At 43.9% G+C, this 57,671-nt stretch carries 50 protein-coding genes and 1 other RNA gene (1 of these 51 only partly in view); 19 read left to right on the forward strand and 32 right to left on the reverse strand.

What is annotated here, in order from left to right; genetic code table 11:
- Nucleotides 1-167 precede the first annotated feature (167 nt).
- The 5 genes from ABMY42_RS11460 to ABMY42_RS11480 form a co-directional block, all read right to left on the reverse strand.
- Entirely contained in the window at nucleotides 168-1,727 is a 1,560-nt protein-coding gene (locus ABMY42_RS11460) for an AbgT family transporter (RefSeq protein WP_005447634.1), read from the reverse strand.
- 289 nt (nucleotides 1,728-2,016) lie between these two features.
- Nucleotides 2,017-2,427, reverse strand: a complete 411-nt coding sequence (locus tag ABMY42_RS11465) for a prepilin-type N-terminal cleavage/methylation domain-containing protein (RefSeq protein WP_005447635.1) — start codon at nucleotides 2,425-2,427, stop codon at nucleotides 2,017-2,019.
- A complete protein-coding gene (locus ABMY42_RS11470) occupies nucleotides 2,417-3,724 on the reverse strand; it encodes a hypothetical protein (protein WP_349266303.1) in 1,308 nt (435 codons plus the stop codon). Before ABMY42_RS11470 ends, ABMY42_RS11465 begins: the two co-directional genes overlap by 11 nt.
- The gene (locus tag ABMY42_RS11475; RefSeq protein ID WP_005447638.1) at nucleotides 3,724-4,350 is read right to left on the reverse strand and encodes a hypothetical protein; all 627 of its coding nucleotides are present in this window, start codon (nucleotides 4,348-4,350) and stop codon (nucleotides 3,724-3,726) included. Before ABMY42_RS11475 ends, ABMY42_RS11470 begins: the two co-directional genes overlap by 1 nt.
- Nucleotides 4,351-4,359: 9 nt before the next feature.
- Nucleotides 4,360-4,875, reverse strand: a complete 516-nt coding sequence (locus tag ABMY42_RS11480) for a GspH/FimT family pseudopilin (RefSeq protein ID WP_038898507.1) — start codon at nucleotides 4,873-4,875, stop codon at nucleotides 4,360-4,362.
- A 103-nt stretch (nucleotides 4,876-4,978) separates the two neighbouring features.
- On the opposite strand from ABMY42_RS11480, the gene ABMY42_RS11485 reads away from it, so the two are divergent.
- On the forward strand, nucleotides 4,979-5,413 hold the full coding sequence (locus ABMY42_RS11485; RefSeq protein WP_017818911.1) for a type IV pilin protein: 435 nt from the start codon (nucleotides 4,979-4,981) through the stop codon (nucleotides 5,411-5,413).
- Between the two features lie 132 nt (nucleotides 5,414-5,545).
- Here the strand turns inward: ABMY42_RS11485 and dnaJ are convergent, their stop codons facing one another.
- From dnaJ to grpE, 4 genes are all read right to left on the reverse strand, one after another.
- Nucleotides 5,546-6,694: a molecular chaperone DnaJ gene (dnaJ, locus tag ABMY42_RS11490; RefSeq protein WP_005447647.1), complete on the reverse strand. Its 1,149-nt coding sequence runs from the start codon at nucleotides 6,692-6,694 to the stop codon at nucleotides 5,546-5,548.
- Between the two features lie 202 nt (nucleotides 6,695-6,896).
- Nucleotides 6,897-8,813 carry a molecular chaperone DnaK gene (gene dnaK, locus ABMY42_RS11495; RefSeq protein ID WP_005447648.1) on the reverse strand — a complete coding sequence of 639 codons (1,917 nt, stop codon included), beginning with the start codon at nucleotides 8,811-8,813 and terminating at the stop codon, nucleotides 6,897-6,899.
- Between the two features lie 301 nt (nucleotides 8,814-9,114).
- Entirely contained in the window at nucleotides 9,115-10,389 is a 1,275-nt protein-coding gene (locus ABMY42_RS11500; RefSeq protein ID WP_005447650.1) for a dicarboxylate/amino acid:cation symporter, read from the reverse strand.
- 421 nt (nucleotides 10,390-10,810) lie between these two features.
- Nucleotides 10,811-11,407 carry a nucleotide exchange factor GrpE gene (grpE, locus tag ABMY42_RS11505; protein WP_005447652.1) on the reverse strand — a complete coding sequence of 199 codons (597 nt, stop codon included), beginning with the start codon at nucleotides 11,405-11,407 and terminating at the stop codon, nucleotides 10,811-10,813.
- A 145-nt stretch (nucleotides 11,408-11,552) separates the two neighbouring features.
- Between grpE and nadK the strand changes: the two genes are divergently transcribed.
- The 4 genes from nadK (at nucleotide 11,553) to bamE (ending at nucleotide 16,309) form a co-directional block, all read left to right on the forward strand.
- Nucleotides 11,553-12,437: an NAD(+) kinase gene (nadK, locus tag ABMY42_RS11510; protein ID WP_005447653.1), complete on the forward strand. Its 885-nt coding sequence runs from the start codon at nucleotides 11,553-11,555 to the stop codon at nucleotides 12,435-12,437.
- Between the two features lie 242 nt (nucleotides 12,438-12,679).
- Nucleotides 12,680-13,867 carry a DUF3103 domain-containing protein gene (locus ABMY42_RS11515; protein ID WP_005447654.1) on the forward strand — a complete coding sequence of 396 codons (1,188 nt, stop codon included), beginning with the start codon at nucleotides 12,680-12,682 and terminating at the stop codon, nucleotides 13,865-13,867.
- 168 nt (nucleotides 13,868-14,035) lie between these two features.
- Nucleotides 14,036-15,700, forward strand: a complete 1,665-nt coding sequence (recN, locus tag ABMY42_RS11520) for a DNA repair protein RecN (RefSeq protein WP_049535692.1) — start codon at nucleotides 14,036-14,038, stop codon at nucleotides 15,698-15,700.
- A gap of 249 nt (nucleotides 15,701-15,949) precedes the next feature.
- A complete protein-coding gene (bamE, locus tag ABMY42_RS11525) occupies nucleotides 15,950-16,309 on the forward strand; it encodes an outer membrane protein assembly factor BamE (protein WP_005447656.1) in 360 nt (119 codons plus the stop codon).
- Nucleotides 16,310-16,444: 135 nt separating this feature from the next.
- Here bamE and ABMY42_RS11530 read toward each other — a convergent pair whose 3' ends face one another.
- Both ABMY42_RS11530 and ABMY42_RS11535 read right to left on the reverse strand, forming a co-directional pair.
- Complete coding sequence (locus tag ABMY42_RS11530; RefSeq protein WP_005447657.1) at nucleotides 16,445-16,801, reverse strand: RnfH family protein; 357 nt, start codon at nucleotides 16,799-16,801, stop codon at nucleotides 16,445-16,447.
- Nucleotides 16,791-17,234, reverse strand: coding sequence for an SRPBCC family protein (locus tag ABMY42_RS11535; protein WP_005447659.1), 444 nt, complete (start codon nucleotides 17,232-17,234; stop codon nucleotides 16,791-16,793). Before ABMY42_RS11535 ends, ABMY42_RS11530 begins: the two co-directional genes overlap by 11 nt.
- Before the next feature lie 118 nt (nucleotides 17,235-17,352).
- Between ABMY42_RS11535 and smpB the strand changes: the two genes are divergently transcribed.
- From smpB to ABMY42_RS11560, 5 genes are all read left to right on the forward strand, one after another.
- On the forward strand, nucleotides 17,353-17,838 hold the full coding sequence (smpB, locus tag ABMY42_RS11540) for an SsrA-binding protein SmpB (protein ID WP_005440253.1): 486 nt from the start codon (nucleotides 17,353-17,355) through the stop codon (nucleotides 17,836-17,838).
- 68 nt (nucleotides 17,839-17,906) lie between these two features.
- Nucleotides 17,907-18,274: a transfer-messenger RNA gene (gene ssrA, locus ABMY42_RS11545) on the forward strand.
- 166 nt (nucleotides 18,275-18,440) lie between these two features.
- Nucleotides 18,441-19,679, forward strand: a complete 1,239-nt coding sequence (locus tag ABMY42_RS11550) for an integrase domain-containing protein (RefSeq protein WP_114092825.1) — start codon at nucleotides 18,441-18,443, stop codon at nucleotides 19,677-19,679.
- A 159-nt stretch (nucleotides 19,680-19,838) separates the two neighbouring features.
- On the forward strand, nucleotides 19,839-19,964 hold the full coding sequence (locus ABMY42_RS11555; RefSeq protein WP_257977414.1) for a hypothetical protein: 126 nt from the start codon (nucleotides 19,839-19,841) through the stop codon (nucleotides 19,962-19,964).
- The gene (locus tag ABMY42_RS11560; protein ID WP_349266304.1) at nucleotides 19,957-20,850 is read left to right on the forward strand and encodes a tRNA(His) guanylyltransferase Thg1 family protein; all 894 of its coding nucleotides are present in this window, start codon (nucleotides 19,957-19,959) and stop codon (nucleotides 20,848-20,850) included. The genes ABMY42_RS11555 and ABMY42_RS11560 overlap by 8 nt, the downstream gene beginning before the upstream one ends.
- On the opposite strand, the gene ABMY42_RS11565 is transcribed toward ABMY42_RS11560, so the two are convergent.
- The 11 genes from ABMY42_RS11565 to ABMY42_RS11615 form a co-directional block, all read right to left on the reverse strand.
- Nucleotides 20,820-22,121: a hypothetical protein gene (locus ABMY42_RS11565; protein WP_349266305.1), complete on the reverse strand. Its 1,302-nt coding sequence runs from the start codon at nucleotides 22,119-22,121 to the stop codon at nucleotides 20,820-20,822. The two genes, ABMY42_RS11560 and ABMY42_RS11565, sit on opposite strands and share 31 nt — an antisense overlap.
- Nucleotides 22,122-22,447: 326 nt before the next feature.
- Nucleotides 22,448-24,949 (reverse strand): antiviral RADAR system adenosine deaminase RdrB, encoded by a 2,502-nt coding sequence (gene rdrB / locus ABMY42_RS11570; protein WP_349266306.1) that lies wholly within the window; start codon nucleotides 24,947-24,949, stop codon nucleotides 22,448-22,450.
- Entirely contained in the window at nucleotides 24,946-27,432 is a 2,487-nt protein-coding gene (locus ABMY42_RS11575; RefSeq protein WP_349266307.1) for a hypothetical protein, read from the reverse strand. Before ABMY42_RS11575 ends, rdrB begins: the two co-directional genes overlap by 4 nt.
- A 9-nt stretch (nucleotides 27,433-27,441) precedes the next feature.
- Nucleotides 27,442-28,125 carry a hypothetical protein gene (locus tag ABMY42_RS11580; RefSeq protein WP_349266308.1) on the reverse strand — a complete coding sequence of 228 codons (684 nt, stop codon included), beginning with the start codon at nucleotides 28,123-28,125 and terminating at the stop codon, nucleotides 27,442-27,444.
- Complete coding sequence (locus tag ABMY42_RS11585; protein ID WP_349266309.1) at nucleotides 28,125-31,424, reverse strand: HsdR family type I site-specific deoxyribonuclease; 3,300 nt, start codon at nucleotides 31,422-31,424, stop codon at nucleotides 28,125-28,127. The genes ABMY42_RS11580 and ABMY42_RS11585 overlap by 1 nt, the downstream gene beginning before the upstream one ends.
- A 225-nt stretch (nucleotides 31,425-31,649) precedes the next feature.
- Nucleotides 31,650-33,026 (reverse strand): restriction endonuclease subunit S, encoded by a 1,377-nt coding sequence (locus ABMY42_RS11590; protein WP_349266310.1) that lies wholly within the window; start codon nucleotides 33,024-33,026, stop codon nucleotides 31,650-31,652.
- Nucleotides 33,016-34,632 (reverse strand): class I SAM-dependent DNA methyltransferase, encoded by a 1,617-nt coding sequence (locus tag ABMY42_RS11595; RefSeq protein WP_349266311.1) that lies wholly within the window; start codon nucleotides 34,630-34,632, stop codon nucleotides 33,016-33,018. Before ABMY42_RS11595 ends, ABMY42_RS11590 begins: the two co-directional genes overlap by 11 nt.
- Before the next feature lie 299 nt (nucleotides 34,633-34,931).
- Complete coding sequence (locus tag ABMY42_RS11600) at nucleotides 34,932-35,513, reverse strand: inovirus-type Gp2 protein (RefSeq protein WP_349266312.1); 582 nt, start codon at nucleotides 35,511-35,513, stop codon at nucleotides 34,932-34,934.
- Between the two features lie 164 nt (nucleotides 35,514-35,677).
- Nucleotides 35,678-35,881 carry an AlpA family phage regulatory protein gene (locus ABMY42_RS11605; protein WP_114092627.1) on the reverse strand — a complete coding sequence of 68 codons (204 nt, stop codon included), beginning with the start codon at nucleotides 35,879-35,881 and terminating at the stop codon, nucleotides 35,678-35,680.
- Nucleotides 35,882-35,892: 11 nt separating this feature from the next.
- On the reverse strand, nucleotides 35,893-36,108 hold the full coding sequence (locus ABMY42_RS11610) for an AlpA family transcriptional regulator (protein ID WP_114092628.1): 216 nt from the start codon (nucleotides 36,106-36,108) through the stop codon (nucleotides 35,893-35,895).
- Nucleotides 36,109-36,231: 123 nt separating this feature from the next.
- Nucleotides 36,232-37,179 carry a hypothetical protein gene (locus ABMY42_RS11615; RefSeq protein ID WP_349266313.1) on the reverse strand — a complete coding sequence of 316 codons (948 nt, stop codon included), beginning with the start codon at nucleotides 37,177-37,179 and terminating at the stop codon, nucleotides 36,232-36,234.
- A 256-nt stretch (nucleotides 37,180-37,435) separates the two neighbouring features.
- On the opposite strand from ABMY42_RS11615, the gene ABMY42_RS11620 reads away from it, so the two are divergent.
- The 7 genes from ABMY42_RS11620 (at nucleotide 37,436) to ABMY42_RS11650 (ending at nucleotide 44,989) form a co-directional block, all read left to right on the forward strand.
- On the forward strand, nucleotides 37,436-38,158 hold the full coding sequence (locus ABMY42_RS11620; RefSeq protein ID WP_114092630.1) for a hypothetical protein: 723 nt from the start codon (nucleotides 37,436-37,438) through the stop codon (nucleotides 38,156-38,158).
- Between the two features lie 183 nt (nucleotides 38,159-38,341).
- A complete protein-coding gene (locus ABMY42_RS11625) occupies nucleotides 38,342-38,959 on the forward strand; it encodes a hypothetical protein (RefSeq protein WP_114092631.1) in 618 nt (205 codons plus the stop codon).
- A 47-nt stretch (nucleotides 38,960-39,006) separates the two neighbouring features.
- Nucleotides 39,007-39,369, forward strand: coding sequence for a hypothetical protein (locus ABMY42_RS11630; protein ID WP_349266314.1), 363 nt, complete (start codon nucleotides 39,007-39,009; stop codon nucleotides 39,367-39,369).
- Between the two features lie 316 nt (nucleotides 39,370-39,685).
- Entirely contained in the window at nucleotides 39,686-40,579 is an 894-nt protein-coding gene (locus ABMY42_RS11635) for a LysR family transcriptional regulator (protein WP_199479921.1), read from the forward strand.
- Nucleotides 40,580-40,678: 99 nt separating this feature from the next.
- Entirely contained in the window at nucleotides 40,679-42,721 is a 2,043-nt protein-coding gene (locus ABMY42_RS11640) for an FUSC family protein (protein ID WP_349266315.1), read from the forward strand.
- 145 nt (nucleotides 42,722-42,866) lie between these two features.
- Entirely contained in the window at nucleotides 42,867-43,442 is a 576-nt protein-coding gene (locus ABMY42_RS11645) for a DedA family protein (protein ID WP_281187993.1), read from the forward strand.
- A gap of 179 nt (nucleotides 43,443-43,621) precedes the next feature.
- A complete protein-coding gene (locus ABMY42_RS11650) occupies nucleotides 43,622-44,989 on the forward strand; it encodes a Na+/H+ antiporter NhaC family protein (protein ID WP_005447666.1) in 1,368 nt (455 codons plus the stop codon).
- Between the two features lie 178 nt (nucleotides 44,990-45,167).
- Here the strand turns inward: ABMY42_RS11650 and ABMY42_RS11655 are convergent, their stop codons facing one another.
- Nucleotides 45,168-46,013: a 3-keto-5-aminohexanoate cleavage protein gene (locus tag ABMY42_RS11655; protein ID WP_349266316.1), complete on the reverse strand. Its 846-nt coding sequence runs from the start codon at nucleotides 46,011-46,013 to the stop codon at nucleotides 45,168-45,170.
- A complete protein-coding gene (locus tag ABMY42_RS11660) occupies nucleotides 46,007-47,335 on the reverse strand; it encodes an aspartate aminotransferase family protein (protein ID WP_349266317.1) in 1,329 nt (442 codons plus the stop codon). The genes ABMY42_RS11655 and ABMY42_RS11660 overlap by 7 nt, the downstream gene beginning before the upstream one ends.
- Before the next feature lie 203 nt (nucleotides 47,336-47,538).
- On the opposite strand from ABMY42_RS11660, the gene ABMY42_RS11665 reads away from it, so the two are divergent.
- Entirely contained in the window at nucleotides 47,539-47,925 is a 387-nt protein-coding gene (locus ABMY42_RS11665) for a hypothetical protein (protein ID WP_226982055.1), read from the forward strand.
- A 19-nt stretch (nucleotides 47,926-47,944) separates the two neighbouring features.
- Here ABMY42_RS11665 and sufE read toward each other — a convergent pair whose 3' ends face one another.
- The 7 genes from sufE to ABMY42_RS11700 all read right to left on the reverse strand — a co-directional run bounded on the left by sufE (nucleotide 47,945) and on the right by ABMY42_RS11700 (nucleotide 54,986).
- Nucleotides 47,945-48,352: a cysteine desulfuration protein SufE gene (sufE, locus tag ABMY42_RS11670; protein ID WP_005447670.1), complete on the reverse strand. Its 408-nt coding sequence runs from the start codon at nucleotides 48,350-48,352 to the stop codon at nucleotides 47,945-47,947.
- 13 nt (nucleotides 48,353-48,365) lie between these two features.
- Complete coding sequence (gene sufS, locus ABMY42_RS11675; RefSeq protein WP_349266318.1) at nucleotides 48,366-49,589, reverse strand: cysteine desulfurase SufS; 1,224 nt, start codon at nucleotides 49,587-49,589, stop codon at nucleotides 48,366-48,368.
- Nucleotides 49,586-50,866: a Fe-S cluster assembly protein SufD gene (sufD, locus tag ABMY42_RS11680; protein ID WP_009697687.1), complete on the reverse strand. Its 1,281-nt coding sequence runs from the start codon at nucleotides 50,864-50,866 to the stop codon at nucleotides 49,586-49,588. The genes sufS and sufD overlap by 4 nt, the downstream gene beginning before the upstream one ends.
- Nucleotides 50,841-51,587, reverse strand: a complete 747-nt coding sequence (gene sufC / locus ABMY42_RS11685; RefSeq protein WP_053050086.1) for a Fe-S cluster assembly ATPase SufC — start codon at nucleotides 51,585-51,587, stop codon at nucleotides 50,841-50,843. The genes sufD and sufC overlap by 26 nt, the downstream gene beginning before the upstream one ends.
- A 6-nt stretch (nucleotides 51,588-51,593) precedes the next feature.
- Nucleotides 51,594-53,069, reverse strand: a complete 1,476-nt coding sequence (gene sufB, locus ABMY42_RS11690) for a Fe-S cluster assembly protein SufB (RefSeq protein ID WP_009699791.1) — start codon at nucleotides 53,067-53,069, stop codon at nucleotides 51,594-51,596.
- A gap of 48 nt (nucleotides 53,070-53,117) precedes the next feature.
- Nucleotides 53,118-53,489: a Fe-S cluster assembly scaffold SufA gene (gene sufA, locus ABMY42_RS11695; protein WP_005447677.1), complete on the reverse strand. Its 372-nt coding sequence runs from the start codon at nucleotides 53,487-53,489 to the stop codon at nucleotides 53,118-53,120.
- A gap of 228 nt (nucleotides 53,490-53,717) precedes the next feature.
- Nucleotides 53,718-54,986, reverse strand: coding sequence for an O-acetylhomoserine aminocarboxypropyltransferase/cysteine synthase (locus ABMY42_RS11700; protein WP_009700544.1), 1,269 nt, complete (start codon nucleotides 54,984-54,986; stop codon nucleotides 53,718-53,720).
- Nucleotides 54,987-55,187: 201 nt separating this feature from the next.
- Here ABMY42_RS11700 and ABMY42_RS11705 point away from each other — a divergent pair, with 201 nt between their 5' ends.
- Nucleotides 55,188-56,837, forward strand: coding sequence for a mechanosensitive ion channel family protein (locus ABMY42_RS11705; RefSeq protein WP_349266319.1), 1,650 nt, complete (start codon nucleotides 55,188-55,190; stop codon nucleotides 56,835-56,837).
- A 129-nt stretch (nucleotides 56,838-56,966) separates the two neighbouring features.
- Here ABMY42_RS11705 and ABMY42_RS11710 read toward each other — a convergent pair whose 3' ends face one another.
- A protein-coding gene (locus ABMY42_RS11710) for a LysR substrate-binding domain-containing protein (protein WP_009697682.1) crosses the window boundary here: on the reverse strand, nucleotides 56,967-57,671 show its 3' portion. Its footprint extends 192 nt past the window's final position; 705 of the gene's 897 nt are visible here — the last part of the coding sequence; its start codon lies off the right edge, out of view — the gene reads right to left on this strand; it ends in the stop codon at nucleotides 56,967-56,969.

Raw genomic sequence — 57,671 nt, forward strand, 5'->3', positions numbered from 1 at the left:
ACAAAAAAGCGCCAGTCTCTCGACCAGCGCTTTCGAATTACCAATACCTAAATAGTTGGTGTTGTAGCTAGGCAACAAGCAAGTTCAGCCCTATGAGCATAGAGGCTCTATGTGATTAGGGTGAACTTGCGCAGTTAACAACGCTACAGCGCCAAATATGACGGTATTTACATTGTGTAAGTGTATGGCGCTTGGATACCTAGAGGAATGCCTAGCATCCAGTAAACCACTAGGAATACTGACCAGCCGATTAGCATTGCAATCGAGAATGGCATCATTAGCGATGCTAGTGTACCGATACCTGTCGACTTCACGTAACGTTGACAGTAAACCACAACTAGAGGGAAGAATACCATCAGAGGTGAAATGATGTTCGATACAGAGTCACCTACGCGGTAAGCCGCTTGAGATAGCTCAGGAGAGATACCAACAGCCATTAGCATAGGCACTAGGATTGGACCAATAAGAGCCCATTTCGCTGATGCAGAACCGATTAGAAGGTTTACAGAAGCCGTTAGAAGAATCATACCGATGATAGTAGCTTCACCAGGTAGGTTCATTGCTTTCAGACCTTCTGCACCGTAAAGCGCTAGCATCGTACCGATGTTTGATTGCGCGAATGCAGATAGGAACTGCGCACAGAAGAACGACATTACAATGTATGCGCCCATAGTGGACATGGTATCCGCCATCGCTTTGATGATGTCGTTACTTGTCTTAAACGTGCCAGAAACGCGACCGTAAACGTAACCCGGAATGATAAACAGGATGAAGATCAACGGAACAATAGACTTCATGATTGGCGCAGAGAACGCTGTGATTTCACCTTCAGGTGAACGCAGTGCAGAGTTTTCTGGAATAAGTGCTACAACAAGAAGTGCGATACCCGCCATCATTGCCCAACCAGCGTAACGGAACGCTTTAGACTCAAGCTCAGTGAAAGAACCTAGATCTGGTGCTTTCTCTGCGTCTTCGTCGATTGGTGTGTTCTTTAGGCGTGGTTCGATGATTTTCTCAGTTACGTACCAACCGATAGCCACAATAATTACTGAAGATAGACCAGTAAAGAAGATGTTCGCTAGAGGGTTAACCACGTACTCAGGATCTAGAACCTGCGCAGCTGTTTGCGTGAAACCAGCCAATAGAGGATCGATACCTGAAGGGATGAAGTTTGCAGAGAAACCACCCGATACACCTGCAAACGCTGCCGCGATACCCGCTAGAGGGTGACGACCAGCCGCGTGGAAGATGATACCACCAAGAGGAATAACTAGAACGTAGCCCGCATCCGCCGCAGTGTGCGATACGATTGCTACAAGAATGAGCATTGGAGTAAGAAGTTTAGCTGGCGTGAAGTTCAGCATCTTCTTAAGACCAGTGGTGATGAAGCCAGAAGAATCGGCAACACCTACACCCAACATCGCTACAAGAACGATACCAAGTGGTGCAAAGCCAGTGAACGTGGTCACCATGTTAGCAAGGAAACTTGCTAGTGCTTCGCCTGTTAGAAGGTTAGTGATTGTGAGAGCTTCGCCAGTTCGAGGATTTAGAAGGTCGAAAGAAACATTCGACAAAAGTGCAGACGCAGCCCAAGTAATGATTAGTGCCCAGAAGAACAGAATCGCAGGATCAGGAATTTTGTTACCTGCTCGTTCGATAAAGTTCAGGAAGCGATCCATCCCGCTCGGCTTCGGTGACGGTGCCTTATTTACTGCTTGGTTACTCATCGTAACTCCATATGAATGATGTTGGTGCCATGGCCTATTTGAATAATTATAACGGCCTATTTTCAACAGAGCATTCTAGTAAATAGCGCCTAAGAAAGCACAAGGTTCTATGTTTTTTTCCATATTTGGAGACATATTTTGCAAAAACGCCATATCAATTAAACATAAAAAAAACAGTAGCACACCATTCGCATTAACAGTTGTAAAACCACCCATTAACCACGCAATTTAGCAATAAAAAGCGTCAATATTAACGATAAAAGTAATTATAAGAGGAATACCTAATCCATCACTTTTCGAATTCACTATGACGCGAAATCATAGTTTTCAATTCAACTGATTGCGTTTCCCCCATTCGGTCAACCCAACTCGATTTGATAGTAATGGTCTTAAGCGATCCTGAAACCGTAGCTGCTGGAACTTCCCACTCAACAACATAAGATCCACTAGCAGAAGATCCGGTTGCAATCGAAGCAAAATTGGCAGGCGTAATGGTAGACATCGCCTCAGAAGCACCACGAGAGCGGAACCACTCAAGTTGATTTTCAGCCAGTCTCAACGCCTCGATACTATGAATCGCATAATCCGATTCACGTTCCATGTAAATTTGTAGTTTAGTGAGTCCGAGCGCCCCAATGCCCAATAAAAGAAAAGAAATCAGCACCTCAATTAAACTAAAGCCTTGTTGTCTAGAGATCATTCCAAGACCCCTTTTGCCAATATACTTTCTTTAGCTTCTTCCAAGGTTCGTCAATCACATCACGATTGTATTGGAAGGATAAAGCTGCATTGAAGAGTGCAAATGTTCCAGGCGCGTCCATGACAAAACCTCCTAATGGGTTAAACGCTCCGTGCTGAAAATAGCCAATCTTTGTCTTTTCCATAGGCACTGTTGCATCTAAAGCCGCGATAACGCCATCCAATGCTGGGTCATTCGCGGAAGCTGCCCAGTCGGTAAAATCTAATGTAGCCCCGGTTGTCGGGTCGACATACAGTGGAGAAATAAAATGGTAAAGCATACCTTTAAAATTCTGTGTCCCTATCGTAGAAAAAATACCGTCTTGAACAACTAGGATTATTCCATTGCCCCCTAGGCTGTTATCTATTGCGTTCTTTATACTCGTGAAATCTGCCGTGTTTATTTCACAACCACCGTAAACCCAAATGAGATCTTTTCCATTTTCGATATTGCTAACTATCCCCTCCGCGCAAGTATCATTGAATACCGGAGAAGGAAGATCCGCTTCAGAGTCCAATGTCATACCATTCAACGACAAAGGTACATATCCAAACAAAGAGCTATCAGACATCACATCGAACCATTCACTACGCGGGACATCAAAGACATCTTTAAATGGGTCCATGTCCGAAGACTGGCGATAATCGCTCTTAGATGCCGCAACACTTGTGCCCCAACTGTAGTGTGTAGATGCACATTTTTGTTCCTGTCCAGCAGGACTATCAGGGAAACTTGAATAAGGTTTGTCGGATAGCTGATAAGGGTGAAAAGTACTTACACTGGTAGCGTAGAAAAAGTTGTAATAAAGAACGGAGGTGCACTCCCACAAATTACTACCGAGACTTTTACTCGGATCTGGAGAGCTCGTATAGGAACCATTAATAACCAGATCAGATTTAGATTTGATCGCCCCCGCCCCGCTACTTGAAGGCAACTTGATGGTCTTTTTCGTTTCCCGATGACCAATCGTTGAAGTCACGAGACTTGAAAGACCAGAGGAAAATGTAAGTGCATCAAGTCCCATCGCTGTGATGCAGTCATTGACGTTAGTTGGCAATTCTTTATTTAGTTTGGTTTTGCTGTAAACACACTCTAACCCGCCTTCTGCACGCCAATGCTCTTGTCTGGATTCAATTTGATTGTTGGCACGTTTGATTTGATAGAAAAGGGACTTGTAGCTTCCCAGTGACATCATTAATGCCGCAACCAGCAACACGCTCATAACTAATAATGCTGCGGCTCCCTGTTGATTTCTCATTACTGCCAGTTCCTCTGCTTCACGGTAAACGACTGCTCTGTTTGAACACTTGTTGCGCCAACTAATTCCGTTCCTAAGGTAATGGTGACTACCGCGCTTTCAGCATCTGTGTTTTTCAGCGTGCGAGCGGCAAGATCAAAGCGGTTAATATGAATCGCTCTCTTATCAAAAAGCGTATTGCATGTACCGGTACCAGAAAGCGCAATAACTTGACTGACGTTCCATATCGTCGTTTGTTTTTTCTCACAGACAAACAAAGACTCGGGCGTATTAATCCGCTGCTCATATACAACGTTTTTATAAAGTGGTGCTGCACCTGAAGTCCCAACTTGATAGGCGTATGCAATCAACCCCATCCCCGGAGTATCAAGAGTGTAAATCGTATCGGTCGCACCTGAAATTTTGACTGAATCACTGCCACTTTCATTAAAGCCAGCTCGTTGGATATCGTTTCTTAACATCGCTAATACGCTGCCCGTGTTTTGCAGTAACATCAGCTCTTTGGAACGCTCCATCGCCACTTTTTGTCCACTGATGTAAAGCGATCCAACAATAGCTAGAGCAATCAGCCCTAAAGAGGATGCAATCATAAACTCGACGAGGCTCGCGCCTTTCTGCTTATACATATTCATTCCTCAAGAACAGGTTGAATAGCCGAAGAACTCGGTATTGTTGTTGTCGCTGCATACCCGGACACGCGCAGACAAAGTGTGAGAGATAAGTTTTAAGGCTTTAGAAGACTCTCCGACCGGGTAAAAGCGAATGTTGCCTGAAGAAGGGCGACCATGGACTTCATCAAAACTGATTTGGTCTGAAGCGTAGCTCGGAGTAACCACAATGCCCTTGTAAGGCGCGCCTGAAAACGAGAATAAAACCGTACCGGCTCCCTCGGAGCTATTATCTGTGAGCTCAATGCGCCAATTACCATCACTGGATGAACCTCCAGACATGATCAGGTGTGCCCAAAGCCTCTCTCGGCGCAATACCGCTTCTGACTTACCTTGAATAACAAAGCCATGCAGTTCATTCGCTAAGCGCTGCATTTTGTTGGTTTCAAAAACATTTTGGAAAGAAGGAGCAGCAGCCGTGAGCAAAACACTCAGCACGGCGATAGTGATCAGAAGCTCCAATAATGTAAACCCGCGAGGCATTTCCCAAATTCCTATGCAAACGGCAAGAGGACCGTAATTCATCTTGCGCAGATGCTATCACCTGAGAAAAATAGGCGGAAAAGTGAAAAGGAAACTACTCGTCATGATTCGAATTTCTGGTTGTAACGGATACAACAAACGATTTAGAGGGATGACATTGATCGAAATACTGATAGCAGTTGTGATTATTGGAATCATCGCGGCTATCGCTTATCCGTCATATACCAACCACACCATTACGGCACACCGCACCGTTGCTCTAAGCGATATCAGTCGCATACAGCTGGAGCTAGAAACCTCTTACAACGGTGGGTACGATTGGAGTAGTATCATCTCTGGCGGGACTTGTACGATCTGCGACTCCGATTCAAATCGCTTTTCATTTAATATCGCAAGCACATCCAGCGCAGCTTATGTTATCGAAGCAACGGCAAAAGCCGATTTAGGGCAAAACGGTGATAACTGTTTCCCTAGTGGGGTAAATAAAATAACCCTAACATCCACCAACATAGAGTCACCGAGTGCATGTTGGGATTAGCCCTTTCGAGAATAGATAAAGACAACTTAGACGACAAGTTCGATGCCATAAAGTCACTTTAAATAAAAAGAAAGCAGATACAAAAAAGCCTGCATCACAGCAGGCTTTTTATTGGATTCAACTAACCAGCAATTAGCTTGTTAGGTCATCAAAGAACTTCTTCACGCCGTTGAAGAAGCCTTCAGATTTTGGTTTGTGTTTAGTTGCGGCATCACCACCACAAGATTCATCAAACTCTTTAAGCAATTCTTTCTGACGAGCGCTCAAGTTAACTGGAGTCTCTACTACAAGCTTAACGATTAGGTCACCAACACCGCCACCACGAACGCCTTTCACCCCTTTACCGCGCATACGGAACATACGTCCTGTTTGCGTTTCTGTTGGTACTTTAAGGTTCACACGACCATCTAGTGTCGGAACTTCAACTTCACCACCTAGAGCAGCCATAGCAAAGCTAACTGGCACTTCACAATACAAGTTGTTGCCTTCACGTTCGAAGATATGGTGCTCTTTCACGTGAACTTGTACGTATAGGTCACCTGCTGGTGCACCCATTTCTCCAGCTTCGCCTTCGCCAGATAGACGAATGCGATCGCCAGTATCAACACCTGCTGGGATCTTAACGTTAAGTGTCTTAGTTTTCTGTTTGCGACCTTGACCATGACATTCGTTACATGGGTCTTTGATGATCTTACCTTTACCATGACAGGTAGGACAAGTTTGCTGCACAGCAAAGAAACCTTGGCGCATTTGAACTTGACCGTGACCATGACAGGTTCCACAAGTCTCAGCTGAAGAACCTTTCTTCGCACCGCTACCGTCACAGGTATCACAATGAACAAGCGTTGGTACTTCGATTTCTTTCGATACGCCACGAACAGCTTCTTCTAGCGACAGTTCCATGTTGTAACGTAGGTCTGCGCCACGTTGTGCACGTTGCTGACCACCGCCACGACGACCACCGCCAAAGATATCGCCAAAAACGTCACCAAAGATGTCGCCGAAATCAGCACCACCGCCACCAAAACCGCCGCCGCCGAAGCCGCCACCGCCTTGTTCAAAAGCAGCATGACCATACTGATCGTACGCCGCTTTCTTTTGAGGGTCAGTGAGAATTTCGTACGCTTCTTTTACTTCTTTAAACTTATCCGCAGCAGATTCATCACCCTGGTTACGGTCTGGGTGGTATTTCATTGCTAGACGCTTGTACGCCTTTTTGATATCGCGCTCAGAGGCATCACGGCTTACGCCTAATACTTCGTAAAAATCACGTTTTGACATGTTCTTCGTCACCAATTAATTACTGCAAACGGCATGATTTACCGCTTGGTGTTTGTATCGTTCTAGGTAAGTGCACTTATTGCAAAATACTTAACTAGAAAGACAGCTTGGACAAACAGACGGGCGTAAGAGTTACCCCAAACGCCCGCACACAAAAGTCTTATCGACTCTAGGCGACCATAAGCCGCCTAGTTAAGAAATATTATTTCTTGTCGTCTTTAACTTCTTCGAACTCAGCATCAACAACATCGTCTTCTTGAGACTGTTGTGCACCAGCGTCAGCACCTTGTGCTTGTTGCGCTTGAGCTTGTTGTTGAGCGATTTCCATTAGCTTTTGAGCTGCAGTCATTAGCGCTTGAACTTTAGCGTCGATCGCTTCTTTGTCATCACCTTTACGTGCAGTTTCTAGCTCAGAGATAGCTGCTTCAATCTTCTCTTTCTCTTCTGCAGGTAGGGCTTCACCAGCTTCTTCTACTTGCTTACGAGTACCGTGAATCATTTGGTCAGCTTGGTTACGTGCAGTTGCTAGCTCTTCGAACTTTTTGTCCGCTTCTTTGTTAGCTTCTGCTTCTTGAACCATTTTCTCGATGTCGTCATCGCTTAGACCGCCAGAAGCTTGGATAGTGATCTTCTGCTCTTTACCAGTTTGCTTGTCTTTCGCTGAAACGTGTAGGATACCATCCGCATCTAGGTCGAAAGTAACTTCGATTTGTGGCATACCACGTGGTGCAGCTTGGATACCTTCTAGGTTGAATTGACCTAGAGATTTGTTGAAAGACGCTTGCTTACGCTCACCTTGAAGAACGTGGATAGTTACCGCGCTCTGGTTGTCTTCTGCTGTAGAGAAAACTTGGTTCGCTTTAGTTGGGATAGTCGTGTTTTTCTCAACTAGCTTAGTCATTACGCCGCCCATTGTCTCGATACCTAGAGACAGTGGAGTAACGTCTAGTAGAAGTACGTCTTTAACTTCACCCGCAAGTACACCACCTTGAACTGCAGCACCCATTGCTACTGCTTCATCAGGGTTTACATCGCGGCGAGCTTCTTTACCAAAGAACTCAGCAACCTTCGCTTGAACCATAGGCATACGAGTCTGACCACCAACTAGGATTACGTCAGTGATGTCGTTTACTGATAGGTCAGCATCAGCTAGAGCAACTTTTAGTGGCTCAAGAGAACGTTGTACTAGGTCTTCAACTAGAGATTCTAGTTTCGCACGAGTCACTTTGATGTTCATGTGCTTAGGACCAGTTGCATCAGCAGTAACGTAAGGTAGGTTTACGTCGGTTTGAGAAGTAGAAGAAAGCTCGATTTTCGCTTTTTCTGCTGCTTCTTTAACACGCTGCATTGCTAGTGGATCGTTCTTAAGGTTGATGCCTTGCTCTTTGTTGAACTCGTCTACTAGGTAGTTGATTAGACGGTTATCAAAGTCTTCACCACCAAGGTGAGTGTCACCGTTAGTTGCTAGAACTTCGAATGTTTTCTCGCCTTCAACTTCATCGATTTCGATGATAGAGATATCGAATGTACCACCACCAAGGTCGTATACCGCGATAGTGCGGTCGCCACCTGACTTGTCTAGACCGTATGCTAGAGCAGCCGCTGTTGGTTCGTTGATGATACGTTTAACTTCTAGACCTGCAATACGACCAGCGTCTTTAGTAGCTTGACGTTGAGCATCGTTAAAGTAAGCAGGAACTGTGATAACTGCGCCAGTTACTTCCTCACCTAGGAAGTCTTCAGCAGTTTTCTTCATTTTCTTAAGTACTTCAGCAGATACTTGAGGAGCCGCCATTTTCTGGCCTTTTGCTTCTACCCATGCATCACCGTTGTCAGCCTTAACGATTTTGTAAGGCATGATTTCGATGTCACGCTGAACTTCTTCGTCTTCAAAACGACGACCAATTAGACGCTTGATTGCAAATAGCGTGTTAGTTGGGTTAGTTACTGCTTGACGTTTCGCTGGTTGACCTACTAGCGTCTCACCGTCAGTGTAAGCAATAACCGATGCAGTAGTACGTTCACCCTCTGCGTTTTCAATTACACGTGGTTTGTCGCCGTCTAGTACAGCAACACATGAGTTAGTAGTACCTAAGTCAATACCAATGATTTTACCCATCAGGCTATCTCCGAATAAATTCTATTTTGTTTTGCTATATCCCCTATGTGGGGACTTAGAATCGGGTTTCAACCCTTGCTCACAAACTAAAGTAATGTTGTTTGCTTCTCTTATGCCCAATAGATAAGGGCTGCAAATGGCTTTTCAAGGGAGAGAGTGAAAAAAAACAAAAAAAAGTTGCGCAAAAGGCGAGAGGCGAGCGCAACTCTGCCCCTTTCGACTTTTCAATCTCGATTCTCGTTTCTATAAAAGAAAAAGCGAGGCATATAGCCTCGCTTTTCAACTAAGAGTGTATTGCAAATTATGCGCTTGCTTGTGCAGGCTCTGCGTCTACGACTTCTTCTTTACCAATCTCGCCTTCAGACTTCGCAACAATAGTGTTTACTGCTGTATCACCAACTACGTTAGATGAAGTACAGAACATATCATTGATACGGTCTACAGCTGCAATGATTGCTAAACCTTCTGGTGGAAGACCTAGTTGGTGTAATAGAACACCTACCATCACTACGCCGCCGCCCGGAACACCACCAGCACCGATAGAAAGTAGCAAGATAGTTAGACCAAGAGTAAAGATATCAGCAGTATTGATTGGCTGACCAAACGCGTTTGCGACAAACATAGTTGCTAGTGCGATATAGATAGAAACACCAGACATGTTCATTGTTGCGCCCAGCGGTACACCGAAACCAGCAACCGACTTAGAAACCTTAAGCTTCTCAGTTAGCGTGCGCATTGTTACCGGGATAGTTGCGTTTGAACTTGCAGTTGATAGTGAGAATAGGATCTGCTCTCGAGTTGCACGTAGGAACGCTTTTGGAGAAGTGCCCGTCGCAATACCTACCGCCATTGGGTAGAAGAAGAAAATCCAGAACACTAGCATTGCAACAACAAGTGCTACGTAGCCAGCAACAGACATCAGCGTGTTTGCATCCAGTGTTGCACCTAGTTGAATCATCAGAGCAAATACACCGTAAGGTGCAAGGCTCATTACTAAACCAACCAGCTTCATCATGATTTCGTTCGCCATTTTAAACGTACGAATTGCCGGACCGCCTCGAGAATCCAAAGCTTGAATAGCAAGACCTGTCAAAATTGCCATAAAGATGATTTGTAACATGTCGCCATTTGCAAACGCTTGTACAGGGTTGCTTGGAACGATGTTTACAACCAACGAGAAAATGTCAGGTGTTTCAGTTGTTGTTAAGTTAACGGTTTCTGAAATCGTGCCTGCCAGATTTGCATCAGCACCCGGTTGGAAAATAAGACCAACAGTCAGTGCCGCAGTAATCGCGATGATGGTGTTGATAATGTATAGAGCAAAGGTTTTACCACCAAGACGACCAAAAGCCGTGATGTCTTTTAGGTCCACGATACCGCATACGATAGATACGTAAACAAGAGGTACTACTAACAGCTTAATCAATGATACGAACATACCACCAGCGCCTTCCGCTGCGCCAAGTAAATATGTATCAAAGAGAGCAACGCCACTAAAAAGATACTGAATTGCAGTACCGATCAGAAGACCCGCAAACAAGCCGATAAAAATCTTGCTAGAAAGCGATTTATCCATCATAAATCTCCAAAATGTTGTGTTTGCTATTTATGCTTTTATAGTTACATCTGCTGGTTTTTACGGCAGACCTCGCGAATAATACACACCACAGTTACAAAATAAAGACTTTCTTTACAGGATTGTTAATAAATAACATTAAAAGTAAACCACTAGATCTACATTCATATTCAGAATTAAATTTTGATTGCGAGTGATAACAGGTACTTATAGACACACCCATTCCATAAGTAAGCAAGATAAAGAAAGGATATCCCTTATTGGAAAATTTTTTACCAATAAGAAAAAATTTGAAGGGGATCAAATTTCATTTTGCGCACATATTCAGAGAGATGAATATGTTGATAGAGATGTTTGAAACAAAAACGCCCGCTATTGAATAGCAGGCGTTTTAATATATTTATATCAATGAGTTATTTGATTACTTAGCAACCATAACCATTGCAGGACGAACAACTCGACCGTTTAGCTCATAGCCTTTTTGCATCACAAACATAACTGTGTTTGATTCGTGATCTGGGCTTTCTTGAATAGACATAGCTTGGTGGAATTCAGGGTTGAATGCTTCACCTTCTGGGTTGATCTCTTTCAAACCAAATTTCGATACTGCGTCTACAAACGTCTTGTGTGTTAGCTCAACACCTTCAAGAATTGGCTTAACCACTTCGTGCTCTGCATCTGCAGCTTGGATTGCACGCTCAAGGTTATCGATAACTGGAAGTAGTTCTTCAGCGAATTTGTTCAGAGCGTACTTACGAGCTTTATCGATTTCTTGCTCAGTACGACGACGCATGTTTTCTACTTCAGCTTTAGAGCGAAGAACCGCATCTTGCTGGTCTTTCACTTTTGTTTCGCTAGACAGTAGTGCTGCTTCTAGTTGAGCAATCTTAGCGTCTTTCTCATCACCAATTTCTTCAAGTTCTGCTTCAGCTTCTTGCGCTGCGGCTTCTACTTTCTCAGCTTCTTCGATGATTTGATCAAGCTCTTCTTCTGTAACTTTGTTTTCTTCGTTGCTCATGATATCTCCAGAATTCAACTTAATGTCCTTAAAGCCACTCACGTTTTGTGGGCTTTAACTACATAAAAATTCGCATATTTAGGTAACTTGCCATTATTATGGGGATGAAGATTCCTGATTCAAGCCTCTTTAATGCGGAAATGCTATGAAAAACCCATGTAACGTGATCGCGATTATCGGAAAACCACGAGATCAGCAGGCAATTCAAACTCATAGAGAGTTATACGAATGGCTGACATCCGAAGGTTACCAAGTATTTATCGATGATCGCCTTGCTGCAATTTTAGACGAAATCCCGCAAAGCCAGTTTGCTAGCCTCGTAGAGCTAGGTAAAAACGCCGATCTCGCTATCGTAGTTGGCGGTGATGGCAACATGCTGGGTGCCGCTCGCATTCTATCTCGTTTCGATGTTGCTGTGATTGGTGTCAACCGAGGTAACTTGGGGTTCCTGACGGATCTAAACCCCGACGACTTCAAAGAAGCATTAAAAGCCGTATTAAAAGGCGAATATATAGAAGAAGAGCGTTTCTTATTGGAAGCGGAGATCCATCGTCACGGTCAAATCAAGAGCCATAACGCGGCATTAAACGAAGCCGTGCTCCACCCAGGACAAGTGGCGCACATGATTGAGTTTGAAGTTTATATTGATGACAGCTTTGCGTTTTCGCTGCGTGCCGATGGTTTGATTGTCTCTACTCCAACAGGCTCTACGGCTTACTCCCTGTCAGGTGGTGGACCTATTTTGTCACCAAGCTTAAACGCGATTTCTTTAGTGCCAATGTTCCCGCACACATTGTCTAGCCGCCCATTAGTTGTCGATGGCAAACGTCGTATCAAACTGGTCGTGTCACCAGAAAACCGCGGTACTCAGGAAGTAAGTTGTGACGGACAAGTTTCGCTCCCCGTCTCTCCTGGTGATGAAATACACATCTACCAGAGTCCGAACGTTCTCAAACTTATCCACCCGAAAGACTATAGCTACTATCACGTACTAAGAAATAAGCTTGGATGGTCGAGCAAACTGTTTTAGCAATAAAGGTTGGTGTGAAAGCATCAACCTTTTTTCTTTGCTCATATTTCAGCTTTCTACTCTATCCCGATTAAGGCGACACAAAATAAAAACCTACTAAATCTAGATTTATAAAATTTGATCTTGTGGGCAGATTTTATACAAATCTTGGAGAGCAAATTGAATGATAGGTGTCTGGTGATATTCTTGCCATGAATAGAATATTAACTCTATTTCATACAAACTATCTCAAAGGACACACTATGAAAAAAACAATTATATTGTCCGCTCTCAGTACTTTAGCGCTTATGGGCTGCCAGTCTGAGGAGGCAAAGGTTAACAATATATCAAACGCAAAAGCCGAGGATATAACCAACACGAAACGCGCACTCGCTCAGCAACTTAGTGAGAGCTATACCAGCATGGAGCCAATGCTACGTAGGGACATTACCGCGGAGCACACTAGCGTCCCAGTATCTTCCTTTGTTGAACAAACGCCCCAAGCTGCTTTCAGTAAACAGCTTGTACAAGCCGATAACCAGATCCGCACATGGAAAGGCATCGAACAATACTCAGATCAGTTGCTAGAAGTCCGTCTAGCGAATGAAGAGATGCTAAATGTATGGCAAGAAGGGAAAGTCGATCCCCTATTCGCTTTCGAGCCAAGCGGTGATGACTCGCAATGGCAGTATATCGAAGCGTACGATGTATATGGTCAAATCCACCAGCTCGATGTCTATCAGCTTCCTGACGTACCAGTATTGGTTGTCGACAATAACAGCTCTGCAGAACTAAAAGCAGGTCTGCAAGCGATGCAAGCTGAGATGAAGAGCTTAGGTCAAGCCACGATGGTTCAGCCATACCTAGCGGACAAACAGCAAGTTAATTCCCCACTTCTCGCTAGCGCTGAAAGTTCGGTTCAACCAATTCAGACTACGCAACTGAAAAAGATCCGTCTTTCTGATGATCAAGAACCATGGATCTCGGGTAAAGCAGAAATCTACGCCATCGTCACAGGGGTGAACCCAAGCCGCGACGAGCCGACGTTAGATTTAGTCGAGCTTCCATATTTGGATTATGACAACAAAGACTATTACCCGAATCAAATCATCATTCATTGGTCTCGTTACCGTTGGGGCGCGGCTGACATTGTATTGATGGAACAAGATGACGGTACGGATTACAAACAGTTGGCAAAACTGCTCGTTCAAGTTGCTGAAGAAGTATTAAAGGCGATTCCAGATCCAGAGGTGCAGGCGTATGCCATTATTCCTCAGATCACCAACAAGATCATTGATGCAATTCCTGATGGGGTTCTGACCAATGATGACGATTTCGTTGATGTTTACTACACCCTGATGCAAGACACATCTTACGTCGACCATCCTGGCGCGGGAGTCAATGCAGTCGTCACATTAGAACCGCTCACCATTAACCCAACTCGTCCGTAACTTGTTCAATTTAAATAGGTCGTTGCATTTTGCACGACCTATTTTTCTTCTCTTCATCACAAAAAGCCGCTTCTTTAAGAAAAAATACCGCACCTGACTTTACTGTATAAAGAAACAGTATATACTGTTTTCCTATACAGTATTGTTCAGTTATACAGGTAAATAAAAATGCTGGCTCATCTAAGTGTTAATAATTTTGCGATTGTTAAGTCTTTACAGCTCGAGCTTTCAAAGGGCATGACCACCATTACTGGTGAAACAGGTGCAGGTAAGTCTATTGCAATTGATGCGTTAGGTCTTTGTTTAGGCGGACGTGCCGATGCAGGTATGGTGCGCCAAGGCGAAGAGAAAACAGAAGTCAGCGCTGCCTTTTTACTGGATAACAATCTACACGCAACGCGTTGGCTAGAAGATAACGACCTGCTTGATGGCAGCGAGTGTATCTTGCGTCGCATCATCACCAAAGAAGGTCGCTCTAGAGCCTTCATCAACGGCAGCCCAGTCCCACTTTCACAACTCAAATCTCTTGGGCAGTTGTTGATCAACATCCATGGACAGCACGCACATCATCAATTGATGAAGAGCGAGCACCAAATGGCAATGCTTGACCAATATGCAGGACATTTAAACCTATTAAAAGGCACACGCAGTGCTTACCAGCATTGGCGTCAGGCAGACAATAACCTCAAGCAACTAAAAGAGAACAGCCAGCAAAATCAGGCACAAAAGCAGTTGCTCGAATACCAAATCAAAGAACTGAATGAGTTATCGCTAGGTGAAGAAGAATTCGCAGAGCTCGAACAAGAGCACAAACGACTGTCCAATAGCGGTGAACTTGCCGCTACCTGTCAGCAAGCCATCGAACTTATTTACGAAGGTGAAGAAGTCAATGCGCTTGGTATTTTGCAATCGGCCAATCACTCCCTAATTCAATTAGCTGAATTGGATGAGAAATTAGCAGAGCTACCAAATATGCTGGCAGAAGCGATGATCCAGCTAGAAGAAACTAAAAACGAACTTCGCAGCTACCTTGATGGCATTGATGTCGATCCGGGTCGCATGGCTTATGTCGAAGAACGCTTTTCTAAAGTGATGTCAATGGCTCGTAAACACCACGTTATGCCTGATGAGCTATATCAACACCATCAAGATCTATTGGCTCAAATCGAAGCGCTCGATTGCTCTGATGAACGTTTGGATGAACTCGCTCAAGAAGTTGAACAAAAGTATCAGAGCTTCTTGACCCAAGCGGAAAAACTGCACAAATCACGCAGTCGCTACGCAAAAGAGTTGAACAAACTGATCACACAAAGCATGCACGAATTGAGCATGGAGAAAGCGGTATTCAGCATTGAAGTGAACAACGAAAATACCCACCCATCACCGCTGGGAATGGACAGCGTCTGCTTCTTGGTTTCAACCAACCCAGGTCAGCCATTGCAACCCATAGCTAAAGTGGCATCGGGTGGTGAGCTATCACGTATCTCATTAGCCATCCAAGTGATCACCGCGCAGAAAGTAGATACTCCAAGCTTGATCTTCGATGAAGTAGATGTAGGTATCAGTGGTCCAACCGCCGCTGTTGTCGGTAAGATGCTGCGCAAACTAGGAGAGTCGACCCAAGTAATGTGTGTCACCCACTTACCTCAAGTCGCAGGTTGTGGTCATCAGCAAATGTTTGTCGCAAAACACACCAAAGGTGGTCAAACTGAAACACAAATGCGCTCACTAGATGAAGAGCAACGTGTGGCAGAATTAGCTCGTCTACTTGGTGGTAGTCAAATTACAGATTCCACATTGGCAAATGCTAAAGAACTGCTTATCGCTGCTTAAGATTATTACTGAGCCACCGCATATCAACCAGTTCAGTGGCTCTCTCCCATTTCAACTGCCCCAGTACTTTTACTTTTCGCTAAACGAATGCGCAATGTTCCGCCAATTATTGTTCAATCTCAGCGAATAAATGCAACTCAACTCAAAATTCGTTGTCAGATTCCGTACCATACGACGCATAGCTTTTTACATCTGCGTCGAGCTTGTTTATTATCAGCGCAGTATTTTAAAGGTTACTAAGAAATTATTATGCAATTAAAGAAGTGGTTAGTTGCCGTACCATTAGCAATGACATTGCTGACAGGATGTTCGGTATTGGAAAAACTGGTTTATCGCATTGATATCAACCAAGGCAACTACGTAGAACAAAGTGCGGTTGATAAATTAAAGTTTGGGATGACTAAAGCACAGGTTCGCTACGTTCTTGGTTCACCTATGTTGGTTGAAAATGGCTACCCGAATACGTGGTACTACATTTACCACCACACTCCTGGTCACGGTGACTCAGTGCAAAAAGATCTTATCGTTCAGTTTAACGACCAAGGCACGCTGGCAGACATCACTGGTGACTACCCGAAAAGCGATGCATTTTACGAGAAGATTCAGTAAGCAACCTTTATTTTCACAGTATTCTTAAAGCCTCCTGACGGAGGCTTTTTTATTTCTGCTCAACAGAGCAAGGAAAGTTAGCCTCACAAAAAACAACACCTCCCAATTGGGAGGTGTTGTTCGTAATCAAAAGCATTATTCCTCAGCTTTTCTCAAAGCATTGGGCTTACCGCCTGTCACAGGGTCTGCACTACCAGCGGCCTTTGCTTGCTCCGCTCGTTTACGACGAATCTCTTTTGGGTCTGCCAATAGTGGGCGGTAAATTTCGATACGGTCTTTGTCGCGTACCGTTGCATCTAATCGCACGTTACGGCTGTAAACACCGACTTTATTCTTCTTCAAATCAATCTCAGGGTATAGCTCAAGCACACCTGACTGGCGGATAATATCTTCAACCGTTGCTTGATTGTTTACCACCAAATTGAATACACGCTGCTCTTGAGGAAGCGCATAAACCACTTCCACGTGAATCATGTCCGACTCAATACTCATAGCACTCATACACCTGTTTCGCGCGTTTGGTAAAAGCATTCACCATGTTATTGGTTAGCTCATTAAAAATCTTGCCGAAAGCCATTTCGATCATCTTGCTTGAGAATTCAAACTCAAGCTTCAGTTCCACTTTACACGCCTGCTCATCCAAAGCAGTGAAGATCCAACCACCACGCAGTGTCTTAAATGGACCATCGACCAAATTCATCATGATCGCTTGACCCGGAATAATCTCGTTAGAGGTTGTAAATGTCTTACTGATACCTGCTTTTGCTACATCGACAGAAGCCACCATACCATCGTCCGAAGACTCAATGATTCGTGAACCTGAACAACCAGGTAGAAACTCAGGATACTTAGAAACATCATTGACCAGATCGAACATCTGCTCTGCACTAAAAGACACCAAGGCAGAACGGCTGATTTGCTTCATACACACTCCTATCGATACGCGTACATGTTTAAGGCTTGTGCCAATTCTACTTTTATTCCACGATAGCGCAAATAAAAGGATTTCCTAACCCATATCCAACCCGTATAATGAGTCCATTATGGTAAAGAAAAAATCAAAGCAAAAAGCGGGTAGCAACACTATCGCGCTGAATAAAAAAGCTCGCCACGAATACTTCATTGACGATGAAATTGAAGCAGGCTTGGAGCTACAAGGCTGGGAAGTGAAAGCACTTCGCCAAGGTAAAGCCAATATCGCTGAAAGCTACGTTTTCATGCGTGACGGAGAAGCCTTTGTCAGCGGAATGACCATCACCCCTCTTAACCAAGCTTCTACTCACGTTGTCGCAAACCCTACACGTGTGCGCAAACTATTGATGAGTCGTCGTGAACTCGACAACCTTCTTGGTCGCATCAACCGTGAAGGTATGACGCTAGCCGCGTTATCACTGTACTGGTCTCGCTCTTGGGTGAAGATCAAAATCGGTGTTGCGAAAGGTAAAAAGCTTCACGACAAACGTACCGATCTGAAAGAAAAAGATTGGGCTCGTGAAAAAGCGCGCGTAATGAAGAGTTCACTGCGTTAAACTTGACCACTTAGACGCATAGTACTGGACAGCCTAGGCTTTTCTGTTACTATGCCGATATTACCTCTGGGGCTGATTTAGGATTCGACGGGAATTCAGAAGTCTGAGGTGCATGCCGAGGTGCGGTAGGCCTCGTTAACAAACCGCAAAAAAATAGTCGCAAACGACGAAAACTACGCACTAGCAGCTTAATAACCTGCTCAGAGCTCTCTCGCCCTAGCTTCCGCACGTAAGACGGGGACCAACGAGGGATCAAACCCAAACGCGCTAGCTCGGATTCTCCCGCCTGAGAGATGAACGGCGAATTATAATTCAGGATAGTCATTTACTAGCGTGTCGGTTCGCAGGTGGGTGGTGAATTTAAAGATCGACTAAGCATGTAGTACCAATGATGAAAGGTTTTCGGACGCGGGTTCAACTCCCGCCAGCTCCACCAATTATCGTATTAAAGACGTCCTAGGGCGTCTTTTTTATTGCCTGCAATTCAGCAAAATCAATAACTTACACTCCATAGACATCTGAGCGCTTCCGAGGGTTACTTTGTGTTTTAGGTACACAAATTAATACACTGTGTACACAGCAACCAATTCTGTGTACCAATTATGGCAAGAAAGACATCATATCTAAGCGACAACGAAATCAAAGCGGCTAAGCCGAAACTTAAAGAGTACCTGCTCATTGATGTAAATGGTTTACGCCTTCGCATTTCACCAAATGGACAAAAGCGCTGGTTGGTGAACTACAAAGACCCTGTCACTGAAAAACGCACTAACCTTTCTCTAGGCTCTTATCCTGTGATTGCTTTAGCAAAAGCCAGAAAACTCACGATGGAAGTACAAGAACTCATTGAGCTAGGTATTAGTCCTAAAGAACACCGTGATGAAAAGCGACGTCAGAAGCAGAGCGTTTCCGAGCATACTTTTCTCAATGTTACTTCTCAGTGGTTCGAGCTAAAGAAAGACTCCGTAACCGATGATTACGCACTCGATATCTGGCGATCTTTTGAAAAATACCTCTTCCCTAAATTCCAAGACACGCCAATAAAAGATTTAACGGCTCCTGATGTAATAATGGCTTTGAGGCCGATTGAAGCTAGAGGGAACCTTGAAACCGTTAAGAGACTCGCTCAACGAATCAATGAAGTAATGGTTTATGCCGTTAACTGCGGTCTAGTATTCTCAAACCCTCTTGCTGGCATTAAAGAAGCATTCAAGAAACCGAAGAAGCAGCATATGGCAGCACTAACACCTGAAGAGCTACCTGAACTAATGCTAACGCTTGCCAGTGCTTCAATAAAAAAAGTTACCCGTTCATTGATTGAATGGCAACTTCATACAATGTCACGTCCTGCAGAAGCTGCTGGGGCAAGGTGGGAAGAGATAGATCTAGAACAACGTATATGGACAATTCCACCCGAAAGGATGAAGAAGAAAAGGGAACACAGAGTTCCACTCACCGACGAAACCATCTCTATTATCGAGTACTTAAAGCCAATTACTGGTCATCGGGAGTACCTATTTCCCTCAGACAGAGACCCCAAAAAGCACTGTAATAGTCAGACGGCAAATATGGCACTGAAACGGATGGGGTTTGCAAATAGACTCGTTAGCCATGGCTTAAGATCATTGGCGAGCACGACCTTGAATGAACAAGGTTTCGAATCTGATTTGATTGAAATGGCGTTGGCTCATGTCGATAAAAACCAAGTCCGCAGTGCTTACAACCGTTCAGACTTTCTAGAACGTCGCAGACCTATGATGAGCTGGTGGAGTAAACATATTGCTGAAGCAGCTCAGGGCAACCTTTCGGTTACCGGCACCAAACAATTCAAAGTCATTTAATCTACATCAGAGTATTCACACATTCTCATTGCTTGATGCTGTCTTCATCAAGCAATGCCCTCTTTCTCTACATGATTGTAATTTTGGAAATTTCCCCCTCTTCACTGTATGTAGCTCTATTTGTCATCATAAGCCCGAACATTAAAACGGAGATACACAATGGAAAAACATGATTGGGATAATTACTCTCGGCAACTAGACCCAGAACACGATGCGTACTGGCAAAGCCGAGGAGAAGAAGAAAGACCTGACGACTGGCAAGAGCAACTAGAAGACCATGAATAAAACTCTAGGAGGGGGAGAGATGACGTCCTCCTCACCTACTGGAAACAAGGAAGAGAAAATGTGTATTGCTTCTGAAATAACAACCTTATGTGACAAGCACGCTAAATTCAAAGCTATCGAACAACGCTCTGCAAAGATGGGCTCTGTCCCACAAGATACGTACCTGGTTATTCGGCTAGATGGTATTGGCTTGAGTAAGAGATGTTTGAAAGACCATCTCGAAAACAAGCTATTTCAAAAAGTAATGTTAAAAGCAGCTCAAGATACATACTACGTAATGAGAAGAAAAACCCCATCCAACGCACAGCAGATCTTTTTAGGTGTGCTCATCGCTTCAGATGAAGTTTCTTTTATCTTGAATACCAGTAAGAGTTACCTTGATCATTCAATAATGAAGCTAGTAACCACGATGGCATCAACGTTCAGCTGTTTTTTTACAAAGAATGGGCTTGCCCAAGACCCTCAAACGAAGCTTTCAGGGTCATTTGATGGAAGACCTTTAGTGCTCTCAACAACTGAAGAAGTAAAAGAATACGTCGCCTATAGAGCCGCAACTTACAACAGGAATACGATGGCAAAGGCTTTGAGGTTAAAAGGGGTACCTGACGAAGAGCTGTTCCGTGACAATGAAAATGACACTGAGTATTACTTTGAAAAATACAGAGAGTTAAGGCTTAGCACTGAGGACATAAACAAAGGTTGTATCTTCTTATCACCATGTAAAGACAACTCTAAGCTAACGAGTTACCAAAACAAGTCTCTATCTAAGTTTATGCCTCTTTACTCTAGGCAAATCGACTTCACAGAACAAAACCTCCGCGAGCTTAATAGCTCCACGAGATCAGAGTACGACGATCACAAAGAGTTATCTACAATTCCTTCATAACGTTCGCAGTGGAACTTGTAGTATTCACTGTAAGCACCGAAACATTGCTTCCAGATAGAAAACACATCAACTTCGTCGCCAAACTCTTTATTTACTAATGAGCTCTTAACCATTAGAGCTCTATCAATCGCAAATACGCTCGAAAATACATCTCCTAACCCATAATCGATTGTTGTTCCTGTTTTAGCTGCAATGACCTCGAGAAAGTCATTCAACGCACTATGGGACGGTAAATCAATACTTCTTAACCATTTATGTAGCTTATTCTTTTGAGCGATTAACACATCTACTTCATCGGTAGTACCTTCCGAGGCTTGGTAAGGAACACAAGAGGCTAAATCCGTGAAAGTAAAGTCAATGTCATGTTCCTTAAACCACTCAAGCAAAACTGCCACAAGGCACCGAGTCGATGTATGAGAATTATCCTTATGCGTGTACCTTGTTAGTACTTTCGATATCAACCACCTCTTGTCAGCCTTTGGCTCCTCCCCATGGGAAACAACATAGTCAACCTCATAAGAGGCTAGCAAGTTGAGATAAAAGTCATATTCAATATCGAACATACAACGAACCAACACTGAGGTTTGATGCTTGTCCAACTGACTTGTATCTAGCTCTTCTTTTACTAGCTCACCGATGAAGTTCAATACTTCTTCATTGATCAATGTATGTTCTAAATAAAGGGGGGTAACCCAAGAACCCCAAGATGAACTGAGGCTTTGGTTACTATTTCCACCAGCTGAAGCTGCTTTGACACGTTCCAACAATTCAACTTGCTTGTTACTTCGCTCGACAATAAATGAGCTTAGACAACGAAAGTTATTCGATGGTTGAGCGTTTAAAGATTTTGAAAAGCTCAACCATTGAAGGGCGTTAATACTAACTCTACTAGCCCTCTCAAGCTCCTCATCCTTACCCAAAAGAAAACGAAGCATTGGGCTCATCAGAGATGTCGCTACTGGCTGCGTAAAAACGCTCATGAACCTTTTGAATACTGACTTCCCAACACCATTTCGCCCTATTTCATGAAGGGCACTTGAGGATATGTTCGGACGTTTAACTCCAGCCTCTTCCAACCTATCCAGCATAGTAGTCGCATTGTGCTTTACACCTAATAACTCACAAGCATCTTGCATGGACGGTAAGAAATAATTCTGCGGACCATGGACAAACTTAAAAGGCCTGTCCTTTGTAATGTCTAGGCTGGCTTTTACAATTGCAGACTCTAGTTCTTCAAGTTCAGTTTTTATTGGAACCTGTTTTTCTAACACAAGTAATTCCTTTAATTACTATAAACTCGTCCGACTTTATAACGTCGCATCCTTGATGATTCCTCATGCATTAACTTGGTCATTCTTTTTTTCTTTAGAAACCAGGAGCACAGTTGGGCTGGCCCCCAAACCGGTATGAGAGGGAGTAAAATAAAAAGAATAGAAACTCGCCAAGCTGTGGAATCACTAACCGACACATAAGGAACTCGGAGTTTGAATGGCCGATTAGCTAACTCCTTATAGCGTTGGTACATATCTTCTGGGTGTGGACGCATTTTAAACATAGCAGTTATGCTTCCTTGTAATGAATTTACATTTGTGTTGGGTTAATCATTAACCCAACACAAATGATTTTCTTCAAACACTTCTACTCCCTTTTGACGGATACAGTCAATCCAATCCTCTGCTTTATTGACGCCAACACCGAAGTGATTAATCGCAGCCTCTTTCACTACTCGATGTTCATTGCGAATTGTAGTAGGCATCAAAGCACTATCATCTGTATTTATACATACGGGGACTGAGCCCTTACGCAGCCCATACTTATTGAACTTCCCGCCTTTTTCCAGCCAAGTTTCTTCTGGGGGATACCAGCGATAGATAGGGTGTTCATGATAATGTTTAAAGCGACCTATATAGATATTTGACGTTGGACATGCCTCCAAAACAACCCCTTTAATCGCATACCTCTCCATTAAAAGGTCTTGAATCGCTTCATAAAGCTTAATTTCAACTTCTGAAATAGAGTCAAAAAGCTGACCGAATTTTTCACCAAAAGTATCGTTTCCTGTAACTTCAGAGTATACAGCGACTGTTTGGGTGTATTTGATTTCTCTTTTATCGTTCGAAAATAGATATTGGCTCCAGAGCTCTTTCTGCTTTGTTGAATGTGTTGTGTCTAAATCATCTCTATTTAATACCCAGTCCTCATTCAAAGAGTGAGCCTCTAATACTTCATGACCCTTTTCATCAGCTCCAAAGCCTACTTTTAAAGGACAGTTCTTTCTAAGCAACCAAGCTTTGTACAGGTCAAAAGGAGAATGATTTTTTCCGTAAACAATCTTGCTCCAAAATTGGATCTTTTGTTCAAGTAGAGGTAATACACCAGTAAATTGAGAACTCAGTTGTAGCACCTCTATCGCTCTTTGGTGTGCCCATACTAGATTATCTAGATGCTCGCCCACAGGCAGATAAGCGGTCTGCTGACGCCTTAGCCATTGACGTGGATTTACACCTAAAGCCAAAGCATGACCAATACGATCACCTTGCTGAAAATCACAGAAAACCACGGCTTCATCAATGTTGCGTAAACCACTCAAGAGGTGACTATAATCCTCACCAGCATGTACAGTAAGAAAAGGTCGTTCAATACGTGTACTGAACATACCTTGGCTTGGAAATTTGGCAGATCTTAATACTCGTAAGGTAGGAGCAAAGACTTCAATTGGTAGATGGTTTTCATTTCCAGCGACATCAAAACCTCGTATCGCTTTTCGTAGATCAAAGCTCAGTTTCTCTTCTTGACCTAGAATGGGAACCAAACTATCCGCGTGACTAACAGACCCCATAAATGACATCAGAGATCTTGTCACTTTATGAAGCTGCTCACGAGTGTGTTTCTGGAGTTTTTCCTCACGCTTTCCAGACCTAGTAAAGTGAATAACGAAATGCGAATTTCCAACTGCATTGTCACTATTCAAATGTTCTAGTAACTTCCGTACGTCAGGGCGCGCTTTTAATAGTTGTCTAGAGTCAAGAAGGACATTCGCCCCAACCCTAAATTCCCTTGCAGTATTCGTCATATCAGTATGCAGTGATTGACGAGCAAACTGATCATTATGCTTAGATTCAAATCCCTTTCGAGGCTTAAACCTAAAGAAATCCACAAACTGTGTCAGCCCTACACCCGATACAATCATGTAATTTCGGAAAATATTCGATAGTCGAATAAACTGCTCTAGCAATGCATGTTCCTCCTCACTTTTATCAAGTAATAGTGCAGCACAAAACTCAATCCATGCAGTTGCATTACCATCAGTTCGGGAAGTGGCATTTTTGGCAAGTTTCTGAGCTGGTGTATCTGTATTGCTTGCTTGTAGGAAGGCGACACCATCTTGCTTATTTATAATCAGTGTTGAATCGAGTGGAATAGCCCCTTTATCAACGGAGTTATCAAATAGTGAATGACAGAGCTTGTTACCTAAATTGTTGACCCAGTGAGGTAAGCTATCTTTATCCAACTTACCACTTTCAAAAACTGAGTACTCTGCTCTTCTTGGCCAATGAATTTTTCCAGTAAGTTCTTCAAAGAACAGTGCAAAGTTAACCAAAGAGTTACCTGTATAACCATGCCCACCTAAATGGATATGATTATCTGCAAACTTCTTACTTACCGGCTTTCTATGTAACGCCACTGGGCATTGCCGATTAGCAATGGCTCCCGAAATATCTTGTGCTGAAATCTCATGTCCCACCATCAAATCAACATAAGCCTGTGCAATCAACCAACTGCAATCAACCAATGATAGGAGCGTAAGCCATTCATCTAGAAGCTCAGGTTTCACTTCGAATCGATCACCTTGCCACTCTAAAAAGTAACCAGCAAGTCGTGATAAAACTTGCTGAACCGTTAAAGAGCCTAGATTAAGCCAAGAGTATACAGCTTGAATATCATCATCACGCAATGGCTCCTCAAATAGAGGCTGATAATCTTTGATATGATGACTATAAAAGCTCTTTGCAAACAAAGCCTGTTGTTTCTGCTGAATAGCTTTATCTGAGCTTAAGAACGAAGCGTAAGCAGCAAGTTTTAGCGATATTTTAATCATGACTTATACACATAGTGGCGCATAACTTCCAAAGCTTTACCTTTATTTGTGGTACCTTTTGGTTCTATTTCTGGCGTATTGTCAACTAATCGTACCGCCTTTCTTGCCATCTTTAATGCTGTATTAAAGTCATGGTTAAACCAATTCGCGAAATCATTTTTATCAAACTTACGTCGTTGAGATAAACTTCTTGATGATGCAATAGCTTTATCCATCAACAAATCAAACTCTTCAGAAGCTTGCTTAACCGTTTGTTTCTTATCTTGCCAAGGTAGTCTATAACTTGTTTTTCTGATCGCCTGATTATCGTTACTTTTTGATACATTCATTTGAAAAACTGGGTGAGTTGATAGTGCATTGTAAAACAAATTAGCAAATTCTGAATTCTCATGCTCACTACTCTTGACTGCTGATATATTTCTTGTAATCGTTTTATCTGAACTAAAGAACTCTTTGTTATTTCTAAGCGTATTATAATTATTGGTTTGTGCTGTATTTGCGAGAACTACTTTAACGTCATTCATTTGAATCAAAGCTGCATTATTAACTATATATTCAAATCGACAAGCAAAATCACTTAGGTGTTCTTCTTTGTAGTTTTTATTAGTTAGTTTACTTTTTAGAAAGCTAATTTGCGTAAATACTTGATTAAACATTTTCGCAAAAATAGGTAGTAGGTTAAGACCATCAACACTGTCGAAAAATACTTTATTATCAGATTTCCACCTATCGACACTTTCTATTAACCAACTAAGTACTTCATCACCATTACCCAAATCGACATCATCACTATCTACGATATTTTCATCATCATCGATGTCTAGCGCACTAATATGTTTTGTTATATTTAAAGAAAAGACACTATGCATAGGTGTATCATACAAACATCTAGTTAGCTGAGATGATAAGCTATGACCATCAGAAACAAACGATAGTACTATCAGTTCAAAGGCTCTGCCAACAAAAATGATTGGAGTAGTATTTGCCAACGCAGAGTAGTAGTTGTTACTGGTATACACTGCTAGCAAACGTTCATTCGGATTTTTTTCATTTTCAATAGAGCTCTTAGGAATATGAAAACGATTATTATGATAATCGTAAGGAGGCATCGAAGTTAGAGTTTTATCTGATTCTAAAAGTTTTCGCTCAATAAACTTCCCATTTTCAGCCTCACTTATTCTATTAGCCGCTTCAACTTGCGTTGAATAAACATCTCTCTCAGCCCATGAATAAATACGATTTAATTGTAATAGAGGGTTAAATATTGGTAACTCTCTTAAAGAAAAGTTTCCTGAATCCCTACGAGAATCTGCTATTAGATAAGATAAAGAATTTACATAACCTTCAGCATCTTTCTTAGCTTCACTGTAAGAACGGTATGCAGACCACAACATAAAACCATCTTTTTCATTCAAGTTTGTCAATGAAAATGAACGAACTAATTGCGTTAACTCCCTAGCAGTTTCAGGTACAGGTAACTCATTTGAGTGGTGCTGCCGATGAAGTAAAAAGTAGAACTCATGATAAAACTTATTCATATAAACATATATACTTCTCTCTTTATTGCTCTCTTTGATATTTAACCCATTAATAACTCGTACGATACCATTTAGTGGTAAGCGCATCTGAGCAGGAAAGACTTTTTTCAAATACTCATCAGATAAACCCTTTGCAAGCTCTACCCCAGATTTTTTTAAATATTCATTAGAGTGCTCTTTGTAAGCACGCTCATCAAAGTCGACATTGATCATCTGCTGATAAAGCGCGACATCACCACTAACTATTGGGATGATATATGGACAACCAAGTAAGCGTCTCACATCATCAATCACTTCATGCGCTTTTTGCAATGACATATCAACATCATCAATCGGTAACACCAATGCTGAGCATGAGAGAATCTTGATTGCTTCTTCAACATAACGATGAAAGTTTTTCTCGACTTGAATACCTGAGTTATAGCGCAGAATTTTATCAATACCAGAATGACCATTGAATTCATCTTTTTTACCAAGAGATTCTGATAAGGATTTGAGTGCGTTGTAGAAAGCAGTTCTATGACCTGAATTGACATTATTTACTGAGTTGTACTCCTCAACTTTACGATAAATCTCTGCAACTACAACATTTGCAAAACTATCATTATTCATCAACATGGTTGGGTCGATAACATCTAAAAAACCGATGTCATTCTCTATACTCATATCTGCTTTATATTGCCAGATCTGCTCTACATTACGTAAAAATACCGTTTTACCTGACCCACGCTCACCCGTTAAAAAAATGGAGTTATGTGATAGGTTAGTCTTCTTTCGATCTTTTTGTCTTTGCTTGCAGTATTTCTTAGCTGCGTCGAGGTTAATCCTTAATTTATCAACCAAAGAATGCATCGCATCACGCTGCCACAACTCTCTCTCACCAGTCGATGTAATAAACAAATCATCATATTCGGGCTTATCTAAATCTAATAAAAACTCTGACATTTTTGATACCTACTTCCTTAAACCTTTAATCCAACCGAACGCGCCATCGTGTACCGCAATGTAATCACCGACAATATCAGCGTGTGCTGCTTCTCTATTTTTTGTATCAATCTCAGATAGTTTTGCTAATGTATTATCTCGTTCAATGCGAATAAACTCATCAGATTGCCCGTTAATAGCAATTAAATATTCTCGTTTTAAACGCTCAAGATGTTCTGTCGCCAATCGATTACGGCTCCACCCCCTGGTATAACCATTCATGCGGTTAAGTGCATAACATGTGACAAAAATAGTCGTATGAACAATGGCTAATAATACAATTGCAGGCTTCGAATAAAACACCAATAGTGCAGCAAACTCGAGCAGAAAAATTGCCTTGCAAGATGTCCCCAAGTTATTCATAGATAGAAAAAAGATAATTGCTGGCCAAAATACAATCAAATGCCAATTCACTACATCAAATCCCACAAATTGATACGGGACTAATGTGATTAGATCTATACCAAAGACAGCTTTACTAGATATCATACCAATAGAGATTGCTATCCAAAAAACACTTAATATCGACAATCTGCGCGTTAATTTATGCTTGTAATAAAAACCATCTCGACGTTTCTCATATTTGGATAAATAATAATTAATTTCATCAATTGCTACATCACCAGTTTGCGACGGACCTACTTCACTACTCATCAACCTTTACCTTTCTTATAATTCTCAGCCTGCTCTAGCACGCCTTTATAAACATCATCATTTGCGATCGGCGGGAAGCCGTATTTATGCAGTAGCAAAATCAGGTCTACCTTAAGCTTGGCTTTGATATCATCCCGCCCTGCCCAATCTGGGTATTGGGCAACGTCATCGACAATCACTTTCATCTCTTTGGCGAGCTCTAGCATCTTGTCGTCTTCGTATTCAAATTCATACTTGGTGCGCATGTGCTCCAAGATATCGAGGAAAGCTTTCTCTTCCATATCGATACCGAGGTCCTCGAATGACGTGAGCTCAGTTACCATCTCGCTCATTAGAGACGTCATCTCTTTAATAATGCCGTCAAACATCTCATCCACGAATGGCTCGAACTCTTCACCTCGCAGTTCGTTACCTTCACGGCGCTCGTTGTATTGATCCACCAGCGATTGTAAGCGCTTCGAGAAATCGACACCTTTGAGCTGGTTTACCTTTTTAAAGTCACTAATGGCTTTGCCTAGCAGCTTTTGTAGCAACTGGATTTTGGTATGAGGCAGTTTAAGCTTTAGAACTCGCTCCATGTACTCGTCATCGAAGATGTCGATGGATTCTGCTTGCTCTTCACCAATAGTGAAGATTTCTTCTACGCCTTCAGCACGCAGCGCTTCTGCCACTAATTCGCGAACATGCTTGTTCATTTGTGCCGTGTCTGGCGCATCACCTTTGGTCAGCTTGTAAATGATTGACCGAACAGCAATGTAGAAATGAATCAAGTCGCGTTCTTGCTTAGAAAGCAACTCACTACCACAACATACGTCATAAGCCGCTTTTAAACGCTTTACTAAGCCCATGAAGCGGTGTTCATTCTTCTTGTTCACCAAGACAAACTCTGCGGCAAGATTTAAGCACTCAAGCTGCAATCTAGGTTCGCCACTAAAGTATCCGGAACGGTCAAAGTTATGGAACATCTTACCCAGCAGATCGAGGTGATTCTTAACCTCTACTACCGAGAGTTGCACATCCTCAAAATTACTTTCATCGGCCTTTGAGTACATCGCAAGTGCTTGGTTCATTCGAGACTTAATACCGATATAGTCAACGACCAAACCTTTGTCTTTGCCTTCAAACTTACGGTTTACACGTGAGATAGTTTGAATCAGGTTGTGCTTCTGTAGTGGTTTATCGATATAGATGGTGTCGAGCTCTGGTACATCAAAACCCGTTAGCCACATATCCACGACTATCGCGATCTTAAAGTTAGATTTCGGGCTCTTAAACTGAGCATCTAGCGACTTGCGGTAATCTTTGGTTCCGAGCAACTTGTAAAGCTCGTCTTCATCGTTACTGCCACGAGTCATCACCATTTGCACCATGGCTAAAGGCAGGATCTCTTTAGCTTCTTGTTCAGTTAAGGTTTCACCCTCTAGGCACTTTTTAATTTCGAACCACTCAGGGCGAAGTCGCTTCACTTGTTTGTAAAAATCATAGGCGATTTCACGGCTTGCACAGACAAACATCGCTTTGCCTTTGACCGTTGAACCTTCGGCTACACGCTCTTCATAGTGAACCACAAAGTCTTTGGCTAATGCTTCCAAGCGGTCCTCATCACCTAAGATGGCATTCATGTTGGCAGAAGCTTTTTTGCTCTCTTCAATCTGATGCTCACTGGCGCCTGCCTCAGCACATTCCTCATAGTATTTCTCGACTTCTTGCAGCTTACTATTATCGAGAATAACTTTTGCGGCACGGCCCTCGTAAACAATTCGTACCGTGATTTCATCATTCACAGACTCAGCCATCGTATAGCTGTCTACAGGGTTACCGAATACATCTAGCGTTGCATCAATAGGCGTGCCAGTAAAGCCAACATACGTTGCACTAGGTAATGAATCATGAAGATACTTAGCAAAACCGTAGCTCTCTTTTACATCGACAGCGACGCCGTCTTTGTATTGCAGTGTGACCTTTTTATCGAGATTGACTTGAGAGCGGTGCGCCTCATCCGAGATGCAAATGATGTTGGTACGGTCAGAAAGCACTTCAATGTCTTCAGTGAACTTGTGGATAGTAGTGAGGAACACACCACCACTTTTTATTCCTTGTAGTTTGTCACGAAGGTCTTGTCGGCTAGTGACAGAAACCACCATCTCGTCGCCGATATAATCACTGGCATTACAGAACTGTTCAGAGAGCTGATCATCTAGGTCGGTACGGTCAGTAATAAGAACAATGGTTGGGCTTTCAAAATCAACGCTCTTCATCAACAAGCGAGACAAAAACTGCATGGTGTAGCTCTTACCACAACCTGTCGCCCCAAAATAAGTACCGCCCTTACCGCTACCCCATGGCTTACGCTCTTTGTCGATGTTGTAATAAAGCTTACGAGCTGCGTAGTATTGAGGATAACGACAACACACTTTCACTTCTTTCTTCGAGGTATCAGGGAAGAAGATGAAGTTTTTCAACACGTCTAACAATCGAGTTTTATCAAACAGGCCCGCTATCATGGTATAGAGAGAATTGATGCCTTGTTTTTCAGTGGACTCGTTACCTGTCACCTTGCGCCAAGCGTAATAGAAATCATAAGGGGCAAAGGCGTTACCCATTTTGTTATTCACGCCATCGCTAATAATCGTCAGGGCGTTAAACACAAACAATTTAGGCATAGCACGCTTATAGCGGATGTGGATTTGTTCCCACGCGTCATAGATGGTCGCTTGCTCTTCACGTACAGCGCTTTTGAATTCAAATAGGACTAGCGGTAAACCGTTAATGTAAAGAATGCCATCAGGAATACGCTCTTCATCGCCGTTTTCAATGTGCAGTTGATTAACGATTTTGTAGATGTTTTGGTCTACGGGTTCGAAGTAACTAAGCCGATCTTCTGCGACTTTTGGCTCAGCAGATTGTGTTTTGTCTTCCAGAAGAGGCACAAACATTAATCGCAGTGCTTGTGCCAAGTGTTTAGTGTCTATCAGCTCGATGTAGAGGTCTTTCTTGGAGCGGTCTTCACGCTTAAGTAGAAAACCATTAGCAAGCCAGTCACAAAACGTCTTGTTGCTTTCGTATAAGTCGCTAGCAGGTAGGCGATTAAGCTGGTGGACGATTTGGTCAATCTCACCGTCTGTGATCTCATCAGCTTGATATTGCTTGGCAAGGTAAGTGCGTAAATCATCGAGAAGCAGCACTTGCTCTTTGTCTTCACGGACTATTTGCTCACCCACAACATGGGGATAGCCTTGCTCACCCAACAACTCAATGATGGCTTGTTCGAGTTTGGCTTCAGTAAATTTTAAGCTCATCGCCTTTTCCTACTGCTGTTTGACGTTATGTATGGTTGTTATTGTTTTTCGTGGTATGAAAAAGGCTCTTTGCTTTAGAGCCTTCCCCTTCGCATCTGAGTATTACTCACTTCCGTCATCTCAGAACCGAGGGACGAGGTGTCTGAGATCTCGCTTTTCGTTCTCCAAACCCAAAACGAGATTCCGGACAAGTTCATTCCTCACTTACCGGAATGACGAAACGGGTTATTCCACCAGCGCTTTGGCTTGCTCTACTTCTGGTGAATCTAAACGTAATTCGCCTGAGATCAGTTTGGGAAGTAGTGTGTCACGGAGATTTTCCAAATTATCAGACTCAAGCTTGTTGGTGCGCATTTTAGAGAAGTAGTTTTCGCTCATCTTGGCAAACATAGACATAACGTCTTTCGTTGGTAATGTAATAACGAAGCTATCAAAGCAGCTATTTTGCACACGCTGTCGACCAGATGATCCGACCATACTTTGCATTGCATGGACTCTAAATTTCTCGTTTCTAGCGAGGCAAGCAACGTAACCAAAGTGAACATCTTCGGTCTGACGCATAACGATAAATTCAGTTGAACCAAAGCCAACTTCGCCTTCGTTTAAAAAGTCTACAAACCCTGTTTTTCCATTTTGTAAACATGGGGTAATTCGAGCTAGAAGAACATCGTGTTGCTCAAATTTAGCACCACCTGTAAATGCTTTACTAGAGACCTCTTCGACTGCATAACCGCTAGTAGGAAGAGCTTTCATTTCCACAAATGGGGCTTCTGTTCCTTTTGGAAGTTTAACTCTCGGATTAATCTGAATTACGTCACTTACCGATTCGCGTTTCCACCCCTTAGGCACCCAACCCAACTCACTTTCTTCAAACTCACTTGGAAAGAGCCTACGAACATCATCAGGCAGCGGTTTAAAGCCTGTGCTTTCACGCACAGCTTTGCGGCGTTCAACACGCACTTCAAATACTTCAGGAATGTCACTGCCAGCATCAAGAGCGTTATCAATCACTGGGTCAAAATCAACAAACCAAGATTTAAACAACGTTTGTGCCATTTGCTCTAGGGTTTGGTTGATTTGGTTGTTGACTCGATGCTTATCATCCAGAGCCTTGAGCACATCTACTATTTTGTTTTGCTGCTCTAATGCCGGTAGAGGTATCTCTATTTTCTTCGCAGAACCAACATTAAAGTGCTGTTGAACAGCCCCAACCACATGAGCGTTCACCTGCCCATGAGCCATAGCATTCATAAAATAGGCCAAATAATGGGGGTTAAGAATTTCCTTATTGGCTCGCGCAATGACGATATCTGAACAGTTTGCTTCTTTAATGCTTTCAGGAATGACACATGTAGTTCCTGGCTTACCAGTCCTTACGATTGCGACATCACCAGCTTTCAAGCTTGATTTAGATAGTTTCTGATGAAATTCGTTGGAAACAAACTTCATGTCATTCCAATCAACATTATATTCAGCGATATTTTTAGAGCGAAGAAAAGGGACTCCCGATTCAACATACTCTTGAGTCATTGATCCGACAAAACCAACTGTTATCTCAGTACACAAGTCACCAAGTAACCTAACTTTCCACTCACTCCCCATAACCCAATGCCTCCAAGTTGCTGCGAATCGCTTTATCTAACGCTTCGGCTTGGTTCATTTGGCTATATAGAGTTTGGGACAGCTCACGCATCTTAGTTTCAAACGGAATACCGTCGTCTTCTAGTTCAGCAGCGCCGACGTAACGCCCTGGAGTGAGCACAAAATCGTTGACTTTGATCTCATCAAAAGTTGCTTGCTTACAGAAGCCTGCCACATCCTCGTACTTTTCCAGCTTACTATCGCCACGTTCTACTCGGGCTTTTAGCTCGGCGTCGTCGCTGCGCCATGCGTGGTAGGTATCAGCAATTAGCGCGATGTCATCTACAGTTAGCTCTTTGTGTACGCGGCTGGTCATGGTGCCCATTTCACGAGCATCAATAAACAGAGTTTCTTTTTCACGCTGACGGTAGCCTTTCGCTGCATTGGCTTGCTTGTTCTTGGTGATAAACCAAATACAAACTGGGATTTGGGTTGAGTAGAACAGCTGACCCGGTAGTGCGATCATACATTCCACCACATCGTTCTCGATAAGCTGCTGGCGGATTTCCCCTTCACCAGAAGTGTTTGAACTCATTGAACCGTTGGCCAATACAAAACCTGCCGTGCCTGTTTCGCTTAACTTAGACAGCATGTGCAGAATCCAACCATAGTTGGCATTACCTGTTGGCGGAGTGCGGTAGCCAGAAAAGCGCGGGTCTTTGGTTAGCTCATTCTCATCACGCCATTGACTGATGTTAAACGGCGGGTTCGCCATAATGTAGTCAGCTTTAAGATCTTTGTGTTGGTCCGCAAAGAAGGTATCCGCTGGGCGCTCACCCAAATTGCCTGATAAACCACGAATGGCTAAGTTCATCTTCGCCAGCTTATAGGTGGTCGACGTCAGCTCTTGACCATAAATCGCGATATCTTTGGTGCGGCCTTCATGCTGTTTTACAAACTTCAAAGACTGCACGAACATCCCCCCCGAACCACAGGCAGGGTCGTAAATTTTACCTTGGAATGGCTCTAGCATTTCTGTAAGTAGAGTTACCACTGACTTTGGCGTATAGAACTCACCACCGCCTTTACCTTCGGTTGCCGCAAATTTACCAAGGAAGTATTCGTAGACTCGACCTACTAGGTCTTCTTCGCTCATATCACACTCATTAGCTAGTGTGTCTATGTTTTCGATAGTATCGATCAGTGACGCAAGCTTCTTCACTTCAAGGTCTTGACGAGAGAAGTAGTTGTCTGGCAATGCGCCTTTCAAGCTTGGGTTGGCTTTTTCAATATTAGACAAAGCAGTATCAATGATGACGGCAATGTTGTCTTGTTTAGCGTGCTTTTGCACGTATGACCAACGAGAAGCGTCTTCTAGGTAGAAGATGTTGTCTTGTTGGTAAAACTCTTTCATTTCAACAAAGGCTTCTTGGCCATCGTCGATCATCTTTTGGCGACGCGTTTCAAACTTGTCGCTGATGAATTTAAGGAATACAAGGCTCAATACCACGTGCTTGTATTCTGATGATTCAACGCTACCGCGCAGCTGGTTGGCGGTATCCCAAAGGGTTTCTTCAAAGCCTTTCTTTTTCGCAGGGGCTTTCTTCTTTGTTGGTGCTTTTGCCATGTTTGGTACTACTTATATCAAGTTGAGACTTTGCTGGTGGGACAAGTCAATCATGGCGTAGGATTATATATGAAATGAGATTCGTTGGGTTGATATGGATTCAATATTTGCGCGGGTTACAGAGAGAAGGGAGCCCCCTCCCCCCTGCAAGGTCAGTACTTTAGAAAACTTTAAAGTGATATGTTTTTATACGAGAGCAACTTTCATTTTATCTAACCGACTGTTTAGATAAGGAATGTTATTCGTAGATATGGACAAAGTTGCAATAAGTCTGCATTCTCCACCTGCAACTCTTAACCTTACAAAGGAGGACGACTTAGCCGGCTTGTTCCATAGTCATTCGTCATCCCTTCACGAGTTTGTTTTGAGTTGACTTTCGCACAGTAAGACAGCCGATAGATGATAGCTGCACGGACTATCGCGTTACCTCGCTTGAGCATATAAAAGCAGTTGTCTGGAATAAATAGAAAACCACCAGCAGAAAGCCTATGCCAGTTCTCTTTAGCGATGTTTAAAAGCTTGCTTGGGTATTGCAATTTCGAGCCATCTAACATCAGAGCAAAGTGATAGTGTTGAGCGTTAGCTTTGTTTCTTTCACGACACCATACGTAACCGATTCTATTTATCTTGTACTCCTTTACTAACCAATAGCGTAACCAACTTAAGAACTTACTTATCATCTCGTTACCTTTGCTGTAGCTGGGCAAGTGCAAGCCAAATACCACAACTAACACACGGTGATGATAGCCTTCCATTGCGGTCAGTTGATCGATACTTTTCCTTAATTGGTGAGTAAAAATTGGCATACCTTTACGTGCGTTAATTTCATACACTTTCCCTTCATATCGGAAGTAAGGTGAGCAGGATTGATGTTTCTTCATATCACTCCTCTCATCCTTTAGTGAAAGGGGAAGTAGGTAGACAATATAAAATACCTACCTCCACAGCGATGATGTGAAACCACCTACCCCAGAGGTAGTAAGGCCTGAAGGTCAAAATAATGGAGGCCAACCTGATAACAAATGTAGGTATCTTGCGTTCAAATTCATTCACCATCATGCAAATGCGTTTGAACACAAGAGGATAGCCCTCTTAGCCACTGTTCTACGGACTCTTTATCCCATCCAAATGTTCTACCGTTATACTGCAATGGCATAGGGAATCTCCCTGTCGTCCACCAGCGATAAAGCGTAGACGGAGAGCGTCGAACCATAAGGCAAACTTCATGTGTAGTGAGTATTTGGCTCATGATGATCCTCCCTAAAATGACTTACTGTATAAAGGTTTATTCAAACGGGAGTCTCGCAGTCTTACTCTAGAATCAATCCATTCACAAACCTCTGACTCAAGCCATCCGACTGCGCTTCCTCCGAGATTTACATTGGCAGGAAATTCATCCATCGACATTCGTTCATAGATAGTGGAACGGGATAAGCCAGTCATGGCCATAACTTCTTTTAAGCGGACAATTCTCATTTCTTTTCCTTTAACGTATGTTGTTAAGACGAAATGAGATTAATCGGGATCAGAGCGGACTATTGGACACTTTGAAAAATGTCTAAACGAGAAACAAAATGTCCAAAGTTCATCTCTCTTTTGCTAGAGGGTTAACTTGTCTTTGTAACCCCCTTTTAACCAACGCAATAAAGAGCGGAGGTTTGGAAAGTAGCTATTGAGAGAAATACCTTTCCGTGCGAACAAATGCTCAACACGATGATGGAGTTCACTAGGTTTATTAAGTAAGTCCGCGCCTAATTCTGGATGAGAGGCAACGAGACCACATATCATGGCCAGAGCTTGATCTGCTGGTTTTCTCGGTTTTCTCTCTGGTGTAAGCTGAGTTTCGCCATACAACCCAAGCTGAGTCATAGGTTTTGCTAAGTGGTAAGCTTCGAGCATTCGGTAAGTATCTAGGTAACTGATGACGAGTTGTTCTCGACGAGCGTTTACTAAGAACCCTGTAACTCTGACCTCTCCAGTTTCAGCTTCTAGTTCTTGATACCAACATTCATCAACGTAAGGTAGAACTTCTACCATGAGTTCTTCATCACCTTCTATATTCAGCATCTTGGCTGCTTCTTCGTTGCTGGTTATCTGCCAAAAACAATGCAAATACGCACTAACTTCACCAATGCCTGTACCGTGTGCTTCATAGCCGGTAACAACGGCTTGCGATGCATTACTCGAAATAAGTTCATCGATATTAGACAGCATGAGCTTCTGGAAAGGGCTAACACCAATAACGTTATCGCCTGCTATTAACTCGGGTTCAACAACCTCAACATTCCCAAGCACTCCTTCACACCCAACAACACACGATGAAGACTGGCAAGGGGCACGGCTATCTAACAGCACACAAGGGCGAATAAGGCCACAAACAATCGCTTCCTCAATATACTCGATAGACACGCCAATTTGATTCGCAGCTTGCTGTAAAGAGAAATACGGGAGCGGGAAGAGTTTAAATTGTAAAGAATGAGAACTTTTTTGATCTGATGCCATCAGTAACCCCATGTCATAACGCATGATTTGTGTAGGAGTGCACATTTTTGCGTTTTACTGAATGAAGGTCGAAATAATTAATAACTAAGTGCGTACACGATCACACTGAAAATTAATAATAAGTAAAATAAATTCAATAAGTTACACATCAAATTCATTTCCTAAACATCAAAAAAAGCATTGAAGCAAACATAGTTTAAGATTCTATACATACAGTAACATATGGAGTATAAGGCATATTAAATCATGCACTTATTCATGATAAACGTCTTAAAAGCTGTAATGAAAGAGTACGTAAAAAATGAGCAAGAATGTCGCCCTTTTGGTTGCTGAAGCACCGTGGTTTTCGTTTAAAAAGAACCACGATCAAGCAAGCTGTTTGCCTTTCTTTGAAGGAGTAAAAAAACTGGTAAATGATGGTACTGATAAACCACAACTTAACATCTATCACTGCCACTACTACGACAACAAATCCCTTTCCTATGCCCTTGACCACTTGGTCGATACAAGTGAGAACATTCAGATACTTTACATCGGTGGCCATGGTGATGGTAAACGCATCGCTGATGCAACAATCAACAAAACAACAGAGCTCATTAAAGAACGAGGAAAGAAAATTAAAGGCCTCATCGTGAGCTCATGTATGGCCGGCTTGACCGATAAATTAGCCGCAGCAACAGAAAGTTCAATCTCTGCAAACAGCCTTTCGACTCTGTGGGTGAATGGCCCTAACTGGGTTATCTCTTATAGATATGCTGTTGATTGGTTTCCATCTGCACTGCTAGAGACGGCAATCATCAAAGAATTCAGTGAGTCCTATCACCAAGAAGGGAAGCTGAATTCCAAAGCAAGTATTCTTGAATGCATGCAGAGAGCACTCGCTCCTTTTGATTTGAACGCAAGGTTCGCGTCAGATGGAGATACATCAAAAACAATCAGAGACACTTTACGGATCTGGGTTCGCGCTCAAGGGGCAAGTAACCCTACAGAGATTACAGAAGAGTTGTTTGACAGCTTCTTGTAGTAAGTAATCCAGACAGCAACTCACGTAACGACCTGAGTTTTCGGCAGAATCGTAAGATTAATTTCTCGCGTTTCGGTATAACCAAGATTCAACACACCTCTTTACGATACGACGCCCTTTCATTCCCATGTTAGGGCGTTTTTCTCTTCTATAACTTTTCCATTTCATAAGTAAGGAAACATAATGGCTATAAACAGAAGAAAAGAAGCACAAGAAACGCTATCAGCCAAACAAGTGGCAAAACTCATCCTTCTCATCAACGCGACGTCTCCGGAATATAAAGAGGAACTGAAACCTAAGTTTAAGATGCAAGAAACGGCAGTTCAGCAAATTCTGGGGATGCCACTTTCCGATGAAGACCGTAAACTCATCGTCCGAGAGCTAAACCTTCTTGGGTGGGAAGTCGCAATCAACTGTCGCTATTGGCTTGTATTTACAGCAGATGATACTCATCTATGGCATGAAGCGGGTACTAAAATGCAAATGGCAGTGCAGGTTGATTTCTCAGATGCCTCTGCATTTTCTTCTTTTAGCATTCAATCTCGCACAAATTCTCTACCAAATGACGTAGCTAAATTTCAAGAATACACAGATGACGAAGTTCGCGATGAGCTGATCCAATACGCTTATGGCCGTGCTTCGGAGTCGGCCATTGAGAAATTCGAAGACACAGATGATGAGTCCTATTTGGGTATTGAAGAAGGAGCACAGCTTCCCATTTGTCACTTTACTTACTGGGAGTACCTTGATTACTTTTTGGCAAAGAAAGGCTTGAACAGAAAAGCGCCTCTAGTCGTGTAACCACCAGCCCCTCTCTGCTGTTGTCAGGGAGGGGAAAGGAAGTACTTATGGACCCCAAATGGCTATCAAAGCTTCCGGACACTATTGCAATAGCTCTTGTAGAGGCATATGAATCGCTGGACGAAATGAAGCGCACGTCTGATTTACTCACTGAGCAGGCCGCACTTGCAGAGCTCCAAGTTTACCTACTCAACGTAAGTCTTTTAAGTACACAAACGTTTGAGCCGGGTTTAACTATTTTGTCTGTACCAAAATTAAAGCAGCTCGCCCGTCGTTTTCGCTCTTTTTATCGGCAATTGGATGATTTGGGATATCACTTCGGATGGATTCAAATTGACTCATCATTTCGACAGAGGGAACTGGAAAAGTATCTTTCTGAACAAATTGAGAATCTAGAGAGCCCCGGTTAGCCTTCAATAAACTCCTGACAACGACGCCTATATGTGCGCACGCCCACATTTTTGTAATTTTCCTTGTTCAAGGCTCAATAATTAGTACACAGCCGCGTACACAACACAAAACTTGAATCGACACATTACCTTAAATTTCATAAGGTTAGATATTGAATTCAAATTACGCCAGCCCACCAAACGTTTGGAAAGGGCCAACTCGAAAGGGTTGGCCCTTTTTGTATCTGCGATTCGTATTTCCCCTCAACTCATCGCTTTGATTCCTAGCCAAAATCTCTTAGTCTGTGGTTAAGCATTCATCAATGGACATGAGTTTATGCTAAAAGGTAGTGAGTACCCTTCTATTCGTGCGCTGCGAACCTTTGTTGCAGTTGCTAACCATCTGAGTTTTTCTAAAGCGGCAGAGAGTTTGTGCGTAACTCAAGGTGCCGTGAGCAAACAAATTGCGACGTTAGAGCAACTGGTTGGGTTACCTTTGATTCAGCGTGGTATCAATGGTATTGAGCTCAGCGAAGAAGGAAAACGTTACTTACCCAAGGTGACCGAAGCGTTGGAGATCATCCAACATGCGACGGCAAGCCTGATTCAAACCGATACAGAACAAGAGTTATTGGTGGTCGATGTCACGCCTTCTTTCGCCAGTTTGTGGTTGGTGCCGAACATTGATGCATTCCATCAAACCCATCCTGACATCCGCGTTAAAGTTCGCACCAGTGATGGTCCAATAAATCAGTTAGACGTAGACAGCGACATCACCATCCGTTGCCTTCCTCTCTCTAGTCACTACGAACATGGTCGATTGCTGCGTCAAGAAACGCTGCTGCTAACGGGCTCATCAAGTTCTTCAACGTGTAATGACAAACAATCCATTACGGATTTCGCTTTTATTCCTCAAACAACGCGCCCGCAGTTGTGGGAGCAGTTCAAACTAGAACAATCTCTGCAAAGCGCGATTCATTATCACCCTGTCGGTCATGAGCATTTCTATCTCTCTTATGAAGCGGTAAAGCTTGGTAAAGGTCTTGCCCTCCTGCCTGATTTTATGGTGCAGCTGGCGATGTCGAGAGATGAGGTCTACCACATCCAACAATTGCGTATGCATAGCCATTATGGCTATTACGTATTTGTGCCGAACTACCGTCTAGCGGCGCGAAAAGTCTCACTGTTCAATGATTGGCTATTTAGTCAACTTGGAGAAGGCGTCGGTTAGATAACGACTCTGCTTCAATTTTTCAAACTGTGGTTGAAGCCAGCACATGTAAAGATATTCGCGTTACACTGAAGGGGTTGCCAACTGTAATGAGGGTTTATGACGTTATCTCCTGCCTTTCTGCGTAAAATCTGGTACTCCCCTTCTGTCAACCTTGGTTTGCGTGCCACCAGCGCGATTGTCCTATTCATGGGATTGGGTGTGCTATTCAACCAAATCAATCTCGCCATGACAGCTTTAATGACCATGCCTGCAGCATTGATCAGCGGTTTAGACACTGCCGGTCCTAGACGCTGGACACGCTTTGCGATTACCGCTTTTACGTGGAGCATTACGCTCGTCATCAGTTATGCTCTGCTGAATATGGGCTTACCGCTGTGGCTGACTTACGGCGCGATGGGAGCAATATTGGCGAGTACAGCAGTGAATGGTCCGCTTTGGGGACGTCTTGGCATGTCGAGCTTACTGATCGCGGTCGTGAGCTTGTCACTACATAATTCCAGCGCGGTACTTGGTCTCTATCCTATGTTGGTGTTGGGACCACTCACTTTTGCGCTGTTCAGTTGGCTTTGGTTTGCCTTATGGAAACATTACGCGCTGCGTGTTTGTCTTTCTGCGATTTACGAGACGCTAGCGGACTACATTCAATATCGCCAAGCTTTCTTACTTGGAAGCGAAACCGATGCTCCGAAACGACGCATCAAATATCAGTTGATTGAACTGTTCCAACAAGCGCTGCAATCAGAATCTTTTCGCTCGAAACATGAAGACGCCAACTCTCTACGTCAGGCTTTGTTTTTGGCGCTCGATACATTTGAAGTCGTCTTGAGCAGCCATACCAGCAACCCTGATCTGCTTAAGCAATTTCAATCCAGTAAACCGAAACGAGATCTGCTCTTGGTTTGGAGCCAACACTGCCAGCAAAGATTAAGACACAAAGCCAAGCAGCTTTTGCATAACACGCATGAAGAGATGAAACACTTGAGCTCACTAGAGCAGGAAGCCCATGATTTGATTGAGGCGGTGAAGCTAGAAGACCAACCTCGCTTTCGCTACTGGGCATACGCGGTAAAGCATATTTCTCGTCGTATTGAGCTCAATGAGCCCGCTTATGAACGCTCCTTTGAGGTGCAACCATTCGAGCTGTCTTTTCGTTTACCAAATCGAGGCAACCCGATTTGGCGCCATGTGACTCGCGTTGGTTTGATGTTTGCTCTTGGAGCTGGGATTGCTGAATACTTTGAATTGATTCGCCCGGATTGGGTGTTGATTTCCATGTTGATGGTCATTCAACCGAGTTTCTTGGCAACCCGAAGTAAAACTTGGCAACGCTGTTTGGGCACGGCACTTGGGGTACTCTTCGCCACCTCCTTGATTCATCTTGGCGTACCAACGACCATCTTGTTTGTATTAATCGCGGTCCTATTACCCATCGCAATGCTCAATATTATGCGCCATTACTCGCTGGCGATTGGCTGTATTACCGCGCTGTTGATTTTGGTTTATCAAACCATGGCACACCAGGGGCTCGACTTTGCCGCTCCGCGCTTGATCGACAATGTCGTCGGTGGCGCAATTGTCCTACTCGGTTATGGCTTATTGTGGCCGCAGTGGCGAGGTAAGGAGATTCATACCCAAGCATTAAAAGCGCTCGATAGTTCAAAAAGCTTATTTGTGTATTGCTATGAGCAGTTACAAGTCGACACAGAGCAACGTGATCACATGGCGCTCACTAAGCAACGTGCCGCCATGCTCACAGCAGAAAGCGATCTTGAACTGATTTACAACGAGATGCAGCAAGAGCCAAGGCACACTCGCGCCGATCCGCATTATTATGAAGATATGTTGAGCCATTATCGCTTGTTGAGTCACTACCTCTGCTTGCTGATCCCTCTAGTGAGAGCGGGCACCCATTACCAAGGTTCATTGCAAGTAGAACGCCTGATTCATGATGCGATGGATGCGTTGATCAGTACGATTCGTGACAATCGTGTTCATGAGCTGCCAGCACTGAGCAATAAAACCGATGCCAATCATCCCTCCTCGACCGCAGGACAGCGCTCTGTCGAAGAGATCATCTGGTTAGCATTGATGACGATTAAGCAAATGCACGACTTAGTAAGGCGTAACCTAAAAGACTAAATACGCACCACTATTATCAACGGAATGTCAGATTTGACTATTTGAGAACAACGTCGATTGACCAAGCTAACTAACAGGAGTATCACTCCAGCTTCGTTCCACTTTGGTTAGAGGAAAGCATTTGGAACACATTAATGATTTACTGATGGCGATGAAGCCGCTGCTTGAGCAATATGGCTATCTCGCCCTTATCGTCAGCATCTTTCTTGAAGGTATTGGCATTCCGATGCCGGGGCAATCGCTGATGATTGCGGCGTCTATCATCTCATCTGAGCATGTCATGAACCTTAGCCTAGTGATGATAGTCTCTTGGTTGAGTTGCTTTTTTGGCAACACGTGCGGCTACCTGATTGGCTATCACTTTGAAGGTTGGTTAGACAAGAAAGGCTATATTTCTGGCCCTAAAATGCTGAAGCTACAAAATACAATTCAGAGGTATGGTCCTGCTTGCTTGGTTGTCAGCCGCTTTATTGAAGGAATGAAACAGTTTATGCCGCTTGCTTGTGGCATTGCTAAGATGTCGCGTAAAGAGTTCTTATTGGGCAACGCCCTTGCGACCACCATTTGGGTTGCCGTGTTCAGTTTGCTCACTAACTTTGCGTTTGAGCATCTAAGCGTTCTCAGCCAGTTCTATACCGAGCATCGCTACGTGGTTTGGTCGAGCGCAGCGTTGTTGTTCTCACTGATGATCTTCGCGCTCCTCAAACGAAAAAAAGCATAAATACTCTACACAAGTAAAATTCTACAAAGGCTCACAGTATCAATAAGATATGTTATGTGAGCCTTTTTTCTTGGTCTTTTCGATTAAAAATAATCAGCCATTTAGACGTCTAGACGTTGACAAGTCTTTGGTGTCAGATTAGTCTGCTCGCCTTATTTGTTGATTATGTTGTCGTTCACATGTCTGGTTCTAAAAATTCTAATAAAGCAATCGCACCATCAGCGGTCGCACTTTTACCTTTAGTGCTATTCCTTGCGCTGTTTATTGGCGTGGGCACTTACTTATCCTTGCAAGGCGTCGATTTCGCCTTCTACCAACTGCCAGCGCCTATCGCGGTATTGCCTGCTGTGATCCTTGCGCTCATCCTAAGCAAAGACAAACTCAATCGCTCTATCGAACACTTTATGCGTGGCGTTGGTCATCAAGACATCATCGCGATGTGTATGATCTACCTGCTTGCCGGTGCCTTTGCTGCAGTTGCAAAAGCGTCTGGCGGCGTAGATGCGACAGTTAACCTTGGTCTATCTGCGATTCCAACCAGCATGATCTTGCCGGGTATCTTCCTGATTTCTGCATTTATTGCGACAGCGATGGGCACCTCAATGGGTACCATCGCAGCAGTTGCGCCTGTTGCTCTGGGCATTGCTCAATCAGCCGGTATGAGTCTTCCATTGACTGCTGGTGTAGTGCTTAGCGGCGCAATGTTTGGTGATAACCTTTCGATCATCTCAGACACCACCATTGCGGCAACCCGCTCTCAAGGCTGTGAGATGAAGGACAAATTCAAAGAGAACATCCGTATCGCACTACCAGCAGCACTGGTTGCGCTTGTGATCTTCGCCTTCAACAGCACAGCGACTCAAGTACCAGAAACCGGTCCTATTGAATGGTTGAAAGTGCTGCCATATGTGACGATTCTTATCCTTGCTGTATCAGGCATGAATGTGTTTGTCGTGCTTACTATTGGTATCGTTTTGGCAGGCGGCGTGAGCTTGTCTTCTATCGATGATTACGGTCTAACCAACTTCGCGCAAGACATCTACTCAGGCTTTGGCAACATGCAAGAGATCTTCCTGCTATCCATGCTGATTGGTGGTCTGAGTGAGCTTATGCGTCGCCAAGGCGGTCTCGCGTTTCTAACTAACCTAGTGAGCGGCATCATCCGTACGTTTGGCTCTAGCCACTCGAAAGAAGCAAATGGTCGTGCGAGTGAGCTCGGTATTGCTGGGCTGGTTTCGATGGTGAATACCTGTACCGCCAACAACACCGTTGCCATCATCGTATCAGGTAGCGTGGCTCGTCAGCTGGCAGAAGAGAACAACGTTTCACCGCGTCGCTCTGCAAGTTTGTTGGACATTTTCTCGTGTGTTATCCAAGGTGTATTGCCATACGGTGCGCAAGTTCTGCTATTGGGCTCGGTATTTAACCTTTCTCCACTAGAAGTTGTCGCGAACTCTTATTACTGTTTCGCGCTTGCAATTGCAGCTATCGTGGCGGTGTTTATCAAGCATCCGGCACGTCAGCCTGTCCCTCAGACTGAAAGCTAAAATTAACTTTGAAGAAGGGCTCCGATTGGAGCCTTTTTTTGTGTCTTAAGAAAAGAAGCGATTCCCTACTCGCTCCTTCGTCGCTCTAGATAATGACGCTATGTAAAACCAAGCATCAACCAAGGCTAACTCCGTCATTCTCGAGAAGGAGGAACGACTGAGTCGGGAATCTCTCAAATCAACTACCACTCAGGCTAAGGCGAAAACTCTCCGCATCATGCAGGGGCACATTGAGCAATTCACAAATCTCTTTCAATCGCCGAACTTGCTCTGCATTGCTTTTCGCGAGCTGACCATCTGAACTCAAATGGTTGTTCTCAAAGCCTACCCGAACATCCAATCCCAGTAACATTGCATGGGTTAAACAGTCTTGCTCTCTCGCGCCAAACGCGCACACGGCACATCTAACGTTCTCTTCGATAAAGCGCTCCAAATGCAGTGCACGTAAATCCCATGGCGAAGATTGTTGAGCCTCATGATATCGACCAAGTACCACTAACGCGTGTTGGTTTTGCTTTGGTAAAACGCCTCGCTCTCTTAGGGAGAAATAGCGCTCGATGTCTGCCTGATCATACAAAATGATTTGGCTGAGAATGCCCTGATCAGCGACCCAATCAAAAAAGACAAGACCTTGCTCCTCACTCTGCTCATCAGGAATCAGTTCACGTAAAGCAAAAGAGGCGGCTTCTGGTTTTACCGCTTTGATCAGCGCCATTTGCTGTTGTGGTGAATACATACCAACAGCCTCAGTTGTGAGCTGAACTATCATCGAATTCCCAACCGCAGCTTTCACCGCGTGGTAGATTTCTAAGTTGTCATCAACCTCTAGAGAATGCCTGCCTTGCACATCTCTCGCGTGCAAATGGATCATGGTAGACCCTGCCGTTTGACATGCTTTCGCCTCGGCAACCATTTCTTCAGTATTCATCGGCAATTGAGCATGGTCTTGCTTGGTTTTTTTCGCACCATTAGGCGCAACAATAATCGCGATTCGAGCTCTTTCTGTAGGGGAATTTATTACCATGTTTGCGACACCTCTCTGAGTGTACGAGTGAGTTTTTCCACCAGCTCGTCAATGTGGCTTCGCTCGATGATAAAAGGCGGTGCAAGAAGGATATGATGCCCATTGATACCATCAATCGTGCCCCCCATTGGGTAACACATCAGTCCATTTTCCATCGCTTGATGTTTGATCTTTTTGTCTGCCAAAATTGAATTAGGCAGAGGTATTTTACTTACTTTGTCTGCCACAAGTTCAATGCCAAGAAACAGCCCTTTACCACGAATATCCCCAATATACGGGAAGTCTGAAAGCGCTGACTCGAGTTCTCTTTTTAACATTGCTCCTTGTTGGTTGACGGCTTGCAGGAGCTTTTGGGCACCGATGGTCTGAATGGTTGCAACGGCGGCAGCACATGCGACGGGATGCGCCATAAAAGTATGCCCATGTTGAAAGAAGCCACTACCAGACGCGATTGCTTGATAGACTCTGTCATTGGCAACAACGGCTCCGATAGGTTGATAACCCGCACCTAATCCTTTCGCCATGCAGACTAAATCTGGGACGGCTTGCTCTTGTTCAAAAGCAAAAAAGCTACCGCTACGTCCAACGCCACACATCACCTCATCCATGATCAGCAACACATCATAGCGATCGCAAATCTCTCGTATTCGTTCGAAGTAACCTTGAGTGGCAGGTACTGCGCCCGCTGTTGCGCCAACAATCGGCTCTGCAACAAATGCCATGACGTTATCCGAGCCCAGTTCTAAAATTTTAGCTTCAAGTTCATTGGCAGCTCTCAGTGAGTAATCGAGCTCTGATTCACCTTCTCTTTGATGACGATAGGCATAGCACGGCGCAATGTGATGGCTTGGGTGCAAAATGGGTTTAAAAGGCTCACGCCGCCATTCGTTACCACCAACAGCCAACGCACCAAGCGTATTACCGTGATAACTTTGCTGGCGAGCAATAAACTGCTTTTTCTCTGGCTTACCACATTCCACAAAGTATTGTCTTGCCATCTTTAGTGCAGATTCAACCGCTTCAGAGCCCCCACTGACTAAGTAGACGTGATTGAATTGCGATGGCATTTGCTGGCAAATCAACTCAGCCAACTGCTCACTTACTTCACTAGTAAAAAAGCCAGTATGAGCAAAAGGTACTTTTTCGATTTGATCGAGCATGGCTTGTTTAACAGCTTGGTGGCTGTGCCCAAGGTTTGATACGGCAGCGCCACCGCAAGCATCGAGATATTGATTACCTTGGCTATCGAACAGATAAACCCCTTCCCCTCTGGCGATAGTAGGCAACTTGGCGTGACAATGGCGGTGAAACACATAAGACATGAGCGTCCCTTCCTCGTGACTATTTGCTAAGCATAGTCAGGAAGGTGCGATTTATACGCAAGGTAAGAAAAGTGCACCGCGATGAGCATTTGGAATAGACCGCTGGAGTAACGATAAAAACGTATAAGAAGCCTTGATTTATAAATGATAATAATTATCATTAAGATCAAGTAACAGATGGAAGGTGTTTTATGGATTGCGTGATGACATGGTTAACTTCAGAGATTGACGACTATAAGGATAGATTACAAACGGCCACTTCAGAGTTCTTTCTTGCAGAGATGAATCTTAATCGTCATGGTCCGTCTGAAAAACGGTTATCAGAGTATTATCATGCGAGTCTCGACGTTGCCCTGACTGCTCGTGATAGCGGTGATGATATGAGTTATCTACTTTGCCTAAAAAAGCTCTACACCAGAATGATGGCTGAATTGAATGACACCAATAACGAGCTTTGCTGCCGCTCCCAATGCAAAGTCTACGCGCTTGATTCACTCAATCTCACTTGTCAACTCTACAAAGGCTATGACGTGATGGACAAAGCCAAGATCCTTCGCACTGACTTTGCCAAACGCTCGTCCATTACCTAACACAGAAGCTCTGCGGAAATCACGCCATCTCTAGCGCTTGAACTTGCTTAAAAATACTCTTAACCATAGCTTCAATGCCTTGGTTTCTGGCCGGAGTTAATTGTTGCTGTAAACCTAACTCAGCAAAAATGCTTTTAATGTTAGTCTCCAACAACTGCTTCGGTGTTTTATCTTGCAATAACAAGCACACCACAGCGACAAGCCCTTTCACTAAAGCCGCGTCGCTGCTACCCAACAATTGCACTTTTCCTTGTTCTACTTGTACCTGAATCCATACTTGGCTTTGACAGCCGTAAATGGCCGTCTGTTCAGTCTGTAACGCTTCCGGTAAACGAGCAAACTTCTCGCCAAGCGAAATGATGTATAAGTACTTGTCTTCCCAATCAATACATCGATTGAAGTTTTTAATTAATTGTTTTTGGTCCACTACTTTCTCTTTCCTATCCGACTAACAAGGTATGGATACGTTTTAGGCTAGAAACCAAAACATCAATATCTTGTTGATTATTATATAAAGCAACCGATGCACGACACATCGCAGGTACTTGGTAGTATTTCATCAGAGGTTGAGCGCAATGATGCCCCGTTCGAATCGCAACACCGTACTTATCTAAAAAGCTACCCACATCAAAGGCATGCACTTGTGCAAGGTTGAATGACACTACGCCGCAGCGCTCTTGAGGACCATAAATGACAATATCTGGCACCGTCTTTAATTGATCGTAGAGGTAGTCAACCAATGCTTGTTCATAGCGACCAATCGCTTCAAACCCAAGATCGAGCACATAATCAATCGCACACCCCAAACCGATAATGCCTGCAACATTAGGAGTGCCAGCTTCAAAACGCCATGGCGCGTCGTTATAAGTGGTTCCTTGGTAAAGATCGACCTCTTTTATCATCGCGCCGCCACCTTCCCACGGAGGCATAATATCAAGCAGCTCTTTCTTCGCGTATAACACCCCTACCCCTGTCGGACCATAGAGCTTATGCCCTGAAAAGACATAGAAGTCGCAGTCAATTTCTTGTACATCGACCGCTTGGTGCATCACTGCTTGTGCCCCATCTACCAGCACTCGGGTGCCATTCTGATGAGCCAACTCGATGATATTTTTGACCGAATTAATGGTACCAAGCACATTAGAGACGTGGGTGACCGCTAATAAGCGAGTACGACCAGTCATCAGCGTTTTCAGCGTATCCAAACTCAAGCTTCCATCAAGCTCTAGCGGCCACACCACCACTTTGATCCCAATGTCTTGTTCTAGCATTTGCCAAGGCACGATATTGGCGTGATGCTCCATCTCAGACACGATGATCTCATCGCCTTCCGTCAACTGCGCTTTCGCATAAGCATTCGCAACAAGGTTAATGCCATGCGTGGTTCCATGAACAAAAACCACCTCTTCACGCTGCTTGGCATTAAGGAATTGCTGAACCTTATCACGCGCTTGTTCCATCAAGTCTGTCGCATGAGCACTCAAATGATGGATTCCACGATGAACCGCTGCGTTTTCATGTCGATAAAAGGTGTCGACTCGTTCAATCACGACCGATGGTTTATGTGCACTTGCTGCGCTGTCTAAGTAAACCAAAGACTTGTTGTTCACTTCCTGATGTAAGGTTGGAAAGTGTGCTCGTTGCGCTGTTATGGAAGAGCTCATGCATTTACCTCTGCTAGCTTGGACTCTATATGCTGTAAAACCAGCGTACGAATAACGTCAATATCAATCGCCTCTGCGACTTCCGCGGCAAAGGCAAGGGTGATCAATTGTTCAGCTTGGTGCTTTGGCAATCCGCGAGCCTGCAAATAAAACACCTGCTCTTTGCTCAATGCTCCTGTGGTAGTACCGTGACTGCACTTCACGTCGTCCGCATAGATCTCCAGTTGAGGCTTACTGTTGACCTCACACGCTTTACTTAGCAACAAGTTGTGATTGTCCATTTGTCCGTCAGTTTTGAGCGCGTTTGGGGCGACTTTGATCATGCCGTTAAATACTGCTTTGCCTTGCTGACTGGCAATAATTTTGTGCAGTTGCTGACTCGTGCAATGCCCTTTGTTGTGTTCAAGGTAAGTACGCGTGTCGTACGTTTGCTGATGGCTAGGTAGCGCTAGGCTGTTGATTTCAATCTCTGTATTTTCGCCATTTAACTGGCAGCTGGTGTGGTGGCGCGTCAATTGACCAGAGAGCAAAAAAGTCTGGCTTGATACATTTGCATCTCGTCCAACGAAAAGATCATTGTGAGCAAAATGGTAATGTTCCACAGAACCCAAGCAGAGCTTGTAATGGGTAAGCTCAGCGTTGTCCGAAACCTCCATCGTAAGTCGCGAACCGGAATAACTTGCTGCCACACGGTTGCCATGACAAGCAGAAAGAAGGTGCTCAACAATTTTAACTTCGCTACTTTGTCCGACTTTTAGGTGTACGCGATGATGTGCCATACCACCTTGAGGTCGAGACTCAATTTGCATCAAGTAAATAGGCTTGGCTACGGTATGTTTGGCATCCACCTCAATCAACAAAGTCGTATCGGAAAACGCTTCCGTGAGATGCAAAAAGATTTCTGGTGCAATCGCGGCAGGCAACGCTTGTTTTGCATCACCATTAAGTAAAGAAAGTCGAAATGCCTCGCCATCAATATCACTCAAATTAGGTTGGAACTGACCGTTCACAAATACTAACCTTTCTGCATCCATATCAAGCTTGTGAGCCTGAACGAAAGCCATCGATACATCAGTCTCACGCTGGCTGGAAAAATCAATGGCATCGAAGCCTTCAAGCGAGGTGTATTTCCAATCTTCATGCTGACGAGTCGGTAATCCTTGTGCTAATGCGGCTTGCCAATGGTATTTGGCAACCTCATCTAACGCAGTCAGACGAGGCTTTAAATAGTCACTGAATGGCAATAGACAATTACTCCTCTCCGGTGAGCCAACCATAGCCCTTCTCCTCTAACTCAGCCACCATAGAGAAATCACCCGATTTGATGATTTTTCCTTGATACAGCACGTGCACAAAGTCAGGTTTGATGTAATCAAGAATGCGTTGGTAATGGGTCACAATGATGAAAGAACGCTTGCCGTCTTTTAGGCTATTTACGCCATTAGCAACTTCTTTAAGTGCATCAATATCTAATCCAGAATCGGTCTCGTCCAAAATGCAAAGTTGTGGGTCAAGTACCGCCATTTGCAAGATGTCATTACGCTTCTTTTCTCCGCCAGAAAAGCCGACGTTTACCGAGCGAGAAAGTAAGTCTTTCGGCATATTGAGAAGCTCAATTTTCTCCTCAATTAAATCCGCAAGTTCAAAGCGTTCCAATTCCGGAAGTTCACGGTATTTTCGCACCGCATTCACTGATGCTTGTAAGAAGAGATGGTTACTCACTCCCGGAATTTCGACAGGGTATTGGAATGCCAAGAACACGCCTTCACCTGCTCGTTCATCAGGATCTAATTCCAATAAATCCTTGCCGTTGAAATCGACAGATCCATCGATAATTTCGTAGTCTTCACGTCCCGCGAGCGTGCTTGCCAGCGTGCTTTTACCGGAACCGTTTGGTCCCATGATGGCGTGAATTTCTCCAGGGTTAATCTGAAGATTGACTCCTTTTAGAATTTCTTGTTCTTCAATTTGGGCTTTTAAGTTGTTAATTGTTAACATTTTTCATTATCCAACGCTGTGTTCTAAGCTGATTGCCAATAATTTTTGTGCTTCTACGGCAAACTCCAGCGGTAATTCGGAAAACACATCCTTACAAAAACCGTTCACAATCATTGAGATCGCATCCTCTTCAGCAATGCCTCGTTGTGAACAGTAAAACAGTTGGTCTTCACCAATTTTGGTTGTGGTTGCTTCATGCTCGACCTGAGCGGAGTTGTTTTTTACTTCAACGTAAGGGAAGGTATGCGCCCCACAATCTGGACCGATGAGCATCGAGTCACATTGAGTGAAATTTCGCGCATTTTCAGCGCTCGGTAAGATCTTCACTAATCCGCGGTAGCTGTTTTCACTGTGCCCAGCGGAGACGCCTTTTGAGATGATGGTGGACTTGGTATTTTTACCGATATGGATCATCTTAGTGCCAGTGTCAGCCAACTGCTTACCCGACGTTAACGCGATGGAATAAAACTCACCGATCGAGTTATCCCCTTGGAGAATGACGCTTGGGTACTTCCATGTAATGGCAGATCCCGTTTCGGATTGAGTCCAAGACATCTTTGAACCACTGCCTTTACACAGCGCTCGCTTGGTCACAAAGTTGAGGATACCGCCGTTGGTATCTTTGCCTGAGAACCAGTTTTGTACGGTCGAATACTTCACGTAAGCATCTTTGAGGACGATCACTTCTACCACCGCAGCATGCAGCTGGTAATTATCATGCGATGGTGCCGAACATCCTTCGATATAGCTGACATAGCTGCCCTCATCAGCAATCAAAATCGTACGTTCAAATTGACCTGTTTTTGCAGCATTGATCCGGAAATAGGTCGAGAGCTCCATAGGACACTCAACACCTTTGGGGATGTAAACGAAGGTGCCATCCGACGCAACGGCAGCATTTAGCGCTGCAAAGAAGTTATCTTCTGGCGGGACGACTGTCCCTAGGTACTCTTGTACTAACTCAGGGTACTTGTGAATCGCTTCGCTGAATGAGCAAAAAATGATGCCTTTCTCTGCCAATTTTTCACTGTACGTGGTTTTGACCGATACGGAGTCAAAGATTGCATCAACAGCGACTTCGCTTCCCTCACGAACTGGCACACCCAGCAGGTCAAAAGCTTGTTCGACTTCTTTAGTCAAAAACTCCGGGTCTTGCGATGCTTCATCGCCAGCACAAGTATCATCGCACTGACCACAAGATGGCGCGGAATAATAGCTATAATCTTGATAGTTAAGCGGATCGTAGTGCGCTTTTAACCAATGCGGTTCCTCCATGGTTTGCCAAATTCGAAACGCCCGAAGTCGGAACTCCAGCATCCATTCAGGTTCGTTTCTTTTGGCAGAAATCGCACGTACAACATCTTCATTGATGCCTTTTGCTAACTGGTCTGTCGCAATATTGCTGTAGAACCCTTGTTTGTAACTATCATCATCAACCCAAGCTTGAACATCTTCTTGGATCTCAATACCACTTTGTGTCATTGTCGGTACCATTTAAAACCAGCCACTGCCCTAGAGCAGTGCTCGCTTTTACACATTAAAACTTTCACCACAACCACAAGCACTTTGTACTTTAGGGTTGTTGTACTGGAACATCTGGTTCAACCCTTGTGAAATGAAGTCCACTTCTGTTCCATCGAGATAAGGCATGGCATCAAGGGGCACAAATAACTTGGCGCCGAGATGCTCATATACAAGATCGTCAGCGATGACTTCATCCACGGTGGACAGTACATACGCGTAGCCCGCACAACCTGAAGGCTTAATTGTGAGTCGCAAGCCACATAGAGATTCGTCTTTTTCGAGCAGCTTGTTAATTTGATTGGCAGCTTTATCGGTCAGAGTTAGCCCTTGCCAACTGCTGCTTGGATCGAAGCTGTCTACTGAGTTGAGTCCCGACATGACTATTCACCTATTTAAAAACAAACACTGAGAATGATAGTTATTATCATTTATCCATTCAACCATAATGAATTTATGGGATTAAGGCATGCTGCTCGGTCACAATTTGGAATAGAAAACGAAATGGGATTTGAAAAAGAAATAGGGTCTGAAATGAAAGTTGAATATCGACGGTGTCTTCAAAAAGCAGCCCTATCAAAGAGCTGCTTTTCACTTTTAATTCAATAATTAAGCATTAAGGGCTTGTTCAAGGTCTACCAAGATGTCATCAATGTGTTCAATACCGACGGACAAGCGAATCATCTCTGGGGATACACCCGCTTGCTTTTGCTCCGCTTCACTCAATTGACGGTGCGTAGTCGACGCCGGATGGCATGCAAGCGATTTTGCGTCACCAATGTTCACTAAACGCTTAAAGATCTTCAATGCATCGTAAAAGCGCACACCAGCTTCATAACCATCTTTCAAGCCAAACGACAATATCGCTGATGGTTTACCTTGCATGTATTTTTCTGCCAATGGATAGAATTCCGAAGTAGGTAAACCCGCATAGCTTACCCAACTCACTTTCTCGTGCTGGCTTAAGTATTCCGCGACTTTCAGCGCATTTTCGGTATGACGCTCCATACGCAGCGACAGCGTTTCCAACCCCTGCATCAGCATAAAGGCATTCATTGGTGACAAAGCAGAACCAGTATTACGCAAAGGAACGGTACGAGCACGACCAATAAAAGCCGCCTCACCAAATGCTTCGGTGTAAACCACGCCGTGGTAGGAAGGCTCAGGCTGATTAAATACTGGGAAGCGATCTTTATGCTGTGCCCACGGGAACTTCCCAGAATCAATGATGATGCCACCCAGCGTCGTACCATGCCCACCAACATACTTAGTGAGCGAATGAACCACGATATCGGCACCAAATTCGATTGGCTTGCATAGCACAGGAGTTGCGACCGTATTGTCTACAATCACAGGCACGCCCTGCGCATGAGCCAGTTCGGCAACACGTTCTAGGTCTATGATGTTCCCTGCCGGATTACCGATGCTTTCACAGTAAACCGCTTTGGTATTCTCATCGATAAGCTCAGCAAGACTTTCAGGCTTATCGTCCTTGGCAAAACGCACTTCAATACCTTGGCTTGGCAACATATGCGCAAACAAGGTGTAAGTACCACCATATAATTGAGGAGTAGAAACGATGTTATCGCCAGCTTGCGCGAGCGTGAGAATAGCGTAGTTAATTGCCGCACTACCTGCACTCACAACCAAACCAGCAATCCCCCCTTCCAACGCTGCCATGCGTTTTTCCAACACGTCATTGGTTGGGTTCATAATACGAGTGTAAATATTGCCCGGAACTTCAAGGTTGAATAAATCCGCACCATGTTGCGCATTATCAAACTCATACGCTACCGTCTGGTAAATCGGTGTCGCTACTGATTTGGTTGTTGGGTCGGTTTCGTAGCCAAAATGGATCGAGAGTGTTTCGTCTTTCATGCATCTTCCCTGAACTATTGAGTGAATGGTTATTCTTTTATATTGCCGATTTTTTCAACAAAGAAAAGCAGCTCAAGTCACAGGGGAGTGGATTATTTCTGTTCAGATGGTCCAAAAGAGAGGAATAACAACGTTAGCTTTTTCCGCATATGAAAATCATTGACTAAACTTATCCAATAATCATAAGGCTAGGATAATGTTATGAAAACAATCACATCATGGATGATCGTTGGGTGTTTGGTGCTTTTCGCTTTCTTCACTCAGGCAAATGAGACTTTCCCCCTCGCACCTCCCGATCTCTCTAGCCCTAGAAAAGCACTCACAAGCTTTGATACTTTGGTGTCACAAGCCAATCAGCAACTAACCGAAATCATTGAAGATCCAGCTCAAAATACAGAGCAAAACCGACAACGTATTTACGCGTTGTTCGATAAAGCAACGCAAGCCTTCGATCTGTCTAAAGTCCCAGAATCTAGCCAAACTCGAGTCGCTATTGAATCTGTCATGTTGATGAAGGAAATACTCGACCGAGCTCCACCTACAGACTTATCTCTCATTCCCGATAACAACACCCTAACCCGCTGGCAAATTCCAGATACGGGGTTAGAGTTGATCAAGCAACCTGATGGTCAGTATCGTTTTTCCGAGCAAACCGTGCACGGCTTGTACAGTGATTATTTGCTGGTTAAACACTTACCCTCTCATTCCGGAGCTAGCTTAGATTACTATCAATATTACTCGCTAAGCGCGGGAAGACTTATTCCGCCAACATGGTTTCACCTCGTAGAAGCATTACCTAGCGTATTTATGCTGGAATATGGCGACCAAGCAATCTGGCAATGGTTAGGGCTGGCGTTGTCTCTTTCTGCGACCATCTCTGTGCTTGCTTTACTCTACAACCATATCCAGTCGCCAATTTCAAAAGCGATACTTGCCGTACTCACACTAAGCGGTTTTCTTTATCTCGCAGACTACCAACTCAATTTAACTGGCGTACTAATGTCGACACTCAATATCGTCATAGAGCTCATTTGTTGGCTATTGCTCAGCCAAGTCGCTTATCTGTTGATTTACAAAACGTGTCGCCTACTAATGAGTAAACAACGCACTAACACCACACTGCGCCAAAGCCTGACACAAATTATCGGTACTTTGCTGGGTTCGATGGCCGCTATTGCTTGCCTTGGTTATGGTTTGAATCGCTTGGGCGTTCCCGTTTACGGCATCGTGACGGGGTTGAGTTTAGGGGGGATGGCAATCGCGCTCGCTATCCGTCCAACTATGGAGAACTTAATCGGTGGGGTTATCTTGTTCTTAGATAAATCCTTGTCAGTTGGAGATTACTGCCAAATTGGCAGCCAGTCAGGAGTCATAGAACAAATAGGAGTGCGCTCAACACGCATCAGAGCAAAAGACAGAACGCAAATCACGATTGCTAATGGTGACCTTATCAAGCGAGAGATTATCAACTATAGCCGCCGTGACCGTTATCCTTTCAAAGCGACTATCGGGTTGCGCTATGAGACGAGCATGGCGCAATTACAGCTCATTACAGAGAAAATCACGGCATTACTCCAAGAACATCCAGATGCTTTAGATTCTCCCCTTCGAGTTCACTTTAGTGCCTTCAATGCGTACAGTCTGGATATTGAGGTTCTCGCTCATTTAAACACCACAAATAGGGAAACCTTCCTTAACCTGCAACAAGAACTTCTGATGCTGATTGATAAGATCATTACGGCAGAAGGAGCTCAATTTGCTTTCCCTTCCACTACCACGTATCTCACAGCAGATTCTGTACAACTGACCACGGCACCCACGCCGGTTCAAGCCGTACCTCAAAACGCATAAAGCTTAAATGCATAAAAAAACCGCCTCGTAAGAGGCGGTTTATCTGAGGTTATAACTCCGCATTGTTAATCTTCTGTGTTCACTCATTGTGGCTTCTTAAACACATGAACCAAACATAACTCTCGGTAGTTACAACCGGACTTGTTGTAAAAGCCACTTTTTAAATCGTTCGGTTGGTTCGCTTTTCGTGTTAATGATCAAGTAGTACCCTGCGTTGGCATCAACGGGTTCAAATGGTGAAACCAAACGACCATTTTTAAGTTCATCCTCCACCAGTGCCATACGTGCCATCGCAATACCAACGCCGGCTTCAGCTGCGGACATCGCCATATCCGTTCGATTAAAAAAATGCCCAGAATCCGTTTTAAAATCTAGCCCCATACTTGATGCCCAATAGAGCCACTCATAGTCACGCGGCGCTTTATCCCATGGCATAGCATCGTGCAATAACGTCGCATCTCGCCATTGCTCTGGTGTCGTTTTAGGTGTTTTTAGCCACCCATGATCCTCAAGGTATTTGACACTCATCACTGGAAGAAGTTGCTCATCAAGAATCCGCTTCGCGTTTTTGTCTCGATACGGGTGCGGACCATAGTCAATTGCAACGTCGTAATCCTTCAACTCACTATTCACAAGCGCTCCCTCTGCAAAAATCTGTACTTGCAGGTCGGGGTTATTTAGGTGGAAGCTTTCAAGCCTAGGAACCAGCCATTTAAATGCAAAAGAAGGTGTCAGTTTGAGGCGAATTTCATTGTGGGGCTTTTCAATCTGTAGCTCTTCAAGTGCTTTCCTAAGTTCAGAGAAGTGAAATTGCGAAGTCTGAGATAACTGCAA

The organism is Vibrio sp. SSH13-20 (assembly GCF_040104475.1).
GTDB classification, from domain to species: domain Bacteria; phylum Pseudomonadota; class Gammaproteobacteria; order Enterobacterales; family Vibrionaceae; genus Vibrio; species Vibrio harveyi.

Coding starts and splice junctions, on each gene's coding strand:
- ABMY42_RS11460 (WP_005447634.1), bottom strand. CDS start 1,727: ATGAGTAACCAAGCAGTAAATAAGGCACCGTCACCGAAGCCGAGCGGG.
- ABMY42_RS11465 (WP_005447635.1), bottom strand. CDS start 2,427: ATGATCTCTAGACAACAAGGCTTTAGTTTAATTGAGGTGCTGATTTCT.
- ABMY42_RS11470 (WP_349266303.1), bottom strand. CDS start 3,724: ATGAGAAATCAACAGGGAGCCGCAGCATTATTAGTTATGAGCGTGTTG.
- ABMY42_RS11475 (WP_005447638.1), bottom strand. CDS start 4,350: ATGTATAAGCAGAAAGGCGCGAGCCTCGTCGAGTTTATGATTGCATCC.
- ABMY42_RS11480 (WP_038898507.1), bottom strand. CDS start 4,875: ATGCCTCGCGGGTTTACATTATTGGAGCTTCTGATCACTATCGCCGTG.
- ABMY42_RS11485 (WP_017818911.1), top strand. CDS start 4,979: ATGATTCGAATTTCTGGTTGTAACGGATACAACAAACGATTTAGAGGG.
- dnaJ (WP_005447647.1), bottom strand. CDS start 6,694: ATGTCAAAACGTGATTTTTACGAAGTATTAGGCGTAAGCCGTGATGCC.
- dnaK (WP_005447648.1), bottom strand. CDS start 8,813: ATGGGTAAAATCATTGGTATTGACTTAGGTACTACTAACTCATGTGTT.
- ABMY42_RS11500 (WP_005447650.1), bottom strand. CDS start 10,389: ATGGATAAATCGCTTTCTAGCAAGATTTTTATCGGCTTGTTTGCGGGT.
- grpE (WP_005447652.1), bottom strand. CDS start 11,407: ATGAGCAACGAAGAAAACAAAGTTACAGAAGAAGAGCTTGATCAAATC.
- nadK (WP_005447653.1), top strand. CDS start 11,553: ATGAAAAACCCATGTAACGTGATCGCGATTATCGGAAAACCACGAGAT.
- ABMY42_RS11515 (WP_005447654.1), top strand. CDS start 12,680: ATGAAAAAAACAATTATATTGTCCGCTCTCAGTACTTTAGCGCTTATG.
- recN (WP_049535692.1), top strand. CDS start 14,036: ATGCTGGCTCATCTAAGTGTTAATAATTTTGCGATTGTTAAGTCTTTA.
- bamE (WP_005447656.1), top strand. CDS start 15,950: ATGCAATTAAAGAAGTGGTTAGTTGCCGTACCATTAGCAATGACATTG.
- ABMY42_RS11530 (WP_005447657.1), bottom strand. CDS start 16,801: ATGAGTATTGAGTCGGACATGATTCACGTGGAAGTGGTTTATGCGCTT.
- ABMY42_RS11535 (WP_005447659.1), bottom strand. CDS start 17,234: ATGAAGCAAATCAGCCGTTCTGCCTTGGTGTCTTTTAGTGCAGAGCAG.
- smpB (WP_005440253.1), top strand. CDS start 17,353: ATGGTAAAGAAAAAATCAAAGCAAAAAGCGGGTAGCAACACTATCGCG.
- ABMY42_RS11550 (WP_114092825.1), top strand. CDS start 18,441: ATGGCAAGAAAGACATCATATCTAAGCGACAACGAAATCAAAGCGGCT.
- ABMY42_RS11555 (WP_257977414.1), top strand. CDS start 19,839: ATGGAAAAACATGATTGGGATAATTACTCTCGGCAACTAGACCCAGAA.
- ABMY42_RS11560 (WP_349266304.1), top strand. CDS start 19,957: ATGAATAAAACTCTAGGAGGGGGAGAGATGACGTCCTCCTCACCTACT.
- rdrB (WP_349266306.1), bottom strand. CDS start 24,949: ATGATTAAAATATCGCTAAAACTTGCTGCTTACGCTTCGTTCTTAAGC.
- ABMY42_RS11575 (WP_349266307.1), bottom strand. CDS start 27,432: ATGTCAGAGTTTTTATTAGATTTAGATAAGCCCGAATATGATGATTTG.
- ABMY42_RS11580 (WP_349266308.1), bottom strand. CDS start 28,125: ATGAGTAGTGAAGTAGGTCCGTCGCAAACTGGTGATGTAGCAATTGAT.
- ABMY42_RS11585 (WP_349266309.1), bottom strand. CDS start 31,424: ATGAGCTTAAAATTTACTGAAGCCAAACTCGAACAAGCCATCATTGAG.
- ABMY42_RS11590 (WP_349266310.1), bottom strand. CDS start 33,026: ATGGGGAGTGAGTGGAAAGTTAGGTTACTTGGTGACTTGTGTACTGAG.
- ABMY42_RS11595 (WP_349266311.1), bottom strand. CDS start 34,632: ATGGCAAAAGCACCAACAAAGAAGAAAGCCCCTGCGAAAAAGAAAGGC.
- ABMY42_RS11600 (WP_349266312.1), bottom strand. CDS start 35,513: ATGAAGAAACATCAATCCTGCTCACCTTACTTCCGATATGAAGGGAAA.
- ABMY42_RS11605 (WP_114092627.1), bottom strand. CDS start 35,881: ATGAGCCAAATACTCACTACACATGAAGTTTGCCTTATGGTTCGACGC.
- ABMY42_RS11610 (WP_114092628.1), bottom strand. CDS start 36,108: ATGAGAATTGTCCGCTTAAAAGAAGTTATGGCCATGACTGGCTTATCC.
- ABMY42_RS11615 (WP_349266313.1), bottom strand. CDS start 37,179: ATGTGCACTCCTACACAAATCATGCGTTATGACATGGGGTTACTGATG.
- ABMY42_RS11620 (WP_114092630.1), top strand. CDS start 37,436: ATGAGCAAGAATGTCGCCCTTTTGGTTGCTGAAGCACCGTGGTTTTCG.
- ABMY42_RS11625 (WP_114092631.1), top strand. CDS start 38,342: ATGGCTATAAACAGAAGAAAAGAAGCACAAGAAACGCTATCAGCCAAA.
- ABMY42_RS11630 (WP_349266314.1), top strand. CDS start 39,007: ATGGACCCCAAATGGCTATCAAAGCTTCCGGACACTATTGCAATAGCT.
- ABMY42_RS11635 (WP_199479921.1), top strand. CDS start 39,686: ATGCTAAAAGGTAGTGAGTACCCTTCTATTCGTGCGCTGCGAACCTTT.
- ABMY42_RS11640 (WP_349266315.1), top strand. CDS start 40,679: ATGACGTTATCTCCTGCCTTTCTGCGTAAAATCTGGTACTCCCCTTCT.
- ABMY42_RS11645 (WP_281187993.1), top strand. CDS start 42,867: ATGGCGATGAAGCCGCTGCTTGAGCAATATGGCTATCTCGCCCTTATC.
- ABMY42_RS11650 (WP_005447666.1), top strand. CDS start 43,622: ATGTCTGGTTCTAAAAATTCTAATAAAGCAATCGCACCATCAGCGGTC.
- ABMY42_RS11655 (WP_349266316.1), bottom strand. CDS start 46,013: ATGGTAATAAATTCCCCTACAGAAAGAGCTCGAATCGCGATTATTGTT.
- ABMY42_RS11660 (WP_349266317.1), bottom strand. CDS start 47,335: ATGTCTTATGTGTTTCACCGCCATTGTCACGCCAAGTTGCCTACTATC.
- ABMY42_RS11665 (WP_226982055.1), top strand. CDS start 47,539: ATGACATGGTTAACTTCAGAGATTGACGACTATAAGGATAGATTACAA.
- sufS (WP_349266318.1), bottom strand. CDS start 49,589: ATGAGCTCTTCCATAACAGCGCAACGAGCACACTTTCCAACCTTACAT.
- sufD (WP_009697687.1), bottom strand. CDS start 50,866: ATGGTTGGCTCACCGGAGAGGAGTAATTGTCTATTGCCATTCAGTGAC.
- sufC (WP_053050086.1), bottom strand. CDS start 51,587: ATGTTAACAATTAACAACTTAAAAGCCCAAATTGAAGAACAAGAAATT.
- sufB (WP_009699791.1), bottom strand. CDS start 53,069: ATGACACAAAGTGGTATTGAGATCCAAGAAGATGTTCAAGCTTGGGTT.
- sufA (WP_005447677.1), bottom strand. CDS start 53,489: ATGTCGGGACTCAACTCAGTAGACAGCTTCGATCCAAGCAGCAGTTGG.
- ABMY42_RS11700 (WP_009700544.1), bottom strand. CDS start 54,986: ATGAAAGACGAAACACTCTCGATCCATTTTGGCTACGAAACCGACCCA.
- ABMY42_RS11705 (WP_349266319.1), top strand. CDS start 55,188: ATGAAAACAATCACATCATGGATGATCGTTGGGTGTTTGGTGCTTTTC.